This window comes from Virgibacillus sp. MSJ-26 (assembly GCF_018918075.1).
Classification (GTDB): domain Bacteria; phylum Bacillota; class Bacilli; order Bacillales; family Amphibacillaceae; genus MSJ-26.
Genome location: NZ_JAHLPW010000003.1, coordinates 115,344 through 173,014, shown reverse-complemented (window position 1 = coordinate 173,014; position 57,671 = coordinate 115,344). Strand labels below are relative to the sequence as shown.

The 57,671-nt window shown below is 37.5% G+C and carries 55 protein-coding genes, 1 pseudogene, 1 riboswitch and 1 other annotated feature (2 of these 58 cut by a window edge); of the genes and pseudogenes, 45 read left to right on the top strand and 11 right to left on the bottom strand.

Annotated elements, in window-relative coordinates:
• On the bottom strand, positions 1 to 1,384 hold the 5' portion of the coding sequence (locus KQI49_RS02805; protein WP_216486599.1) for a carbon starvation CstA family protein. It extends 71 nt beyond the left edge of the window; 1,384 of the gene's 1,455 nt are visible here — the first part of the coding sequence; its start codon is at positions 1,382 to 1,384; its stop codon lies off the left edge, out of view.
• Positions 1,385 to 1,762: 378 nt separating this feature from the next.
• On the opposite strand from KQI49_RS02805, the gene KQI49_RS02800 reads away from it, so the two are divergent.
• From KQI49_RS02800 to KQI49_RS02680, 25 genes are all read left to right on the top strand, one after another.
• The gene (locus tag KQI49_RS02800; RefSeq protein ID WP_216486598.1) at positions 1,763 to 1,933 is read left to right on the top strand and encodes an aspartyl-phosphate phosphatase Spo0E family protein; all 171 of its coding nucleotides are present in this window, start codon (positions 1,763 to 1,765) and stop codon (positions 1,931 to 1,933) included.
• 334 nt (positions 1,934 to 2,267) lie between these two features.
• Positions 2,268 to 2,492, top strand: a complete 225-nt coding sequence (locus KQI49_RS02795) for a hypothetical protein (RefSeq protein ID WP_216486597.1) — start codon at positions 2,268 to 2,270, stop codon at positions 2,490 to 2,492.
• Position 2,493: 1 nt separating this feature from the next.
• Positions 2,494 to 3,249 (top strand): RQC-minor-1 family DNA-binding protein, encoded by a 756-nt coding sequence (locus KQI49_RS02790; protein ID WP_253286628.1) that lies wholly within the window; start codon positions 2,494 to 2,496, stop codon positions 3,247 to 3,249.
• Between the two features lie 131 nt (positions 3,250 to 3,380).
• Entirely contained in the window at positions 3,381 to 3,623 is a 243-nt protein-coding gene (locus tag KQI49_RS02785) for a YkuS family protein (RefSeq protein ID WP_216486595.1), read from the top strand.
• A 233-nt stretch (positions 3,624 to 3,856) separates the two neighbouring features.
• The gene (locus KQI49_RS02780; RefSeq protein ID WP_216486594.1) at positions 3,857 to 4,309 is read left to right on the top strand and encodes a carboxymuconolactone decarboxylase family protein; all 453 of its coding nucleotides are present in this window, start codon (positions 3,857 to 3,859) and stop codon (positions 4,307 to 4,309) included.
• A 246-nt stretch (positions 4,310 to 4,555) separates the two neighbouring features.
• Entirely contained in the window at positions 4,556 to 5,275 is a 720-nt protein-coding gene (locus KQI49_RS02775) for an ABC transporter ATP-binding protein (protein WP_216486592.1), read from the top strand.
• A complete protein-coding gene (locus tag KQI49_RS02770) occupies positions 5,244 to 7,709 on the top strand; it encodes an ABC transporter permease (protein WP_216486590.1) in 2,466 nt (821 codons plus the stop codon). The genes KQI49_RS02775 and KQI49_RS02770 overlap by 32 nt, the downstream gene beginning before the upstream one ends.
• Before the next feature lie 5 nt (positions 7,710 to 7,714).
• On the top strand, positions 7,715 to 8,221 hold the full coding sequence (locus tag KQI49_RS02765; RefSeq protein ID WP_216486588.1) for a PadR family transcriptional regulator: 507 nt from the start codon (positions 7,715 to 7,717) through the stop codon (positions 8,219 to 8,221).
• A gap of 177 nt (positions 8,222 to 8,398) precedes the next feature.
• Entirely contained in the window at positions 8,399 to 9,013 is a 615-nt protein-coding gene (locus KQI49_RS02760) for a lysozyme inhibitor LprI family protein (protein WP_216486586.1), read from the top strand.
• 217 nt (positions 9,014 to 9,230) lie between these two features.
• Positions 9,231 to 10,187, top strand: coding sequence for a hypothetical protein (locus KQI49_RS02755; protein ID WP_216486585.1), 957 nt, complete (start codon positions 9,231 to 9,233; stop codon positions 10,185 to 10,187).
• Between the two features lie 232 nt (positions 10,188 to 10,419).
• Entirely contained in the window at positions 10,420 to 11,394 is a 975-nt protein-coding gene (locus KQI49_RS02750; protein WP_253286627.1) for a lytic polysaccharide monooxygenase, read from the top strand.
• A 440-nt stretch (positions 11,395 to 11,834) separates the two neighbouring features.
• Complete coding sequence (locus tag KQI49_RS02745) at positions 11,835 to 13,748, top strand: beta-N-acetylhexosaminidase (RefSeq protein ID WP_216486584.1); 1,914 nt, start codon at positions 11,835 to 11,837, stop codon at positions 13,746 to 13,748.
• Between the two features lie 16 nt (positions 13,749 to 13,764).
• Positions 13,765 to 14,781: a lactonase family protein gene (locus tag KQI49_RS02740; RefSeq protein WP_216486583.1), complete on the top strand. Its 1,017-nt coding sequence runs from the start codon at positions 13,765 to 13,767 to the stop codon at positions 14,779 to 14,781.
• Between the two features lie 202 nt (positions 14,782 to 14,983).
• Positions 14,984 to 16,609 carry an extracellular solute-binding protein gene (locus KQI49_RS02735; RefSeq protein ID WP_371817501.1) on the top strand — a complete coding sequence of 542 codons (1,626 nt, stop codon included), beginning with the start codon at positions 14,984 to 14,986 and terminating at the stop codon, positions 16,607 to 16,609.
• 448 nt (positions 16,610 to 17,057) lie between these two features.
• Positions 17,058 to 18,008: an ABC transporter permease gene (locus KQI49_RS02730; protein ID WP_216486582.1), complete on the top strand. Its 951-nt coding sequence runs from the start codon at positions 17,058 to 17,060 to the stop codon at positions 18,006 to 18,008.
• A gap of 12 nt (positions 18,009 to 18,020) precedes the next feature.
• Positions 18,021 to 18,917 (top strand): carbohydrate ABC transporter permease, encoded by an 897-nt coding sequence (locus KQI49_RS02725; RefSeq protein ID WP_216486581.1) that lies wholly within the window; start codon positions 18,021 to 18,023, stop codon positions 18,915 to 18,917.
• Between the two features lie 37 nt (positions 18,918 to 18,954).
• Positions 18,955 to 19,578: a YesL family protein gene (locus KQI49_RS02720; RefSeq protein WP_371817500.1), complete on the top strand. Its 624-nt coding sequence runs from the start codon at positions 18,955 to 18,957 to the stop codon at positions 19,576 to 19,578.
• Positions 19,579 to 19,652: 74 nt separating this feature from the next.
• Positions 19,653 to 20,753 (top strand): amidohydrolase/deacetylase family metallohydrolase, encoded by a 1,101-nt coding sequence (locus KQI49_RS02715; RefSeq protein ID WP_216486578.1) that lies wholly within the window; start codon positions 19,653 to 19,655, stop codon positions 20,751 to 20,753.
• Positions 20,740 to 21,828, top strand: a complete 1,089-nt coding sequence (locus KQI49_RS02710) for a DgaE family pyridoxal phosphate-dependent ammonia lyase (RefSeq protein ID WP_216486576.1) — start codon at positions 20,740 to 20,742, stop codon at positions 21,826 to 21,828. Before KQI49_RS02715 ends, KQI49_RS02710 begins: the two co-directional genes overlap by 14 nt.
• Before the next feature lie 4 nt (positions 21,829 to 21,832).
• Positions 21,833 to 22,573, top strand: a complete 741-nt coding sequence (gene dagF, locus KQI49_RS02705; protein WP_216486575.1) for a 2-dehydro-3-deoxy-phosphogluconate aldolase — start codon at positions 21,833 to 21,835, stop codon at positions 22,571 to 22,573.
• A complete protein-coding gene (locus KQI49_RS02700) occupies positions 22,570 to 23,577 on the top strand; it encodes a sugar kinase (RefSeq protein WP_253286626.1) in 1,008 nt (335 codons plus the stop codon). The genes dagF and KQI49_RS02700 overlap by 4 nt, the downstream gene beginning before the upstream one ends.
• Positions 23,578 to 23,584: 7 nt before the next feature.
• Complete coding sequence (locus KQI49_RS02695; RefSeq protein ID WP_216486574.1) at positions 23,585 to 24,295, top strand: GntR family transcriptional regulator; 711 nt, start codon at positions 23,585 to 23,587, stop codon at positions 24,293 to 24,295.
• 82 nt (positions 24,296 to 24,377) lie between these two features.
• Positions 24,378 to 25,973: a glycoside hydrolase family 3 protein gene (locus KQI49_RS02690; protein ID WP_216486573.1), complete on the top strand. Its 1,596-nt coding sequence runs from the start codon at positions 24,378 to 24,380 to the stop codon at positions 25,971 to 25,973.
• Positions 25,974 to 26,085: 112 nt separating this feature from the next.
• On the top strand, positions 26,086 to 26,433 hold the full coding sequence (locus tag KQI49_RS02685) for a zinc ribbon domain-containing protein YjdM (protein ID WP_216486572.1): 348 nt from the start codon (positions 26,086 to 26,088) through the stop codon (positions 26,431 to 26,433).
• 486 nt (positions 26,434 to 26,919) lie between these two features.
• Positions 26,920 to 28,146 carry a transglutaminase-like domain-containing protein gene (locus tag KQI49_RS02680; protein WP_216486571.1) on the top strand — a complete coding sequence of 409 codons (1,227 nt, stop codon included), beginning with the start codon at positions 26,920 to 26,922 and terminating at the stop codon, positions 28,144 to 28,146.
• Between the two features lie 140 nt (positions 28,147 to 28,286).
• Here KQI49_RS02680 and KQI49_RS02675 read toward each other — a convergent pair whose 3' ends face one another.
• The 6 genes from KQI49_RS02675 to KQI49_RS02650 form a co-directional block, all read right to left on the bottom strand.
• On the bottom strand, positions 28,287 to 28,592 hold the full coding sequence (locus KQI49_RS02675) for a hypothetical protein (RefSeq protein ID WP_216486570.1): 306 nt from the start codon (positions 28,590 to 28,592) through the stop codon (positions 28,287 to 28,289).
• 113 nt (positions 28,593 to 28,705) lie between these two features.
• The gene (locus KQI49_RS18860; protein WP_216486569.1) at positions 28,706 to 29,038 is read right to left on the bottom strand and encodes a DUF3221 domain-containing protein; all 333 of its coding nucleotides are present in this window, start codon (positions 29,036 to 29,038) and stop codon (positions 28,706 to 28,708) included.
• A 41-nt stretch (positions 29,039 to 29,079) separates the two neighbouring features.
• Positions 29,080 to 29,391 carry a hypothetical protein gene (locus KQI49_RS02665; protein ID WP_216486568.1) on the bottom strand — a complete coding sequence of 104 codons (312 nt, stop codon included), beginning with the start codon at positions 29,389 to 29,391 and terminating at the stop codon, positions 29,080 to 29,082.
• A gap of 82 nt (positions 29,392 to 29,473) precedes the next feature.
• Positions 29,474 to 29,860: a DUF3021 family protein gene (locus tag KQI49_RS18855; RefSeq protein WP_216486567.1), complete on the bottom strand. Its 387-nt coding sequence runs from the start codon at positions 29,858 to 29,860 to the stop codon at positions 29,474 to 29,476.
• Between the two features lie 553 nt (positions 29,861 to 30,413).
• A riboswitch (SAM riboswitch) is annotated at positions 30,414 to 30,519 on the bottom strand.
• Between the two features lie 158 nt (positions 30,520 to 30,677).
• A complete protein-coding gene (locus KQI49_RS02655; protein ID WP_216486566.1) occupies positions 30,678 to 31,592 on the bottom strand; it encodes a glycine betaine ABC transporter substrate-binding protein in 915 nt (304 codons plus the stop codon).
• A gap of 268 nt (positions 31,593 to 31,860) precedes the next feature.
• Positions 31,861 to 33,774: a serine hydrolase domain-containing protein gene (locus tag KQI49_RS02650; protein ID WP_216486564.1), complete on the bottom strand. Its 1,914-nt coding sequence runs from the start codon at positions 33,772 to 33,774 to the stop codon at positions 31,861 to 31,863.
• Positions 33,775 to 33,936: 162 nt separating this feature from the next.
• Here KQI49_RS02650 and KQI49_RS02645 point away from each other — a divergent pair, with 162 nt between their 5' ends.
• The 14 genes from KQI49_RS02645 (at position 33,937) to KQI49_RS02580 (ending at position 50,105) form a co-directional block, all read left to right on the top strand.
• Positions 33,937 to 34,509 (top strand): TetR/AcrR family transcriptional regulator, encoded by a 573-nt coding sequence (locus KQI49_RS02645; RefSeq protein ID WP_216486563.1) that lies wholly within the window; start codon positions 33,937 to 33,939, stop codon positions 34,507 to 34,509.
• Between the two features lie 145 nt (positions 34,510 to 34,654).
• Complete coding sequence (locus KQI49_RS02640; RefSeq protein ID WP_216486561.1) at positions 34,655 to 35,359, top strand: SDR family oxidoreductase; 705 nt, start codon at positions 34,655 to 34,657, stop codon at positions 35,357 to 35,359.
• Between the two features lie 143 nt (positions 35,360 to 35,502).
• A complete protein-coding gene (locus KQI49_RS02635) occupies positions 35,503 to 35,736 on the top strand; it encodes a YdbC family protein (RefSeq protein WP_216486559.1) in 234 nt (77 codons plus the stop codon).
• 135 nt (positions 35,737 to 35,871) lie between these two features.
• On the top strand, positions 35,872 to 37,272 hold the full coding sequence (locus tag KQI49_RS02630; protein ID WP_216487002.1) for an aspartate ammonia-lyase: 1,401 nt from the start codon (positions 35,872 to 35,874) through the stop codon (positions 37,270 to 37,272).
• Positions 37,273 to 37,607: 335 nt separating this feature from the next.
• Entirely contained in the window at positions 37,608 to 38,390 is a 783-nt protein-coding gene (locus KQI49_RS02625) for an ABC transporter ATP-binding protein (RefSeq protein WP_216486557.1), read from the top strand.
• On the top strand, positions 38,387 to 40,129 hold the full coding sequence (locus KQI49_RS02620) for a putative ABC transporter permease subunit (RefSeq protein WP_216486554.1): 1,743 nt from the start codon (positions 38,387 to 38,389) through the stop codon (positions 40,127 to 40,129). The genes KQI49_RS02625 and KQI49_RS02620 overlap by 4 nt, the downstream gene beginning before the upstream one ends.
• Before the next feature lie 73 nt (positions 40,130 to 40,202).
• Positions 40,203 to 40,808, top strand: a complete 606-nt coding sequence (locus KQI49_RS02615; RefSeq protein ID WP_216486551.1) for a hypothetical protein — start codon at positions 40,203 to 40,205, stop codon at positions 40,806 to 40,808.
• Between the two features lie 56 nt (positions 40,809 to 40,864).
• The gene (locus tag KQI49_RS02610; protein WP_216486550.1) at positions 40,865 to 41,194 is read left to right on the top strand and encodes a hypothetical protein; all 330 of its coding nucleotides are present in this window, start codon (positions 40,865 to 40,867) and stop codon (positions 41,192 to 41,194) included.
• Between the two features lie 310 nt (positions 41,195 to 41,504).
• Positions 41,505 to 42,773, top strand: a complete 1,269-nt coding sequence (gene codB, locus KQI49_RS02605; RefSeq protein ID WP_216486549.1) for a cytosine permease — start codon at positions 41,505 to 41,507, stop codon at positions 42,771 to 42,773.
• Entirely contained in the window at positions 42,773 to 44,038 is a 1,266-nt protein-coding gene (gene codA / locus KQI49_RS02600; RefSeq protein ID WP_216486548.1) for a cytosine deaminase, read from the top strand. The genes codB and codA overlap by 1 nt, the downstream gene beginning before the upstream one ends.
• An 80-nt stretch (positions 44,039 to 44,118) precedes the next feature.
• Positions 44,119 to 44,571, top strand: a complete 453-nt coding sequence (locus KQI49_RS02595) for a GNAT family N-acetyltransferase (protein ID WP_216486547.1) — start codon at positions 44,119 to 44,121, stop codon at positions 44,569 to 44,571.
• Between the two features lie 66 nt (positions 44,572 to 44,637).
• Positions 44,638 to 44,889 (top strand) — a binding site (T-box leader).
• Positions 44,890 to 44,929: 40 nt separating this feature from the next.
• The gene (ileS, locus tag KQI49_RS02590; protein ID WP_216486546.1) at positions 44,930 to 48,022 is read left to right on the top strand and encodes an isoleucine--tRNA ligase; all 3,093 of its coding nucleotides are present in this window, start codon (positions 44,930 to 44,932) and stop codon (positions 48,020 to 48,022) included.
• Between the two features lie 378 nt (positions 48,023 to 48,400).
• Positions 48,401 to 48,964: a DUF4256 domain-containing protein gene (locus tag KQI49_RS02585; protein ID WP_216486545.1), complete on the top strand. Its 564-nt coding sequence runs from the start codon at positions 48,401 to 48,403 to the stop codon at positions 48,962 to 48,964.
• A gap of 286 nt (positions 48,965 to 49,250) precedes the next feature.
• Positions 49,251 to 50,105: a GNAT family N-acetyltransferase gene (locus KQI49_RS02580; protein WP_216486544.1), complete on the top strand. Its 855-nt coding sequence runs from the start codon at positions 49,251 to 49,253 to the stop codon at positions 50,103 to 50,105.
• Positions 50,106 to 50,405: 300 nt separating this feature from the next.
• On the opposite strand, the gene KQI49_RS02575 is transcribed toward KQI49_RS02580, so the two are convergent.
• Complete coding sequence (locus KQI49_RS02575) at positions 50,406 to 51,863, bottom strand: hypothetical protein (RefSeq protein WP_216486542.1); 1,458 nt, start codon at positions 51,861 to 51,863, stop codon at positions 50,406 to 50,408.
• A gap of 354 nt (positions 51,864 to 52,217) precedes the next feature.
• Between KQI49_RS02575 and KQI49_RS02570 the strand changes: the two are divergent.
• Positions 52,218 to 52,744: pseudogene (locus tag KQI49_RS02570) on the top strand (YfiT family bacillithiol transferase).
• Positions 52,745 to 53,034: 290 nt separating this feature from the next.
• On the opposite strand, the gene KQI49_RS02565 reads toward KQI49_RS02570, so the two are convergent.
• On the bottom strand, positions 53,035 to 53,286 hold the full coding sequence (locus tag KQI49_RS02565) for a hypothetical protein (protein WP_216486541.1): 252 nt from the start codon (positions 53,284 to 53,286) through the stop codon (positions 53,035 to 53,037).
• Positions 53,287 to 53,455: 169 nt separating this feature from the next.
• Here KQI49_RS02565 and KQI49_RS02560 point away from each other — a divergent pair, with 169 nt between their 5' ends.
• The 5 genes from KQI49_RS02560 (at position 53,456) to KQI49_RS02540 (ending at position 56,750) form a co-directional block, all read left to right on the top strand.
• Positions 53,456 to 53,941 carry a GNAT family N-acetyltransferase gene (locus KQI49_RS02560; RefSeq protein WP_216486540.1) on the top strand — a complete coding sequence of 162 codons (486 nt, stop codon included), beginning with the start codon at positions 53,456 to 53,458 and terminating at the stop codon, positions 53,939 to 53,941.
• A 612-nt stretch (positions 53,942 to 54,553) separates the two neighbouring features.
• Positions 54,554 to 54,853 carry a YfzA family protein gene (locus tag KQI49_RS02555; protein WP_216486539.1) on the top strand — a complete coding sequence of 100 codons (300 nt, stop codon included), beginning with the start codon at positions 54,554 to 54,556 and terminating at the stop codon, positions 54,851 to 54,853.
• Between the two features lie 55 nt (positions 54,854 to 54,908).
• Positions 54,909 to 55,280 carry a GntR family transcriptional regulator gene (locus KQI49_RS02550; RefSeq protein ID WP_216486538.1) on the top strand — a complete coding sequence of 124 codons (372 nt, stop codon included), beginning with the start codon at positions 54,909 to 54,911 and terminating at the stop codon, positions 55,278 to 55,280.
• A 5-nt stretch (positions 55,281 to 55,285) separates the two neighbouring features.
• Positions 55,286 to 56,152 (top strand): ABC transporter ATP-binding protein, encoded by an 867-nt coding sequence (locus KQI49_RS02545; protein ID WP_216486537.1) that lies wholly within the window; start codon positions 55,286 to 55,288, stop codon positions 56,150 to 56,152.
• On the top strand, positions 56,145 to 56,750 hold the full coding sequence (locus KQI49_RS02540; protein ID WP_216486536.1) for an ABC-2 transporter permease: 606 nt from the start codon (positions 56,145 to 56,147) through the stop codon (positions 56,748 to 56,750). The genes KQI49_RS02545 and KQI49_RS02540 overlap by 8 nt, the downstream gene beginning before the upstream one ends.
• A 189-nt stretch (positions 56,751 to 56,939) precedes the next feature.
• Here the strand turns inward: KQI49_RS02540 and KQI49_RS02535 are convergent, their stop codons facing one another.
• Positions 56,940 to 57,377 carry a MerR family transcriptional regulator gene (locus KQI49_RS02535; RefSeq protein WP_216486534.1) on the bottom strand — a complete coding sequence of 146 codons (438 nt, stop codon included), beginning with the start codon at positions 57,375 to 57,377 and terminating at the stop codon, positions 56,940 to 56,942.
• A 25-nt stretch (positions 57,378 to 57,402) separates the two neighbouring features.
• On the bottom strand, positions 57,403 to 57,671 hold the 3' end of the coding sequence (locus KQI49_RS02530; protein ID WP_216486532.1) for an FAD-dependent oxidoreductase. It continues 844 nt past the right edge of the window; 269 of the gene's 1,113 nt are visible here — the last part of the coding sequence; its start codon lies off the right edge, out of view; the stop codon is at positions 57,403 to 57,405.

Genomic DNA, 57,671 nt, shown 5'->3' with positions numbered 1-57,671 from the left:
CTTTCCAGAAGAATAAAACAGCAATCAATACCGTTGTGATGAGCCCGCCAATGTGTGACGTGCTATATGACAACCCGAAGCCTAGATTACTATCATACAAGATATAAGCAATAACCATATCTGTAATGAACAAGGCGGGGATGAGCGCGATAAAGTAATTTTTCTTTTTCACTAGTAAATACATCGTGCCGATCCACAGGGCGAGTGCTGCTGTTCCTTGGTTGGCAAAAGAGAAGTAACGCCATAATATATTAAAATCAATGGTCGTCAACCAGTAAGATACAACAAATAATGGAATAGCAATAGCAAGACGCTTTGCTAGTTTAATTTGATTAATGTTTAAGTAATCTGCGATGATATTACGTGCAGCTCGGAACGCTGTATCACCAGATGTGATGGGAAGAACGACTGCACCAAGAACAGCAATCGTACCACCGACAGCACCGAGAAGCGTCATGGAAACTTCATTAACGACAAGAGAAGCGGTACCTTCATTAATTAAACCTTGTAATGTTTGGCCGTCAAATAAGCTAATTGCAGCAGCGGCCCAGATCATAGCGATCACACCTTCAGCAACCATCATGCCGTAAAAAATATAACGTCCTTCTTTTTCTTTTTGTGTCGTTCTCGCGATTAGTGGTGACTGAGTAGCGTGGAAACCTGATAACGCTCCACAAGTAATTGTTAAAAACAAGATTGGTAGAATCGGTGTATTTTCTGGGTGCATATTCTGAATGTTCAACTCAGGAATAGAGTAATCCGAGAATATCAAAGCAATTCCTACCCCGATGGTACCAATGAGAAGGACGGCACCAAAGAACGGATAAATTCGTCCAATGATTTTGTCGATTGGTAAAATGGTAGATAAGAGAAAATAAGTGAATATAACCATCACGATAACGATAAGAGCAACTTTTCCATCAATTAACACGTGTAATAATGAGGCAGGTGTTGTGACGAAAACGGTTCCAACTAATAGTAATAATAAAAGCGCAAAGAAATTTACTAAGTGCTTAGCAATTTTCCCTAAAAATTTACCAGCAAGCTCAGGGATATGTGCCCCTCTGTTTCTAATCGAAATCATCCCTGTTAAATAATCATGAACCCCTCCGGCGAAAATCGAGCCAAGCACGATCCAGAGAAAGGCGACAGGCCCGAATAAAGCACCCATTATCGGTCCGAAAATCGGCCCCGTTCCCGCTATATTTAAAAGTTGAATAAGCGCATTTTTTTGCTTATGCATCGGCACATAATCTACCCCGTCCTGATTCGCATAAGCCGGTGTTTGTCTTTCCTCGTCTACCCCGAACGTTTTTTCAACAAACTTACCGTATGTGAAATATGCAATAACCAACAAGGCTATCGCCACTAAAAATGTAATCATCTATTAAACATCCTCCTTTTTATAGAAAGCGCTTTCCCCGATATAATTATACAAGTCACTTCACAAAAATCAATCTTTAACTACGAAACATGAGGTAAGCAGTATTAGATACTTATGTAAAGTCGCATGAAGGGGCTATAGAACAGAAGGAAGGGACCATAGAATCAAATGAAAGGCCATAGAATAATGCAGCCCAGCTAATAAGCGTTTATTATATCACTAGCTTAACGAAACAACTTCAAACATGCCTCAAAAACACGAATCCATTCGCTTGTTAACTTTTTCTAAAAATGCAGATAAAGTTTGTATTATTGGTTTCGATGTAGTACATTAGAAGTTAGGAACATATGTTCTTATAGATTATAAAGGGGTAAACTAATGAAAGATCAACAACTACTTAAAGAATTGGAAAATAAAATTGAAAATATGAAAAAAGAAATGATGGATTTAGGCATTAATATGGGGTTAAATAATTCCAAAACGCTTAAAAGCAGTCAGAATCTTGACGAGCTGATTGTCGAGTACCAAAAACGCAAAGACAAAGATTGAAGCTCCGTCGTTTATTGATGTCGGGTTGACATGCTGAGTGAAGCACGGATAAAGTTAAATCAAAAAACGGGTGCCAAGTATAGACTTTATTCGAGATTATGTGCGTACCTGGCGACCTGTTGTCTTAATCAAAAGGAATAAATTCTTCTAACTCTTCAACAATGAATTCTACTTCGGTTTTTTTATATGTATCACCCCCTGAACAATTTCATAACCTTGACTTGACTATTGAAAAGCTTCCTGTGTCTATATTAAAATTAAATATAATATGTATATCGAAAGCAGAAAGATGGATATTTTAATAATTAAAAATATAAAAGAGAGGAAAATCATCATGGGGAAAAAGAAAAAGCACAAAAACGACTGGGCAGAAGCGAAGAAGAGATGCAGGTTGAATCAATATGATATTCAAATGGCGAAAGAGCTTGGAATGACGCCTAAAAGTTTGCTCAAGAATATACCTTCCCCGACTCAGCAATGGAAGGAACCGGTAAAAGTATGGGTTCGCAACTTGTATGAAGATAAATTTGGAAAAGTTCTTGGGGAGGATGGCAACTAGTATGGAGCCTTTAACTGCAAAGGAAATACTTACTATCTTAAGAGCGGCGGATCAAATTATTGCAATGGGTGGACGAACGCAACTTGTCAAAATATTAAAAGGTTCTAAAGAAAAACGGGTACTTGAATTAGGCCTTGATACCAACCCTGCTTATGGATCTTTCAGCACTGAAACAATGGCAGAAATACTTAAAAAGGTCGATTGGATGATTGACTATGATTTTCTCGAACTTCACTTTCAGGGGAAACTCCCTACTATTGTTTTCACTGATCGAGGATGGGCGCTGGAATCCGATCAGCGTGCCGATGAATTTTTGCAGGAATGGGTCGAGTGGTTGTCCGATAATCAATCTGAACTTGACATGGGTTACTTAAAGGATCGTAACAGAGACATGATTTTATTGTTTCTTGACAAAGTAAGAGAAACGGGAAATCCACGCTTCATTCCTTTTCTAGAAGCATGGAAAGACATTGAATATAAAAAAGTACGAGCTGCGATCCAAACGGTTATTGAGGCATTGAAAAATAATGAGCCAGTTGATAAAGTTGCAATCGACGAACGAAAAAGTATACTGCAACAATATCTCAAAGGCTCCCCACCGCAGGACTTGCGACTTAAATGCTGGGAGTGTAGTGAAAGATTTACCTTTACTGTAGGAGAACAAAGATTTTATAAAGAAAAAGGTTTCTCCATGCCAAACCGATGTGAAAAGTGCCGAGAAAGAAGAAGATTCGGTCAGATGATTGATGAATTCTAGCATCCATCACGCAAAATTCCAGTGCCCTAGTCATGAACTAACTCTGAATTGATTCGGTGTCTAACACGTATATTTTTCCCTCTTTTGGAAAACTTAATAGCGATGAGTTACTACTTAAGGAGGAAAAAGACATGGCTCGTATAGGAGTTGAACAATCGTTATCGAATGTGAAAGATGCACTTATGGAAAAGGGATACAATGTAGTTGACTTGAAAAATGAGGAAGACGCAAAGAATTGCGATATGGCTGTTATTTCAGGTCAGGATAAAGATGTTATGGGCATTGCCGATGTGGTTACTGAAAACTCGGTCATTAATGCGCAAGGGGTTTCGGCTGAAGAAGTGTGCGACATGGTGAGTGAAAGAGTCCAGTAATTTTAATAAGAATATCCACAACGGGTTGAAAATGGATAATTGAATAGCATAGAATCCAAAGAGGTGAACCTGATAGGCTCACCTCTTTTTATTGAAGCGTTGTAGAACTTTTAACACTTTACAAAATTGCTATCATCAAGATACCAAAACACCGTTTAGACCTTGCTGCTAAGGGAAAAACTGAAAGCGGAGTTTTTTATTAATATGTTTAAAAATTAAAGGGAGGTTATTTTGTGGAAAAACGGATTGATTACTATAATACAGCACCCGAAGTCATTGAATTGATGAAGTCTTTAGAAAAGTATACAAAACAGTCGAATATCGACCGAAAGCTTCGTGAACTAATGAAAATCCGCGCATCTCAAATTAACGGTTGTGCGCATTGCTTGAACATGCATACATCAGACGCACGAAAAATGGGTGAAACAGAGCAGCGTATTTATTGTTTGAATGCATTTAGGGAATGCAATTTTTATTCAGAAAAAGAAAAAGCAGCCTTGGCATTGACCGAACATGTGACAGATATCTCAGTAAAAGGTGTACCCGAAGACCTGTACAAAAATGTACGCAACTTTTTTGACGAAAAAGACTATGTTGATCTCATCGTGATTATTAATCAAATCAATACTTGGAATCGATTGGCAATTTCTATGGGGAATTTTGCTACGGCTAATGAGGATGAGTGACTTTATAAAAGCAAAATTTTAGAAAGATACAGGCCACTTTTTTAATAAAAGCTAATTCTTTAAGAATGTCTCTGTAGATTTAAAACTTACACAAAACCATCTGCTAATTTATATGTACTTAGTATATATTATTTAGCAGATGGTTTTGTTATTATATAAATTATTAGTAAATAATTGAAGTGATAGGTTTGATAAAATATATACTTAGTATATAATATTCATAACGAAGATGGGAGGAATTAAACCATGATTAAAGTTAGGAATTTAAAAAAAGAATTCATTCAAGGACAAGAAAGAACTCAAGTGCTTAAAGGTATTGATTTAAACGTTGAGGAAGGAGAATTTGTAGCTGTAATGGGGCCAAGTGGTTCCGGGAAAAGCACATTACTTCAACTTTTGGGTGGCCTTGATATACCTACTGAAGGAGAAAATTTAATAAATCAGAATAACTTAAATACTATGTCGGAGAAAGAAAGAACGATATTCCGAAGAAAATATATAGGCTTTATTTTTCAAAATTATCAGCTTCTCCCCACATTAACAGTGGAAGAAAATATAGCTTTTCCTATTCATGCAGATGGGAGTTTAACCAGGGAAAAAAATAAAGAAATTTATGAATTAATGAATTCTGTCGGATTAAAAGAACTTGGCAGAAAACGAGCCAGTTTACTTAGTGGTGGTCAACAACAACGGGTAGCTATAGCTAGGGCATTGGTCAACCATCCTACTGTTTTATTGGCTGATGAGCCAACTGGAAATTTAGATAGAAATAAAGCTGAAGAAATTCTAGGCCTCATGTCAAAGTTCAATCGAGAAAGTAATCAAACAATTATAATGGTGACACATGATATTTTTGCAGCTGGATTTGCTAATCGGATTATTCTTTTTAAAGATGGGGTGGTCGATCAATTAATTTCTAGAAAGGATGAAGATTATGCTAAATATGTGGCGAATTTCATGGCGTAACATCATACAAAATAAAAAAAGATTTTTCATTTCTTTACTAGGAATTATTTTAGGCACAGCATTTGTGACCTCTATGCTGATTGCTGACAGAACGACCAATGATGTTTTCAACTATTATGAACAGATGTATGTCGCAAATGCTGATTACTGGGTTTTGAGTGATGAACATACATATCCTGAGGATGATGTTTTACCGCTTTTGTCCAGTTCAGAAGTAACGGAAACCTTACTAGCACTTGATAAGCAAGCATTCTTAGAGCTTGATGGTGATCAAACCGTAAATCAAAGAGCTGTACGAATTACAGGTGTTGATAATCAAGATAGCTCATTATTAAAACTTCCGGTTATTGAGGGGACTTTAGACAATAAAGGGTTAGTCATTCCTGATTCCACAGCAAATTTGTTAAATAAAAAGGTAGGCGATACAATTAAGTTTACCAATATGGGTGAAGCCAAAATTTCTGCCATTGTAGAATATACGCAGCTACTCGTAAGTCCAGGTGACTGGAAAGGTGCGGAATCAAGCAGTTTCCGAATGATGGCTCCACTTGAATTATTAAGAGATTGGACAGGAATGGATAACGAGCTTTCTTATGTAAGATTTCAAACAAATGGAGAAGGAGAGAAACTCTTTCAATCTCTACAGAGTGAGTTTCAGAATTCACATACCTACATACAACCCGTTGTCGCTGACGATCGACAGAGTAACGACATTGGAGGACTTTATACATTCTTTTATTTAATTGCCGGATTATCGATGTTCATCAGTGGTTTCATTGTTTTTAACATGATTTATACAAGTGTTATGGAGAGAAAAAAAGAATTTGCGATTATGAAGAGCTTTGGGTATCTTCAAAGTTCTATCTATAAGCTTATTCTGATTGAAGTATCTCTATTAGCAATTATCGGGACAGCTATCGGGACCCCCATAGGAATTTGGCTCGGAGATATGTTTATGCAAGGGTTGCTTGGAGTGTTTGAGTTTGACATGGTTTACAGTTTGAATTGGAAAATACCTACAGTAATATCAGTAATCATAGGCCTTTTATTTCCAGTCATTTTTTCTTTGTTTCCGATTTACAATGCGGGCAAGACCTCTGTATTGTTGACATTAAAGACAGCAAACCAAACACAATCATCAACGAAGAAATATATAACTAGAGTTGTCTTGGGTGCGGTCTTACTGTTTTTTATCTTTATCAATCACCCTATCTCTTATATAGCCATTATCGTAAGTGTCATTTTATTGTTTCCATTCTTGTTAATGCTGTTAAAATGGATTTTTATGCCTGTTTTAAAGACTTTCCTCGGATATTCTGGAAATCTAGCGGCTCAAAATCTTACACAACAATTAAATAGAAATGCAAATACTGCCTCCATTCTTGCTATTGGTATCTCAGTTATTCTATTGTTAAGTGCTGTTATCGAATCCGCTCCTGAAGGTTATGAAAAAGAAATTAAAAGTACTTATGGAGGCGACCTAAGAATTACATCGGAGGCAGCGTGGACTGATAAGGACATGACAAGATTGCTATCTTATGATGCTGTTGAAAATGTTGAACCTCTGACTGAAGCTACTCCGATTACTTGGGAAACAATTGATGGAATGAATAGACAATTCTCTGTTTTTGCAGTTGATAAAGATGGACCAAGTTTATTTGAGAGCCATGAAAAGGATTACTTATATAATGAGTTGGCAAAAGAACCGTCTATTCTTCTCGGAGAAAGGGCTTTTGATGAGTGGGGTGGCAATATAGGGAATTACATCACAATTAATACACCCTCAGGCACACAACAATTTAATGTTGTTGATGTTGTGAAAACATCAAATTATTCAGGTTATGTTGCATTTATGGATGAAAATCATTTAAATAATGAATTTGGTTGGATGAATAATTTCGATATGCTGTTGACCTTAAACGAAGGATATAGCGGGGATCAATTACGAAATCCGTTATGGGATGATTTCGGAGGTCATCTTGCAAAAGTTGAAACCGTAGAAGATAAAATTAATTCAACTACTTCAGCGTTAACGGGTATGAATGAGTTAATTTTAATTATGTTAGTTTTTGTTGTAGGCTTAGCTAGTATTGGTACAGCGAACACTCTACTCATGAATACTTTTGAACGTACTTCTGAAATTGGTACGATGCGAGCATTGGGCCTAACTAAACAGCAAGTCAAAAAGATGATTATCGGAGAAGGCTTACTTATAGGAGTGTCGGGAGTTATTGGGGGTATTGCATTGGGTTTCATATTGCTTTATGTTATGAGCCAGTCTAAACTACTAGAAGGATTTATATCATTTCACATTCCCCCAGGTAGTATCCTGCTCTCATTTATAGCTGGTGTTTCTTTAAGTCTCTTGGCTTCTTGGATTTCGAGTACTACGGCTAGTAAAATAAATATTATATCATCACTAAAAGAAGGTTGAACAACATGTCGGTTAAGTACGGAATATTAACATTGCTATCTCTACAAAAAGACCATGGTTATGAATTAAAACTAGGATTGGAATCACTTCTGGGAGTTAAAGGTAAAATTAATCCTGGCCAAATTTATACCACACTTGATCGTTTAATTCGGGATCAATTTGTGTTATCTGTAGGGAAAGATGACCAAGATAGAAAGCTTTATGACATAACGTCAAACGGAAAAAAAGAGTTAGAAAGCTGGCTACTAGAACCTGTGCCCTACCATTCTACTAGAGATGATTTTCACTTCAAATGGAGTTGTGCCCGCAGAATGGACTTTAAACACGAAAAGAAAATGCTTGACCAACAAAAGGCAATGATCATGAAAGATGTTATGGAATTAACTCAATTAAAAGCGGATTTTCTTTTTCAAGGTGATGAGAGTCGCTACTTATTAATTACTGGCACACTTCTGCATTTAGAAGCAGATTTGAATTGGATTCATCAAGTTGAAAATAGAAATCATAGTTAAATTTGAGGCTTTTTTCACTAATCCCCTCCTGTCTTGTAAAAGACATGAGGGATTGTTTTTTGCAAACTCATAAAAAATACATTATTAATAATCACAATTCTCATATATTATTTTTAGGAATTAATGATATACTTCTAAAAGAAGTTTTTTATATTAATTTTAAAGGGGATTGTTTAGATGTATAAGAGAAATTTTATAATGTTGTCATGTTTCTTATTAATTTTATTTCTCGGGGCCTGCGCTACTTCTGGCGATTCAGAGGAGGAGTCAAGCATTAAATTAACCGAAGATGAAGACTCCCGTGCAGACGATTTGGAAAAAAATGAAGAACGAGACACAGAATCAGATGATACCAATAATGATGAGGAAGATGTCGCAACCGATGAACAGGATCCTCAGGAAGATAACAACAACTCGGAAGAAACCGACGCAAAGGTTGGCTTAAAAAAGGTCTACCTTGAAAAACTAAATGAAGCTAAAAACGAATGGGATGACAAGGAACCAACTGATTCTTCAACTTATGCTCAGAAAAATTTAGCAGGAGCGAAGTTTGATGTTTGGGATGGTTTATTAAATGAAGTGTACGGAGTCTTAGAAGAAAATTTAACAAAAGAAAATATGGATCAATTACGAGAAGAACAACGAAATTGGTTATCCTACAGAGACGAAACAGCAAAAGAAGCTTCATTGAAATATGAAGGTGGTACTCAAGAACATCTGGAATACACAGCTGTGCTAGTCAATCTAACGGAAGAAAGAAGCTTTGAATTGGTCGATAACTATATGGAATAAACAATAACTCTAAGAAAAACTTAGAAATCAAAAGATCTGGGTTTTTCACTTGAGTGGTTTGATTGTTTTAATATAAAGTTTCATCTTGAGATCAGAATGGTGTTATTATGGGACGAGAATCATAGACGTACTACTGAATAATGAAACTGATTATTTTATAATAAGAATAAGGTCAGAATTATTGGAGCTAGTTATGTCACCTTTAGGAGGTGTTGTTTTGATATTTGAGCTAGTGGGACTTGGTATTATCGCTATCATTCTAGTTATAATAATTGCTCCGATTATTGCTTTATTCTTTTCTTGGATTGGCAAGATGCCATTTAAAACGGTTTGGAAAAGAACGAGTATCGTTTTATTGATTCCTTATCTATTATTTATTAGCTTGGCTTTAGCACCAGACGATGAAGGGCCATTATCTACCGCCTTTGATATCGGTTTTATTACAGCCTTCATCATTATATTTATTACTCCGATTATCGCTTTGTTTCTAAAATGGATATTTAAAACGCCTTTTAAATATGGATGGATATCATCGAGTGTTATCTTACTCGGTGCTTTAACTTTGCTTTCTATATCGTTTGCTATTGATGCTTCAGATTTGTCTTCGAGTCTGGCTTGGCAAAATATTGCCGGTGTGTTAAGTATTATCCCATTTATCATTTTATTAGGCGCTCCTCCATTAGCTTTACTCTTGAAGCTAACCAAGAATGAATCATACAAAAAAATGTGGAAATTTTCATCCATCTTTTTAATTGGCGCTTCAATCATTTTATTCTTAACTGTGACTATTGGTTTGTATTTTGATGAACAGCCGTTAGTCGAAGAAATGGATGAAAAATTTGAGCAAAGGAAAGATGAGTTGCCAAAGGGAAATTCGATAGATAAAATATTTATCGAAGTTGAAAAAAGTGGGCAATTCAATTGGCGCAGAAGACGTACCAATGCATCAGCAAGTATGGTATTCAAAAACTATAATAACGCTGATTTTAAGGGAACTGTAATAATTTATGCGATATTGAATAAAGAAATCATCGGTGCAAAAGAACTTAATATAGAAATAGATTCCCAAAGCGAGGAGTCGGATTATGTACCGGCCAAACGGTTGAACATTAATAAAAAAATATGGGATGATGTTGAACTGGACTACTCCATTGAGGGAGAATTTAAGTCATAAGAAGACGACAGTGGAAAGGTGCCAGATACACAAACAATTCAGAATCGTTTGTGTACCTGGCACACTTGAATTATAGTCCGTTAGTGCCAATAAACTTTTCGAGGATGACTAATTAGACTCTTTTAATTTATCAGTATATTATATATAATAACATTATAATGTTATATGGAGGTGAATTGAAGTAGCCAACTAAGACTAGTCTGAGCAAATACTAAATTGGAGGTTGATTCGATTGAATCTACAAATTTTGAAGATGAATCCGATTCACTTACTATTTGGTGGGCTAATATTGTTAGCGCTTTCTATATCTTTTAGTATTACAGCATCTGCCCACGGGTATGTGGATAGTCCAAGCAGTAGAGCTGTGTTATGTGCGGAAGGTGTGAATGAGGATTGTGGTGGTGTCGTACATGAACCTCAAAGTATTGAAGGGCCTGGAAACTTTCCGGAAGAAGGCGTTGAAGATGGTGAAATAGCTAGTGGTGGAGGTGTATTCCCCGAACTAGATGAGCAGGGTGAGGATCGTTGGGCAAAAGTTGGTATGTCAAGTGGTGCTTATACTTTTAACTGGACGTTAACAGCAGCACATGCCACGGCAAATTGGGATTACTATGTAACAAAAGAAGGATGGGATCCTAACAGTCCATTAAAACGATCTGACTTAGAATTGTTCTGTTCAATTGATGATGAAGGCAAGCGTCCTGACTTCACTGTGACTCATGATTGTGAGATTCCTGAACGAGAGGGGTATCATGTTATTCTCGCGTATTGGGAAGTTGCTGATACGGCAAATGCCTTTTACCAAGTGATTGACGCTAATTTTGATGGTGACTTTGTTGAACCGGGCGAACCAACTGATCCGGAAGAACCTGAAGAACCTGAACAGCCAGGCGATGGCGCGCCAAATTGGGATGCAAATGATGTTTATTTGGGTGGAGATGAAGTGTCCTATGAAGGTGACATTTACCAAGCACTGTGGTGGACCCAAGGTGAGACACCAGGTGAAGCAGATGTATGGGTGCTTGTAGATGCAGGAGATAACGATAATTCGGGAGAAAATGACGGAAACCAAGAAGTACCTGCTTGGAATCAAAACAAAGCTTATCTAAATAATGATTTAGTCACATATGATGGCAAAACATATAAAGCATTATGGTGGACCCAAGGAGAAACCCCAGATGAGTCTAGTGCTTGGGAACAACAATAGTTAAAGAGCTTGAGAGAAACTATCGAAAGAAATAAAGGATTATATTAAAGTTTGTTTTGTTTGAGGTTGGGATATAAGTATTTTAGTTAATTTAAAAGCGAACGTATTAAAGTATATTTCTATAAATATATACTTTTTCAAGTCAGCGTAGGAAAAATACGTAGACTCCAGCAGGATAAAAAGCCTAGGTGAGACCCCGCAGAGCGTATGCTCGAGGAGGCTCATCAGCGCCTGCGGAAAGCGAAGTATTTTTCCGAAGCGAATAACGCTCGCTTAAAATTGTTCGTCTTTTAATTACTAATACTTAGTTTTGTCCCAACCTCATCTCACTCTATATTGACGAGGCATAAAATATATTGTAATATTTTATATATTTGAATTATTAGTTACCTTGGGAAATATTTTTCTAAAGAAAATAAAATTGAGAAGTAGGTGGAGCATTGGAGATCAAATTAGAAGGAGACTGTTCAAATATACTTGACGGTATAAAAGAGCTGCAAACCTCTTTTGGTTTTACGATTAATCAAAAAGCAGAGATTTCTTTGGTATGTGAAAAAAAGGAAAGTGATCATGACCTATCAGTTACTTATAAATATCATATAGGGCATATAACCTATCACAAACCGAACCAATTTTATAGAGCATTCGGGCTATTTTTAGAAAAAGTCCAAAAGGGAGAAACAGATTTTTCAATTAAAGAAAAGGCACAATTTAAAACAATTGGTCCGATGTTTGATTTTTCAAGAAATGCGGTCATGAAACCAGAGCGCTTTTATGAAATGGTTCGAATCCTAGCTGTGATGGGATTTGATTCTGCCATGTTATACATGGAGGATACATATGAGGTTAAGGGAGAACCTTATTTTGGCTATATGCGTGGACGTTATACAGAAAGTGAATTGAAAGAACTAGATGATTATGCATACCAATTTGGCATTGAGTTAATCCCCTGTATTCAAACACTTGCACATCTTGAGGAATTTTTAAAATGGGATGCGGCTTTACGTTATAAAGATACAAGAGGTGCTTTGCTACTCGAAAGTGAAGACACATATCAATTATTAGAAAATATGATTCGATCAGTGTCTGAACCCTTTAGAAGTAAGCGCATCCATATCGGGATGGATGAAGCTGAAGAATTGGGGAGAGGTATTTACTTAAATAAAAATGGCTATAAACCACGTTTTGAATTAATGTCAGATCACCTAGATAAAGTGATGCAAATTACAGATAAACTAGGTTTAGAGGCTTTAATGTGGAGTGATATGTTTTTAAAGCTGGCTTCAGAAACTGGCGATCAATACAGTAAATCTACTGAAATACCAGATTATATTGTTGAGCATACGCCAGACCAAGTGCAACTCATGTATTGGCAATATAATTCAATAGATATAGACCATTACCGAAACATCTTCAAGCAGCATCAGGCATTTAATAAAAAACCGGCATTTGCGGGTGGCATTTGGGTTTGGAATACTTTTGCAACCAATTATAATTTATCTCTACAAGCAAGCGAGGCGGCATTAACAGCATGTAAAGAAGCAAATATTGAGGATATTTTTGTCACGTTGTGGGGGGATGACGGGTATGAAAATAATGTTTTTAATGCTTTATTAGGTTTACAATTTTATGCTGAGCATGCTTACACTAAAGAAATAGATGAAAATAAGTTGCATGAACGAGTCGCTTTTTGTACGGGCATAAATGCTAATAGATTTTTGATGCTTAATGAACTCGATACGCCACCAGGAGTGGAAAAAGGCAATCTTGAACAAACGAATCCGTCTAAATTCTTGTTATGGCAAGATGTGTTATTAGGTGTGTTTGATAAACATATTGAAAATCTTGATTTGGATTCTTATTATGAATCCCTAACTCAGAAGTTCAAGGATTATCGTAATGTAAGTGCTTCCCTTGATTATATTTTCGATGTACCTGAAAAACTAAGCAACGTCTTAGCACTTAAAGCTAGTTTAGGTGTTAAGTTAAAACAGGCCTACGATCACCAGGACGAGTCTGAATTACAGCGAATCGTAAGTGACGTTATCCCAGAAATCATTGCCAGGGTGAAAAAACTTCGAGAAGCACACCGGACTCAATGGTTAACTATCAATAAACCGTTTGGCTGGGAAGTCATTGATATACGATATGGTGGATTACTGAATCGTCTTGATACCGCCATGAAAAGGATTAACGATTATATGAATCAAGAGATTGACATGATTGATGAACTTGAGCAAGAACGGTTACCATACGTGTTTGACCGATCGCAATCGACAAGTCTGGGCTGGTCTAGCTATTATTACAGGATGGCATCACCGAATGTTTTCTTTCATGTTTTACCAATTTATTGAGGGAGGGTATAGACATATGAAATATGACATTTTTGCAGGCTGTTATGGTTCTGAAGAGGAACAAACGATACACTGGCTATCATTCGATAGCGAACAGGGAACACTGGAAAAAAAGACATCATTTAGCGGTGTAAATAATCCGTCTTACTTAGCCCTTAATCATAAGAGGAGCCACCTTTACGCCGTAAGTGAAGTTGATGAAGGAGAAGTGGTCAGTTTTAAAATAGATTTTCAAACGAAACATATTGAAGAACTCAATAGACAGCCAACTGAAGGAGGACCGTGTTATTTAGAGGTAGGGGATCATAGTAATTACTTGTTTACAGCGAACTATGGTGGGGGAAGTTTAATCGTTCATACTTTAAACGATCACGGAGAAATTGGTAGAAAAATAGATTTTAAAGAATATGGTACACCAGAAACATCACATCTCCATACGATCCGAAACATACCAAACACAACCCATTATGTTGGAACGGATTTAGGATTGAATCAATTATATTTTTATGATTTTGATCGCCGTAATGGAAAATTGGCACCTACAAAGATGATAGAGGCGCCCCAAGGGTCGGGTCCTAGGCATTTATCTTTTAATCCAGTTAAAAACGTGTTGTATGTTGTTAACGAACATAAATCCACTGTTTTAACTTACGCTTATGACAAACATTTAGACACTGTACATTTACTTCAAGAATTATCTACGCTGCCAGAAAATGATTATGAGCACGATAATTACGGGGCAGATATTCACGTCACGCTCTCTGGAAAATATGTCTACGTATCAAATCGAGGGCACCATTCAATAACGGCATATGAAATCTTAAAAAATGGACAACTATCTAAAATTGATTGTATATCAATTGAAGGGGATTGGCCCCGTAATTTCACCATAGTACCAAATGAAAAATATATCTTAGTAGCAAATGAACACACAAATAATATTGTTGTCATGAAAATTTTAAATGACGGAAGCTTAAAGTATACTGGAAATCAATTAAACCTTGAGAAGCCGGTTTGTTTGAAGGTCATCTAACCAATTATTATTTTTTTTGAAAATAAACATTATAATGTTATAACTTCATGTTGATTTATTTTTGGATTAGTAGTACTATTAAAAATAGGTTGAAAACCCTTACATTATTAAAAGGGAATTCTTACAAAGGGGAAGGGGGAATACTTAGCAAGGTTTGAAATTAATTTTTTGATTTTTTACACATTTAAAAGGAGGGTAATTTGTGAAATTAAAAAGAGAGATTTTCTTGTTTGTAGCGTTGTTATTGATATTTGTTCTTGCGGCTTGCAGTGATAAAGGAGCCGCTACAGATGGCGACAAAGATAGTGTGGATGTGGATTCCGCTGATGTCAATGAAACGGATATGCCTATTGTAGATGACGAACTAGATATGACGATTTTTGCAAATAAACCTGCACAAAATGAAGATAATGATTGGAATGATATATTAATCTGGAATCATTATCGTGATTTAACAAACATTAATGCTGACTGGAACTTAGTCAATCCTGATGCACTTGATGAAAAAAGAAACTTAGCACTGGGCAGTGGTGAATTGCCCGACGCATTTTTTCTAGCACAGTTGACTAATTCGGACTTATTGAAGTATGGCGATCAGGGTATGTTCATTCCTTTGAACGATTTAATCGACGAATATGCTCCGAACTTAACCGCGTTAATGGATGAGGATCCGAGCATACGAAAAGCAATCACGTTCCCTGATGGAAATATCTACTCTATGCCAGCTTTAATAGAAGAGGATTTTTTATCATTGCGTTTGAGTGCGAGACCTTGGATTAACGAAGAATGGCTAGACGAGTTGGATATGGATATTCCTGAAACGACGGATGAATTTTATGAGTATTTAAAAGCAGTTAAAGATCTCGATCCAGTAGGAGATGGAAAAACAGTACCATATGGCGGAACAGATATTACTGAGTTGGTCCAATGGTTAGCTGGATCGTTTGGGGTCATGAATCATGGTCCATCGAACACTAATATGGACGCAGATCCTGAAGATCCTAGCAAAGTACGCTTCTACGCAACAACTGACGAGTATAAAGAATTACTGGAATATATACACAAATTATATGACGAGGGATTGATTGAACAAAGTATATTCTCTATTGAATGGGGACAGTTCCTAGCAAATGCTTCGGATAACCTATATGGCAGCATGATTTTCTATGATCCTATTGAGCTTTTTGGGGATGACATTGGTTCACAGTATAACAGTGTCGCTGCACTTGAAGGTCCTAAAGGTCATAAAGACTATAATAAACTCTCCTCTTCTGTTTGGGATAACGATAACTTTGTCGTTACGAGCGAAAATGAAAATCCAGCAGCTGCCGTTCGTTGGATGGACCATTTTTACAGTGAAGAAGGCGCGAAACTCTATTATATGGGTGTTGAAGGCGAAACGTTTGAAGAAGAAGATGGCGAAATTGTTTACAAGGATCATATTTTAGATCCTGAGGGAGATATGACATTTGAGCAAGCACTTGCAAAGGAATTAACTTGGTTAGGTTCCATTAACGGAATCATTAAAGCTGATTATTTCCAAGGTGGAGAATCTGCGCCACAATCGATGGAAGCAGCGGAAAAAATCGATCCTTTCGTACCTGATGAAATTTGGCCAAGATTTACATTTACTGCTGAAGAGAATAGAATTCTAGAATCAACCGGTGCTGATATCGATAAATATGTCGAGGAAATGCGTGATAAACTCATCAGTGGCGATGCGGACTTCTCTGAATGGGATGATTATGTTGAAACGATTGAGAAAATGGGTCTTGATGAATTACTAGAAGTTTATCAAGATGCTTATGACCGATATAAGGAAAGCTAAAAGATAGTCTGTCTAATGTTTTTCAAGCGGTATGGATATAACTAGATTATAAGTCAAACTGCAAAATAGAAGATTATCTTAGGTATTATTTTCTGTATATTCGTATTTTTATGTGGGATTTGTAAATCGAACTTTTACTAGCGAATGGAATATGCGAGACTCCTGGGACTGCAGCAAGCTTCGTCCCACCGAAAACCTCTGTGGGAGATGAGGCGTAACGCGCCCCCGAAATGCGTAGCATTCGGAGGCTCATCAGCAAAGAAGAATGAACCCCAATTCTTCCTAGCCCACGGAAATCGAGTATATTCCGTGAGCGGCGATTGGCTGACGGGCCTCGTGTGCTTGCGTATCACGGGGCCTTATCTCAGTCTTAGCTTTTACAAATTTTCAGGTGAGGCTGACATCCACGAACAGTCTTAAGAGTCAAAAGAAAAGGAGGGGGAATTAAATGGAGATACAACATGGAGAAAGAAACTTAAAGACAAGACGTCAACGCTTATACGAAATAAGAAAAAGTTTTCTTAGGAATTGGCAATTATATTTATTCCTATTGCCTGCTTTAACTTATTTTTTAATATTCCACTATATTCCAATGTACGGTGTGCAGATTGCATTTAAAGACTATTTTGCGAATTTGGGGATCATCGGAAGTCCGTGGGTTTGGTTTGAACATTTCGAGCGTTTTTTTGATTCATATTATTTTTGGCGTTTATTGAAAAACACGATTATCTTAAATGCCTATAATTTACTATTATTTCCGCTTCCAATCATCTTTGCGCTTTCTTTAAATGAATTAAGAAATGGTCCGTTCAAAAAGTGGACGCAAACCTTAACTTATGCGCCACATTTTATTTCCGTAGTCGTTGTTGTTGGAATGTTGGTAGCATTTTTGGATCCATTAACTGGTTTAGTGAACCATGCTATCACAAGTCTTGGATTTGAATCTATACCTTTCTTAACAAGTCCAGAATGGTTTAGACATGTATTCGTATGGTCAGGTCAATGGGAGTCATTAGGTTGGAATACCATTATTTATTTAGCAGCATTAGCGGGTGTTAATCCAGAACTACATGAAGCGGCAAGAGTGGATGGTGCTTCAAGACTCCAAACGGTGTTACATATAAACATACCAAGCATTATGCCTACAGTGATTATTTTGTTTATCTTAAACATGGGTAATTTTATGCAAATTGGTTTTGAAAAGGTATTGCTCATGCAAAACACATTAAACTCGGAAACGTCAGATATCATTCAGACTTTTGTATATGAGACGGGGATATTAGAAGGGCGTTATAGTTTTGCAGCAGCTATTGGATTATTTGAATCAGTTATTAATATTATTCTACTCATTACCGTTAATCAGATTGCCAGAAAGGTTAGTGAGAATAGTTTATGGTAAGGGGGAGAAACAATGTCTCGTTTTCGTTTATCTGATAAAGCATTTGAAAGAATAAATATCGCTTTTGTGTCATTACTCACATTAATCATTATTTACCCGCTCATCTTCGTGATCAGTGCTTCAATTAGTGATCCACATGCGGTCAATACGGGGAAAATGTGGCTTTGGCCTGTAGATATTACCTTTGATGGGTTTAAACGGGTTTTTCAAAATGAAGCTATTTGGGTTGGTTACAAAAATACGATCATTTATACATTAATTGGTACGTCGATTCATCTATTTCTTTTATTGCCTTGTGCTTATGCCTTATCAAGAAAAGAACTGATGGCCAAAAAAGTATTTTTATGGATTGTCTTATTTACCATGCTTTTTAATGGTGGTTTAATCCCTACTTATCTGGTTGTACAAAAGCTAGGAATGGTCAATACAATGTGGGCTATCGTGATTCCGGGTGTTCTGGGCGCGTGGTCATTGTTAGTGGCACGATCATTTTTTCAACAAACAATTCCAGATCAGCTTGTTGAGGCATCTAAAATAGATGGAGCCAGTGATCTGTATCTATTCTTTAAAGTTGTTATTCCATTGTCATTACCAATTATCGCAGTAATGGCACTGTTTCATGCCGTTGCTTTATGGAATCAGTATTTTAATGCGCTGATTTACTTAACGGATGAGGATCTGTTTCCATTGCAGTTAATTCTTAGACAGATTTTAATTATTAATGAAGTGAGCGCGGATAGTGCGGCTTCGGCAGCAGGGGCTGCTCAGTCATTTGCTGATCAGGTAAAAACAGCTTCGCTTGTGAAATATGCCGTGATTATCGTGTCAGCATTACCATTGTTGATTGTCTATCCATTTTTACAGCGCTTTTTCGTTAAAGGTGTTTTAATCGGATCTGTAAAAGAATGACTCCTTTCGTGAAATGACGATTCTTAAGGAGGGTGAAGTGAATTTGGAAGGATTCGTTTCAGGCTATTATAAATTTAGTGTTTGGTTAGTTAGATTCGCTTATTTAAATTTTCTTTGGGTTCTATTTACTATACTAGGACTTGGTGTATTTGGATTAATGCCTGCTACGACAGCCATGTTTACAGTTGTCAGAAAGTGGCTAATGGGTGAAAATGATATAGCAGTATTTAAAACATTTTGGGCATCCTATCGAAGCGATTTCTTAAAGACAAACATCCTTGGAATCATTTTATTTCTAATGGGATACGTACTTATAATGGAATTTCGTATTTTACAATTGCAAGAAAGTGTTATCTATTTTATTGTAAGTTTTGGTGTTCTAGCCATTTTTATCTTGTATGCTGTTTTACTTATTTACTTTTTTCCGATATTTGTTCACTTTAATTTAAAGATGACTGATTATTTTAAATGGCCGTTTATTATTGGTATTGTTCATCCAATATTAACTCTGTTTTTAATTGTCGGCACATCAATCGTTTTTTATATTACGTTTATTACAATACCTGCTATCTTGTTCTTTTTTGGAGGAAGTGCTACAGCATTTTTCATCATGTGGGGGGTTTCGAAAACTTTTACAAAACTTGAAATGAAAGAGGCTTAAATTCCATTTCTCTATGACTTCTTAATTTCCACTTCATTAAGTTTAACAATAGCAGTACCAAAGGAGTACGGTGCATGAGACAGATTATAAAAAATGCCATGTTCATTAACGGAACCAAATACAATATTATTATTGAGGGAGATAAAATCCTTGAGATAACAGATCGCAATCCTGTTGTGGAAAATATTATCTCAGTTCCTGACGGGGTTTATGTTTCACCTGGCTGGATTGATTTACACACCCATTCTTTTCCTAAATATGAACCATACTGTTCACATCCAGATGACATTGGATATAAAACAGGTGTGACGACTGTGGTTGATGCTGGGAGTAGCGGGGCAAATGATATTGATGAATTTCACAATATGGCAAAGAAAAGCATCACCCGTGTTCTATCGTTTATAAATATTTCGTCCGTTGGATTGAAAGTAAGGAATGAATTAGCTGATTTATCCCTTATTTCATTGCGTGCCATTGAAAAGGCATTTGCAAAATATCCCAATATGATTGTTGGACTTAAAGCAAGAATGAGTGCTAGTGTTATCGGGATGAATGGAACAACACCTCTCAAACTCGGCAAGCAAATCTCAAGAAAGTTAAATAAACCATTAATGGTGCATATTGGAAGTGCTCCTCCAAAATTAATTGACATCCTTCCTTATTTAGAGCGAGGGGATATCATTACTCACTGTTTTAATGAAAAGGAGAATAATCATATATTTAGTGATCAGCTAAACGTTAACCAAAAGCTATTTGAGGCTATAGAGCGTGGTGTTTATCTTGATATTGGACACGGAACGTCAAGTTTTTCCTATCATATTGCTAAAAAGGCCAAGACGGAAAACATATCCTTTCATAGTATAAGTACAGATATTTATGAAAAAAATCAGTTCAATGGTCCAGTATATGATATGGCAACCACGCTATCAAAATTTCTCGGACTAGGTTACTCATTGGAAAAGGTCATCCATTCAGTAACGACATGTCCCGCTGAAATAATTAATAAAAAAGCTATTGGTCGATTAGAAGCGGGGGCGCTCGCAGATTTAACCTTTTTTACAATAGACAAGGAAGATACAATCCTAGAAGATTCTGTTGGACGTGAATTGAATATCGAAAAAAGAATAAAGCCTTACGCAGTCATGATAGGAGGAAAATTTTATGAGTGTCGCTAAGATGGATTTGAAAAAAGTCATTAATGCAAGTGGCAAGATGAGTATTATCGGTGTATCGACGATGGCAGACGATGTTATAGATGCCATGGAAGTTGGTGGAAAGCATTTTTACGAAATGGAAGATTTACAAGAAAAATCTGGTGAGATTGTTGCCGAGTATATGCGAACAGAGTCGGCTCTTATTACCAATTCAGCTTCGTCAGCTCTTGTACTTGCGGTTGCAGGCCTAATAACGGAAAATGATTCTTTTTTAGCGGAACGCATGCACGCGGAGCCGTTACATAAAGAAATTCTCTTGATGAAAGGGCATATGATTGACTATGGAGCACCGGTAAGTACGATGATTGCTTTAGGTGGCGGTCATGTGAGGGAAGTAGGTTATGCAAATGGGTGTCGTGTAGAGCAAATGGAAGCAGCGATAAACGAAAACACAGCTGGAATTGTCTTTGTTCAATCTCATCACTGTGTTCAAAAAAATATGCCTACGTTAGAACAAGTTAGTCAACTTGCAAGACGCGTGGAATTACCACTTATAGTTGATATAGCCGCCGAAGAGGATATATCAGGCTATAGCGATTTAGCTGATTTGATTATACTAAGTGGTTCAAAAGCACTTGAGGGACCAACATCAGGTATTTTAGCAGGTAAAGAGCAATATTTGGAGTACGTTAAACCTCATTTAAAAGGTATCGGAAGAGCCATGAAAGTTGGAAAAGAATCTATTTTTGGATTATTGCAGGCACTTGAAACTTATACTAATGAAGGCATGTCAAAACAAAATCAAATGGAATTATTAAATCAATTTTTTGAACTAGAAAATCTCGTCGGTGTGAAAGTTGCCATACATCAAGATGAGTCAGGGCGTCAGATATATCGCGCGCGGATTGAATTAGATGAAAGTAAAGTCAAACACGATGCCCTTTACTTAACACAACAATTAAAACAAGGTGACATTGCCATTTACACGAGAGATTATAATGCAAATATAGGTTATTTCGATATAGATCCAAGAGCTTTATCTTCACAGGAAGTAGATACGATGATTGCTAGAATAAAACAAATATTAGGTGGTTGAGCATATGGTACAATCCCGTTTTTACAAAGATAAATTATGTTTAAATGTACTTGCTAAAGATATAGATAATGCTAAGGAAATCTATGAAGTGACAGAAGGCCATGTGTTGATAGGATTACTTTCTACTCATTATCAAACAGTCGATGAAGCCGTTCAGGATATTGGTGAATATCAAAAAGAGTTAGGAGGAGCGATTTCGCTAGGATTAGGCGCAGGAGATCCTCGACAGTGGAAAATGGTGGCTGAAATTTGCCGCACTTTAAAGTTAGACCATGTCAACCAAGTGTTTTCTGCTGTTGGATATACAAGAGCCTGTTTGCAAAATGAAACGACTTTGGTAAATGGACTTGTAAATCCAGTGGACCAACTTGGCAATGTCAATGTTGCAACAGGTCCTTTGACTTCAACGGGGACACAAATGGAAATTCCTCTCACAACTGCGATATCATTCATAAAAGAAATGGGGGGTAACTCAGTCAAACTTTTTCCACTTGATGGCTTACAAACTAGAGAGCAATATAAACGTATTGCTCATATATGTGCTAAAGAAGATTTTCCATTAGAACCAACTGGTGGTATTGATTTACAAAACTTTGAAGAAATTGTCACGATCGCCTTACAAGCAGGTGTTACGAAAGTTATTCCCCATGTTTATTCTTCGATTATCGACAAAGACACTGGCAGAACTCGTGTTGAAGATGTCAAAAAACTATATGACATTATCAAAAGAGTCGTGGTAACATGATGGTAAAAGCGTTTGGCGAAGTGATGATGAGGTTGGAAGTTCCAGAGCATTTAAAACTGGAACAGGCACATACTTTACATGTGTCTTATACAGGAACAGGAGTAAATGTTTTAAGCGCGCTCAGTCGATATGGCCATCAAACATCTCTTATTACAAGATTACCTCAGAACAGCTTAGGGGATGCAGCTATGTCGTCTATACAATCTCTAGGCATTTCAACACAAGATATTAGTCGAGGTGGAGATTATTTAGGAAAATACTTTTTCGAGAGGGGATATAGTGTTCGCCCAACAAAAGTAACCTATACTAATCGCCAAGAAAGTAGTTTTTGCACCTCATCACTAACAGACTACGATTTAGAGAATAGCTTAAAAAACACAAGCTTGATTCATTTTTGTGGGATAACCTTAGCCATGTCAGAACATATTCGAAATATTGCACTTAAAGTCGCTCAAAAGGCAAAAGCATTAGGTATTACTATTGTTTTTGATTGTAATTATCGTCCGAAACTGTGGAAGGATCAAACTGATCAAGCAAGACGGTTTTATGAAGCTATGTTACAATTGACAGATATTTGTTTTATGACAGAGAAAGACGCCATATTATTGCTTGGATTTAAAACAGAAGAAGTTGACAAACAAGCCCAATTAGAAGACGTCTTACCACAAGTGGCAGATAAATTTAAAATTGGTACGATAGCCGGTACGATGAGAAAAGAAAAAGCGGCTAATCAAACGATTCAGGGGTTTATATATCATCTATCTTCATTTGCTTATTCTAGACAGTACGTTTATAAAACGTTAGACCGTATTGGTGGTGGGGATGGATTTGCAAGTGGCGTCATGCACGGTATTTTGAAGTCGTTTTCTACCCAGGATATGATTGAATATGCAGCAGCTGCTGGTGTTTTAGCACATACTACTCATGGTGACGCACCTATCTGTTCTATGGAAGAAGTATGGCAGTTAGTTAAGAATGACATTGGTGAAGGTATAGAAAGGTAGATAAATTATGAAGTTAACCTTGAAAAAAGGACCCTTATATATACAATTACAGGAAATTTTAAAAGAAAGAATTATTAGCGGGCACTATCCGAAAGATACTTTAATTCCTTCTGAACTGGAATTGAAAGAGGAATTTGGCGTGAGTATTATTACCGTTCGGCGAGCAGTCGAACAACTTTCCCAACAAGGGTATGTTGAAAAACGGAGTGGTATTGGTACAACGGTCCTCGACAATAATGCGGTCTCTAAATTATCGAAAGGCCAACGCTTTTCGGAATACCTATTGGAAGAAGGCCATGAGCTAAGTAAAGAATTTGTTCATTTGTCAACGATAGATACTGCGAATCATGCTATTTTAGGGGATTTATTTAACGAAAAATGTCACTGCGTCGAGCGGCTTTATAAATTAAATGATAAACCCTATATTTATTTTAAACATTATGTATCAGAGCATATAAACTTACCTAATGATCCTGATCACCTGCAGAATTCTTTATATGAAATCATGTATCAACAGGGGATAAGATTCCATCAATTTAAAGATGAGTTTGATGTCGGTACGCCGGATGAACATATTGCAAGTATGCTAAACATAGAGCAAAAGCCATTATTACAACGTTTTCGATTTTCGATCGATGAAAATGGAAATATTGTGGAATACTCTGAAGCCTATTATAATACGGGAATTCATAGATATGTGGTGAATTTTGATATGTAAATCAAGTTTATAATTTTAAAAGGTAGCAGTTTTATTAGTAGAATGTAACGCGGCATTTAACTCAGATAAGGGGGAAATGAGTGTGGATAATAGAGTTGCACGTATCATTGAAAAGATGAGCGATAAAGAGAAGATTGGGCAATTAGTGATGGCATCAAACGAACATGGGGATACGGAAATGCCCAATGAGTTCATTCGAGAAATGATTCAGGACTATTTTGTTGGTTCAATGATTGTTTATGGTAATCGTGACGTAGTGTCACAAGCAGAATATAATAATCAAGTTCAGGAGTTTGCAGGAGAGACGCGTTTGAATATACCTTTATTTGTGACGGCTGATTTGGAAAATGGAGCGGCGCAACGTGTTCCAGATGATGCAACGACTCTTCCACGGCAAATGGGCATTGGGGCAACGAACAGCTTGGAACACGCTAAGACGTATTCACAAATTGCAGCACGAGAAGTTAAAGCACTCGGATTTAATTGGAGTTATTCGCCTGATGCAGATGTGAATAACAACCCGTTGAATCCGGTTATTGGTGTGCGTTCTTTTGGAGAAAAAACCGATTTAGTGTCTCGCATGACGGAGATTCAAGTCCGTGGCTATCAAGAGGAAGGTGTGATAGCAACAGCCAAACATTTTCCAGGCCATGGAGATACTGAGGCAGATTCGCATCATGAGCTCCCTAAAGTCACTTATGATATGGAAGAATTGAAAGCAGTACATTTACCTCCTTTCCAAGCAGCTATTAAAGCTGGGATTGATTCAATTATGACGTCACATATCATAGTTGAAGCGATTGATTCTAAACTTCCTGCGACATTATCGAAAGACGTGCTCACAGGACTGTTACGTGAGGAGATGGGATTTGACGGCTTAATCGTTACAGATGCCATGGGAATGCAAGCGATTGATGCCAACTGGGGAGCTGGAGAAGCGGCTGTGATGTCAATCCAAGCAGGAGCGGATATCGTCATGGCAGAAGGCCCCACAGAAGATCAAATAGAAACGTATGAAGCCCTTTATGAAGCCTATCAATCTGGTAAATTGACTGAAGAACGAGTTAGAAGCTCTCTAGAACGTATTTTAAGGAAAAAGTTAGAGTATGATTTATTTAATCGTCGCTTTGTTGATACATCTGAAGCTAAATCCTTTGTTGGCAATCCAGAACATCAAAAGATGGCTGTGCAAATGGCGCGAGATTCAATAACCTTGGTGAAAAATGAAGAAGTTCTACCTTTTAATGGAAAGAGCGAGGATACTATATTTATTGCTGGTGTAACATATGTTGATGCTATTGTAAATTACACCGCGCAACACAATAATGGAAAGGTTATTGCTTGGCAAGCAGATAGTCACAATCCGTCCGATAAAGAGATAAGGCAGGCTGTAAACGAGGCTGAAAAGGCGGACCGGATTATCATGGCAACTTATTCATTAGCTGAATTACCATCTGGACAGAGTCAATTAGTCAAAGAATTATTGAAAACAGGCAGACCAATGGTCGTTGTCTCCCTTGGCCTTCCATATGACTATAAGCATTTTCCAGAAGTCGATGCTTATCTTGCTTCCTATGCGCTGGATAATTGGCAATTAAAAAATCTTACATCAATACAGGCAGCTGTAGATGTTGTGTTTGGTGAAACCCCTGGTGGAAAACTTCCGGTTACAATTTAGATTGGTGCCAGGTACACAAGCAATTCAGAATTGTTTGTGTACCTGGCACGTTGTTTCGCATGCTGTTTTCTTTTCCATGCTATACTAGAGTTAAAAACAGGGGGAGATGCAAATGGCAGATTTGCCGAATTGTCCAGAATGTCAATCAATTTATACATATGAAGATGGATTTTTTTATGTTTGCCCAGAGTGTGCTCATGAGTGGTCTGATGAGGAAGAAGCGGAGCAAACAGAAGCAGCGGTTACGAGGGATGCCTTTGGTAATGTCTTGGAAGATGGCGACACCGTAACGGTAGTGAAGGATTTAAAAGTCAAAGGCAGTTCCAATGTCGTTAAACAAGGAACAACAGTTAAAAACATCCAAATCATTGACGGGGATCATGATATTAATTGTCGTGTACCTGGTCATGGTTCTATGGAATTAAAATCGGAGTTTTTGAAGAAGATTGCAGGGAAATAAATGTTAGTTTTTAGTAGTCTTATAAGACTAATTAATGGCGAGCCTCAGGACAGCTTAATGCCCTGAGGCTTTTTTCGGTGTTTAGGAAACTAAGGAAACTATAACCGTCTTAAAACTGTGGATAACTTTACACTGTTATTAGCCACGTCCAGCGTAAGCGCCCAGCAACTAGCAAGCAAGTTTAGGCTTTAATAAACTTGCAGGCAAGTTTTGGCATTAAAAAACTTGCGAGACTTCCTTCACCTCATGACACGCTAAGTCAACATCGGTTCACTACGTTCACCGTGTTTCCTTTATCTCCTTCGGCTCAGTCCAGTCCGTACGTTGCTAAACGGGCGCTTGCGCTTTTGTTCTTAAAAGTTAGAATACTAGTAGCAGTTCGTTGCTTATCAGAAATTTTAATTTACTCAATGAATAATATGTTATGATGAGAAATAGATTTTCATAAATTTTACCAAGACATCATTCAAAAGGTGGTGCGAGTATATGGAGAAACAACAAAATTATCAAATTGATTATAAATATGAAAATACGACCGATGATATAATCGAACTGTGGTTTTCTGAGCCAAGAGACAATAGTACACAAAAAAATATTTCATTACAAGCCAATATGGAACCAAAAGAAATGACGAAACATGAGTATGTAAATAATATTTGGTATTTCGAACTGCATCCTAAAGAAAAACTTGAAATTAATATCCGTTATTTTGGAGGTAAGAAAGAGATTGGTCATCTTGAGCCAATATCAGAGGATGAAAGAAATTTCTTTCTGCGTTCAACTGAATTGATTCCTGTCAATAAACAACTACAAGAAGAAGCGCAAAGAATTGTGGGCGGTACGGAAACGGACATAAATAAGGCAAAAAAACTTTATCGATATGTCGTTGATAATTATAAGTATACGACAAGATTTAATGAGAGAGGAATTTTTCATTTTCAAAATAGAAAAAAGGGAGATTGTGGTGAATTCGGGGCATTGTATTGTTCTTTATGTAGAGCACTTGGAATTCCTGCGCGAATGCTTTATGGTACATGGTCATTAAAAAAGTTTTCGCCACATGCCTGGTGTGAAATATATATCGATGGTCAAGGATGGATTCCTGTCGATCCGAGTACCGGTCGATTAAAGTTTTTTTACCACCCTCTACTAAATTTATCGGTTTCAATCTATTATGGCGTTTTTAGTAATAAAGATAAGTATTTTGGTGAGCATGAAGGGAAGAGGTTTGCATTTTCTATCGAACCGGAAAGACTCTTAACACCTGCTTATCAAGAGGATCCAAATTATACTAATAATGCTATCAAGCAATGTTTTGCACAAAGGGATATGGCTTGGGGTTATGAATCACTGAATGGAAAAGCACCTTTTCTACAGCCGATTTATGTGAGAATTCACGATCAAATAAGCAAGACTCCGTATAAGTTATTGTTTGGTGATTGGAAGGGGAAACCTTTGCAACCAGTGAAGAATTCCACCTACAAATTAAAATTAATCAGCTACAATATTGCTTTTATTTTAATATATATCAGTATATTCAATGAAATTTTTATCAAAAATGAATGGTTGCTTAAATTGTTGCCTGTGACTTTCTCCTTCTTAATTCTGTTGGGCAGTGTCTTATCGATTATTCGCAAAGAGGGGAATATGATTATTTACGTATTGGCAGTGGTGTTTTTATTTAGTTTTTTAGGTTATTTTGAAAGGGTATAAAAGAAGTGGTTAGGTTAACGGGGCAGACCAAGGGCAAGCGGAATCATAAGAGGCTCAAGCACTACATTGCTTGAGCCTTATTCGACGCCCATTCTGGCACTAGGTCCACAATGGATACTTTCTACAATAATCGTTATATACTATGTCGCTGTTCTGTCACGGTATACAATGAACGTAACAGCATTTAAAATTAAAGTAACAACGAGAAGAATGGCAGAAACAGTTACTAAAGTACCCATTGTGTCCAATAAAGCAGCCCAATCCTCAATTATTATCAGATTATATGTATTAATGATTTGTAAACAGAGCGAAATAGCACAAGCACTTATACTCATGATGGAAAAAATGACCCAACTATTATGATTTTGATTTTTATATCTCGCCAGGTTAACTGCAGGGAGAATCCAAGCAATTATTCCAAGCACAAGACTTCCAAGATAAAGCAACTCAAATCACCCCTTAACAATGAAATTTTAGCAATATGATTCTTTTATTTAGTATTAGGCACCATCTTTTTTGTCAGATAAACGCTCGTTAGTAAAACACAGATATTAAATTATCAATCGATTAATTCAACAAAAAGAGTATTAATTTGGGCTGGGCTCGATTCCATAATGATACCATCGTATCCTACTTTTACTCTGTCTCCCACTTGAAATGTTTCATCGCTATTGACGGAAAGATTAACAAATACATCGCCTTCTCCTCCTCCTAATTTAGCGTTAACAATTGCCGTGTTACTTTTAATTTCTTTGATTGTTCCTGTGAAACTGGAATTTGCTGTTTTAGGTTCATTGAATTTTTCTTCACTTTCATCTGTTGAATTAGCACATCCGACAATAACTAATAAAACAATGATTGCTATTGCTTTAAATACCCTTGGGTATCTCACATTATCCCTCCATTATAAGTATAATATTATTTTTAAAATGATTAAATCTGTTCTGTTTTCTGAACGTCTTTCTTATGAAATCTATTAAAGGCAAATTGTATTATTAAATAAGCTATAATCAAATTAATTACAAAAGTACCAGGGTTTATTAATAAACCGTCATTTCCATTGAAAAAGTTATCAAAAAACCAACCACTATTCGGATTTTGTTGATGTATTGTTATATATCTAAATGGGAGTCCATACAAAAATCCACTTTTCCCATCAGTATTTAAAGCACTAGGTATAAACAAAGGTATTAATAAACAAATCCACAAACTCCATTTTATATACTTCCTGTTTATTTTTTTCAAATAATACCTCCTTTTATTTTACCTTCGACAATCTGGGCCTATTTTGACTCAACGTTCCACGATTATTGCACTCCCCTAGCTGTCAATCCCGTTTTGCAACGTTCATTTTTTTGAATAATTTAATGATAAAAAACGACGAAAAAAATAGGATAAGACCAACCTTATTAAACTCCAAATACACTTTTAACACATCACCGAAGGAATCTAGTGTATATGCACCCAACAGAAGTAAAGTTGGAAAAACTGTCATTAGCATTGCTATATAATGAGCAACAATTTGTTTTAAAAAGTTCCATTGTTTGATTTGATAGATCACACTAGTTAATCCTAGAAAAAAAGCTATTAGACTATAGAAAAGAAAAATTCTTGATGTGCCTACAGATCCCTGTAACTTACTCCATATGGAGATTAATAATAAAATAATGAAGGGGATTGTACCCCTGATTAACCCATTTAAAAACAATTGCATTATATAACTAATCCCTCCTTTCTTTTCCGCAATCTGACCCTTATATAACATAGGGCGCAAAGTTTGCAATCCCTCTAGATTGCTGAAATCTGTCATTTTATTTCCAGTTTTAAAGCATTCACATATCTCTTATTAAGCAAAAGTGTCCGTTAACTGCTCCTGTTTAGTTAATAATATTTATTACGTTAATTTTAACATAAAGGTTTCAGTTCTTTTGAAATAATTAGATAATTAAAGTGTGAGTGTGACAATAGCTTTGACATCTTAAACAACAAAGGGACATAATTTTTATGCCCCCCGTTTTTATTTCCGAAATAAGATACTAACAATTAAACGACATTTTTTCCTCGAGAGGCAATACGTATCATTCCTTATAGCATAGGCTTCGCATGTCTAAAAACGTACCAGTGTTTTACAAAACCTTTCTCAAATAACCTCCGTATCCTGTTAAGATTCTAACCCTTTCCCATGTCACTTGTTTTAGAGGAATGAGAGATAACAAAAAACCCCTCATTGCCGATGAAAGCAACAAAGGATACCGACAGATCGCCGTTTGTCATCATCCAAAGCAATGCTGCTTTGCTGGTCGAAGCGCCCTACCGATTGGTAGGTTGCTGTGAAGTCCTTGAGCCAGTCTTCTCATTCACTCTTGATAATATGATTAAATTAAATTCTATTATACATTAAGAAGGGTATTATAAAGAAGGAACGGGAGGAGTGCAGTACTTATATTTATAATTTTTAAGAGGTGTCTATTCACTTTATTTATCAACTAAAAAAGAACTCCTTTTGGAAGTTCTTCATTAGTTATAAGTTATTATTCCTTAGGCTGTAAATCTTCAATAGAGTCGATATCCATATAAGATGGCACGGCTAAGCCAATCTTGTTACCTTCCACATTCGCGCCAAGATCTTCAAAATCATCTTCATATTCAGCATATAAATGACTATGTGTCACGGGCATTGATGGTGATAGGGAAGCATCAGCATCACCTGTTGCGATGGCTTCAAACAAAACAGCCGGATCTACAGGAGTGACTGTGACATCAAACCCTTGTTGCTTTAGGACAACTTTAGCTATTTCTGTTATAAAAGTTTCAGCATCCCAGGGAATGACAACCAATTCGATTGGCGTACCATCGACAGAATCTATACCTTCAGTCCACTCAGAAACTGTATCTTGATTGTCATCGACCCAATTTTCCGCCACTTCGTCAACTTCTTTTTCCTGAGTTTCCACTAACGCTTCTTCTACATCATCGAGCTCCCATTCAAATCGATCCATAATAGTATAAGCTTCAGGCATATCTTCTTCTAAATTATCTCTCACCACTGTTGTGAATCGCTGCTCTTCCCCGAAGAGGTCCTCAGGATCTTCTAAGTATTTAATGTCCCATTCAGCAAACATATAATGCGGTGACCAAGCACTGACGATAATCGGCTCTTCGTTTCGAATCGCTTCATCCAACTCTGTCAACATGGCTCCTGTTGAAGACAGTTCTTGATTCCAACCTTCAAGGCTATCGTATGTTTCGATAGCTTCTTCATTTGTCTCCGTTTGCCCAGCACCAGGTTCAATACCTGTGATTGTGTATTCCATTTCTTTACTAACATTAACATCTTCTTCTTCAGATTGTGCACTTCCGTCCGTCGATTCACCACAACCTGCAGCGATTAGGGATAAAGATAAGCACGCAGTTATCCCTAACTTTTTCCAATTTGATTGAATCATGTTGCAAAAAACCCCTTTATTTTTATTTAATTGTGGTGTACACCTATTCCGTTCATGAACAGTATGTTTAATGTTATAACTAAAGCACACTTAATTCAAACGCTAAATAGGAGCATATATGTACAATAAAGTCCATCTCGTTTAGTTATCATGATTATTATGAAATATTGTTTTATTTAGCCTTATTTACTCTGAATGACGGGGTGATGTGGTGCCAGGTACACACACAATTCAGAATTGTTTACGTACCTGGCACCTTTTGCGCTCACTAAATAAAAAAGTTCCAGTAGTAAAATAACCAAACTAAGATGAGAGAAGCAATCGTATAGAGTGAATAATGAATTCGGCCAAACATGCTCCAAGCTTTTTTTCTCCACACGACTATCGTGAACATTAATAAAGCGATACTAAGAATAACGATTAAATATAGAATATAATCTAGAATCCCACTCCATCCTGGAAGAGCGCTATAAGCGGATGTAGGGAATTGATAAATAGGATCTACTTCACCATTTATAATGATACTGATAAAAAAGCTAATGGTGGCGATCCCATATACAATTGCCGCAATTATAGCTAGAAACTCCCAGTTGGACTGAGCCTTTTTTCTGTTTCGTAATACTCGTATGATTGCTGCAAACGTCCAAATAAAAATCGTTGCGACAATAAATAATAAAATACACGCTAACATGACAATCGTGAATGTACTACTTGCATACCAAGGGGCTTTTGTATATGTCATCGGCCCATCTGCCATTAACATTATATTCCCCTCTACATCTTCCTCGAAAATTATTCTTTTAAAATTCCCGAATCCATCAGGGGTTTTTTCAGATCGTGCACTTTCATATATACTGGGCTCCACTTCCACAAATTTATTTGTTGCACCTGCATGTGTGACATGTAACTGTCCATCTTTATCCGCTTCAACAGAAATAATACCTGTCATCAGGCTGACAAATTTTACTGAGGTCGTAAAACTCTTTCTGTTCTGGTGATATTCCCCAACGTAGCGACTTGCCCTCTCTTTTGCACCATTTGACGACTTGATCGCCGCCTGTTCTTTTATTGGAAAAAATTCATCTAGAAACTGCTTGAACACTTCATTATGCGGATAATGATCCCCTCCGCTATAAGTTATAAATATCCCAATATCTTCGTCAGGTAATAAATATAAGGCAGAATTATAGAGCATCGTACCACCACCGTGGAAAAGGGTGCGTTGCTCATTGAAATTTCCTTCAATAAAACCAAGGCCCATTCCGTTTAATTTCGGGTGTTGAGTGAACTGTTGCTCGAACATCTGTCCAACTGTATTTTTGTCTAATATTTTTTCATCATTAAATTGCCCTTCCTGTAAATAAGCGGTCATAAATTTTGCCATGTCGGATGCAGACGTGCTCATTGCTCCAGCCGGTTCAGGTAAAAATTCAAAGTTTCCTTTAGCAAAATGTTCATCTACGAAACGATAAGGCGTTGTAATGCTATCAGCCAATTGTTCGGGTAACGGCTGTTCAAATGTACTATAATTCATTTGTAATGGTGCGAAGATATTCTTATCTATATATGCAGAAAATGGCATATCACTTGCTTGTTCAACAATGTACCCCGCTAATGCCGTCCCGTAGTTAGAATAGGCAAGTACTTCTCCCGCTGGAAAAACTCTTTCAGGCAAGAGCTCACGAACATATTCATTGAGCGGTAGCATTTCCTCTTCCTCCAATTTGAAAATATGTTCAGGATAATCTTCAAATCCAGGCGTATGTGTCATTAAATGGCGTAACGTTATTGGACTTGAATCCTCATAATGCGGTATAGGAAAATCCAAATATTCGTTAACATCTACGTCGAGATCTATTTTTCCTTGTTCAACAAGTTGCATAATTGCTGTCCACGTAAAAAGTTTGGATACAGAACCAATTCGAAAGAGTGTTTTTTCCGGATTGACAGAAACCTTTGTATCCAAATTCGAATAACCATACCCTTTTTCTAAAATTATCTCCCCACGATAAACGACAGAGATAGCGGCGTTTGGGATATTTTCTCGGCTTACTATTTCATCCATGAATGTATCTACCACTTCAGCGATATCGTCTTCAGACATCGTACTTGCCGAGAGAGAGCCAACATTCAACAACACGATAAGTCCGACGACCAAGCATATGCCTCCAAATTTTTTCATAGTTCCCTCCTTAAGTATCATTTGATATATATCATATGATTCAAATTATAAAAGGAGACTCACTATTTGTAAACAATTTTTAGAAAATTATTTATTTGACAAGCATTTGACGGAGAAATAGAATATGTATCAACTGATATATCAGCTAAAAGGGGAGTAGCTATGGCACCGAGAAAGAAATTTTCAAAAGAAGATATTATTATAGCTGCGTTTAATATCGCAAAAGAAAAAGGAATAGATGCAATCACGATTCGAAAAGTTGCTAAACAACTTGGCAGTTCAATAGCACCAATTTATGTGAACTTTAAAGATGTTGAGGAACTCATTCAGGAAGTGATTAATTATACTATGGAAATAGCCAAAAATTTAATTTTAGAGCAAAATTCCGGACATCCTTTTCGCGATATTGGAATAGGAAGTATTAAATTCGCTAAGCAATACAGTGTTCTTTATCGTGATTTAATGATGAAAAATAACCCTTACATGGAACATAATGAAGAAAATATGTTGTTCCTTGTTCAGCAAATGAAGGCTGATCCGACATTAAAGGAGTTTTCCGACCAGGAATTAATGAATATTTTGCATAAAATGGAAATATTTCAAACTGGATTGGCCGTCCAGGTCGCAAATGGTTTACTTCCGGAATACTTTACAGAAGAGAAAATGATAGAAATGTTGGATGATGTTGCTGAAGATATGATTATTGGGGCACACACACGGAATAAAGAAAGTTAAATAGTTTCGGCTGGTGCCAGGTACACACACAATCGTTTGAGTACCTGGCACCTCGTGTCGTCCCTCTAGTCCATTCCTGGAAAATCTATGTTTGTTAAAGTATGATCGGGTTATAGGTAGTTTAATAATAGGAGGGGTTGAAGTTATGAGTAAGTTAGCGGATAAAACAGCTATTGTAACTGGTGCGAGCAGTGGTATTGGAGCGGCCATTGCAAAGGAGTTGGCTGCTGAGGGTGTGAATGTTGTCATTGTTGCACGGACGTTGGAAAATTTAAATAAAGTGAAGGAAGATATTGAAGCGCAAGGAAAAGGCAAGGTTCAGGCAGTTCAAGCAGATGTTGCTGAGTCAGCAGATGTGAAGCGAATGGTTGAAACGGCGGTTGAGCACTTTAGTGATGTAGACATTTTGGTCAATAACGCAGGCCAAATGCTTGAGGGAACAGTGCGTTCCGGTAAAGTGGACGAGTGGGAAAAAATGATTGACGTTAATATTAAGGGAGTTCTTTACAATATTGATGCTGTCCTGCCGAAAATGATTGAGCGAGCAACGGGGCACATCGTCAATATTGCTTCTGTATCAGGACATGAAGTAACAAAACATAGTACGGTTTACAGTGGAACTAAATATGCGGTGCGTGCTATTTCGATGGGACTTGAAAAGGAACTCGCCCGGACGGGGGTTCGTGTGACGAATATTTCTCCGGGCATGGTGGCAACACGTCTAAGCGAAGGCAATACTTGGAACGGGCGTAAAAAACTAGAGGCCACAGATATCGGAAAAGCTGTGGTTTATGCCCTGACTCAACCAGATTATGTGAATGTGAATGAAATTACCGTTCGACCGGTGTAATGAACGTGCCAGGTACCGACACAATTCTGAATTGTGTCGGTACCTGGCACTTTATTTGAAGAGAGAGAATTTATGTTAAAATATAGATAGAATAATAAAGCGTTAACATAGATGTGAATGAATCAAGTAAAGGAGCGAGCATAATGGCAAACAAAGGTTTTTCTTTTGAAGTTGTTGAAACAATAGCAATCCTATCAGAAGGGTCAAAAGGTTGGCAAAAAGAATTGAACTTAGTCAGTTGGAATGGCCGAGAACCTAAGTATGATATAAGAGATTGGTCAGAGAATCATGAAAAAATGGGGAAAGGACTCACGTTTAATTTATCGGAATTGAAAAATTTGAAGCAGGCTTTAGAAAAAGTTGATGATCTCGATTAACTATAAAACAACCGATTAACTTAAAATTAATTTAAGTGCTTGAGGGAGAGTGACAATGTTTTTGATGTGTAATCAGCAGGTGAGCCTGCCCACTATCCCTCGGCAAATTTGCAAAAGGAGCATCATTACATGCGGATGAGACTAGAAAAAGACAGCTTAGGAACGAAAGAAGTACCTGAAGAAGCTTATTATGGTGTACAAACTTTAAGAGCGCTTGAGAACTTTCCAATTACGGGAATACGTGTACATAAAGAGCTTGTCCTCGCGCTGGCTGAAGTGAAGAAATCAGCAGCTACCGCTAATATGCATACAAAAATGCTGTCAGATACGCTTGGTAGAGCGATTGTAACAGCGGCGGATGAAGTCATTGAAGGAAAGTTTGCAGATCAATTCATCGTGGATTCAATTCAGGGAGGGGCAGGCACTTCCATTAATATGAATATGAATGAGGTGTTGGCGAATCGAGCACTGGAAATTATCGGAGAAGAAAAAGGCAATTATGATGTTTGTTCTCCGAATACACATGTGAATATGTCCCAGTCGACGAATGATACGATTCCGACCGCTATCAAGATTGCGGCGTTTCGAATGGCGGACGACTTACTTCTTACTATGCACCAGCTGAAAAAGGAATTTTTAAATAAAGAAAATGAATTTCAAGACGTTTTGAAAATGGGACGCACCCACCTCCAAGATGCTGTTCCGATTCGGCTTGGACAGGAATTCGGCGCTTATTCCGAGGTCGTGGAGCGTGATATTAGAAGGGTGACACAGGTGGCACAAGAAATGCTGACGATTAATCTTGGGGCAACGGCCGTTGGGACTGGACTCAATGCGAAACCTGAATACATTGAAAAAGTCGCTTCCCAGCTATCATCTCAGCTTGGTGTGAAGCTAGATATTTCTAAAAGCCTTGTAGATGGGACTCAGAATACGGACGGTTATACGTCACTTTCCGCTTCTTTAAAAGTGGCTGCTCTCAACATGTCGAAAATATGTAATGATATTCGCTTGATGGCGTCAGGTCCGATGACTGGTTTTCAGGAAATTTACTTACCAGCAAGGCAACCGGGTTCTTCCATCATGCCTGGAAAAGTGAACCCCGTCATGATTGAAGTGGTGAATCAAGTGGCTTTTCAAGTTTCTGGGAATGATCAATCCATCGGCATGGCGTCTGAAGCAGGCCAGTTTGAATTAAATGTGATGGGCCCTGTGATTGCTTTTAACCTCCTTCAATCGTTAGAAATAATGAAAAACGGTTTGGATGTTTTCACACGTTACGCTGTAAGTGGTATCGAGGCAAACACAGAGAGATGTCGCGAGTACGTGGAGCAAAGTTATGGCATCATTACAGCTCTCAATCCACATATTGGTTACGAAACAGCCTCAAAAGTTGTAAAACAAGCAAGAGAAACAGGCTTAACAATAGAAGAAATTTGCAAGGCACATGATCTGTTAACAAAAAAAGAACTTGAAACCATACTCGATCCCGTTGAAATGACAACACCTGGGATTTCAGGAAGCCAGTTCTTGTAGGGAATATAGGGGACAGGCACGCTGTCCCTATTTTTACTGAAACTTTTATCTTCGTGACATCGTAGTAAGGAGTAAGTGGAGAGAAAAATTGAAACGATTTAAATGATGGAAGTAAAGATTAGGGATACTCTTTGGGGAGCTTTTCCTCTACAATCTAAAACTCCCTAGACTCTAAACTTTTAATGAAATTTTTCTCTCCTGCACATTGTCGTGTTAAGCTAACGAGTAAATTAAGAGATCTTTTTTTAAGTTTGCAATAGAGGGAATCAGGGGGACAGAGTGCCTGTCCCTCTGTCCCGAACAGGGGCAGTCGCCTGTCCTGGGGAGGGGATTATATGGCTATTAAGTTGTCTGATTTGTCGAAAAGGTATGGGAGTAATGATGCGGTGAGGGGAGTGAGTCTTGAGGTTGAGCAGGGTGAGTTGTTTGGGTTTCTGGGGCCGAATGGGGCCGGGAAAACGACGACGATAAAAATGTTGACGGGACTGTTGGAGCCGTCTAGTGGGATTGCTGAGATAAAAGGAATCAATATTTGGACGTCTCCAATCGAAGCGAAAAAGCACTTGGCTTATGTTCCAGATCATCCGAATATTTATCCAAAATTAACAGGTTGGGAATACATTCAATTCGTCGCTTCAGTGTTTGGAGTATCTGAGGATACATATGAGAAAAAAGCTGCCGAATTACTAGAAACATTTAGTTTAACTGAACGAGCAGATGAACTGATCGAAAGCTATTCTCACGGTATGAAACAAAAAATTGCCATCTGTGGTGCCCTCATTCATGAACCAGATGTGCTATTTTTAGATGAGCCGACGGTTGGACTTGATCCGAAAAGTGCACGTGCTCTTAAAAATCTACTACGAAAACTTTGTGATGAGGGGATGACTGCGTTTGTCTCCACCCATATACTAGAAATTGCTGAAGAGATGTGTGACCGGGTTGGAATCATTGCGGATGGACAGATTGTTGCACTCGGTACGATGGATGAATTGCGGCAGTTGGAAGGGACGTCGGAAGGTAGTTTGGAAGATATCTTTCTAGAGTTGACCGGTGGGGAGGCGGAACAAGCACTCATTGAAGAGATGGGGAAACCAGAGTCAGGTGAAATCAAATGATGAAGATTTTATTTGCAAACGAGTGGCGAATTATGATGAATACCCTCCGAACGCAACCGTCAAGAAATATTTTTGCCTATTTGATTTCGGTGATTGTTGTAGGATTGTTTTTGATTTTTATATCAAACGGTGTGTGGCATTTAGCAGGTAAAATGACTACACCTATTTTTGAAGGGATTTTATCATATAGCTTGCTAATGGTTATTGGTATAACGGTTTTATTTGGACTTCCTTATGTTTATAAAAATTTATACGCGTCAACGGATTTAGAATTGTTATTCACAATGCCAATTCCAACACCCTATATTTTTTGGATAAAATATATTCAAAGCTTCCTGCGTGTGGCTCTACCAATACTCTTCTTTTTTGGTGTGCTGGCTACGGTGTACGGTTTGGCAACTGGCGTTCATTTTCTTTATTATCCAGTTTTATTGCTCGTGTTGATTGCTGTTAGTTTAATAGGTTTATCCATTACATATTTAGGGAATTTGCTCGTCGTTCAAGTTGTTCCAGTGAGTCGAGCGAATGAATTTTTGACCGGGATGAGTTTTTTTACCGGTATCGCGGTGTATATGGTGTTGATGATTCCAAATTTTACAAGTGATGGATCAATGATCGACATGATCATGTCTGGCTTACCTTTACTACCGGACTGGGTACCGACGAATTGGGGCAGTACTGCTGTCATTGAAGCGGGGCAAGGTTCATTTAAATTTATAATTCCGCTGTTAATGACTCTATTTATAAGTGCTATTTTAATTTTAATTGCCACTATGACCGTGGAAAAAGGTTTTCGTACAGGATGGATTCGAGTCAGCGAAGGTGGGGGAGGTAAAAAGAAGAAGCGTCACCGGAAAAATCAGCGCTCATTAAAATTAGATCATCCTGTCATAGCGATTGGTAAAAAAGAGTGGTTAACTCTTAAGCGAGATACACGTGAATGGCTGGTATTTATGCCGCTGGTCATATCGATAGGATTTATCATTATCGGCTTTTTCACAAACGACGGTAGCATAAACGAGCTTCGCCAATTCCCTGAGGTGAGTTGGCCAATTGCACAAGGGTTCGCGCTATTTTTATATGCCATGTTAAATGGAACAGTGGCAGCCTATTCTGTCGGGCGTGAGGGTGTGTCTGCTTGGAATCTCAATATCGTACCTTTACCTGGAAAAACAATTGCACTCGGAAAGTTGTGGATAAGTTGGCTAATTCCTTTTGTGTTATTGACAACGGTGGAAATCATTGTCGGGATTTTTCTCGGTTGGTCTGTTACGCAATTTTTACTTGGTATCGTGATAAAAGCGGTCATTACCTTAGGAATCAGTGCGCTCGGTTTATGGTTTGGAACAATCGGTGCGAAGTATAACCCAATGAATCCGCAAATGCGTCTTCAGTTTGGCGTGTCCATTCTATTATTCATATTGTCGATTATCTATTTAGTTGTTTTAGCGATTCCGTATGGGTTTATGGTTTTCCCGGTTGAACAAGTGGCACTACCTGACCCTACAAGTCACGGTGTAGCTGGAATTCCAGGTTTGATGCTCACCATTATTTTAACATTTTTTAAATGGAAACAGACTTATCCAATGGTTGTGTCGGCTGGATTGATCCTCCTTATGATTGCTGTATCGGTTGGTATCACGGTTGGCTCCACATTAGCAAGTGCCAAACGATTTGACAAAGGCATTAAAATTGACTTAGTGAGTGAAACTAATTCGAAACCATTGAATGGAAAATAAGAACAGGAGTAAATCGTTTTAGTCTTGAATTTTAAAGGATGGAGAATAGCTTATTAATGGAGTAGGTGTTGTAATGAAAAAGGTAATTGGAATCGTCATGTTTGTTGTATTTATCGGGCTCATGAGTGCATGTGGCTCAGTAGGAAATGAGAAGTCAGATTATATATCCGAAGCCGATTTGGATGAGCGAGAAGAAACAATCCTTACCACGGTTGCTGATCTGTCATTTGTTTTCGATTATAATAATACATCATATGAAGAAGTTAGTGTATGGATAGAAAAGTATGAATCAGGTGAAATGGTCAATGACGAGTTGGGTTATATGACGACAGACATTGATGAACAGGGATCGATTATTTTCGCTACGGCTATTGATGAAGAACCGCATGAAAAGGAAACATTCTATCTAGGTGTTGGTGATGAAAATGGTACATCTTCCTCAACCCCCTCCGATGAAGCGGCGTTAACTTCCGAAAATATGTCGATTGTGTCAGGATCATTCACAGAAGAGATTGCTATAGATAAAGATGAAACCGTGTTGGCGAGCATAGCGTATTCCAATGATGAACATGGTGTAAGTTCAATTTCTAGTGACTTTTATGAAAATCCAGAGAACAACTTGGAAGAATTAGAAGAATATGATGTTGTGTACTTGTTTAAGATAGCATTTGATGATTAGAAACATAGCTGTGGGGAAAACAGTGATAAGGACTAAATAAAGAAAGGATGTAACACATGAAAGATAGTAAGTCACATGATTGTTATGTAGCCAACAATGCAGAAGAATTACTATCTGCATTAAAAATTAAAGCCAATACTATTTTGATTACGAAGTATTACAAAGAAGAATTTATGGAAAAAACGGAATTACCATTACCAGAAGAAGATTTCTTCTCCGGTACGCGTGTCGCAGCAAGTGCCGGGGGAAATCCTGTGTTTCTATTAATGAATTTCTTTAGCAAAAGAGATAAACAGCAGAGAAAGATAGATAGTAAAGTTCAAAAATATATGCTAAAAAAACATGATGAGGATCTTCTTTTATATTTACGCCAACGAGACTATTAATCTTTCATGAGGGGGGACGTGGGGACAGGCACATTGTCCCGAATGGGACAGCGTGCCTGTCCCCACGTCCCAAAAAAGTCTTGACGATAGATCATCTGTATGCAATAATAAGTGTAATAAAATATGGTACCTTTAAATCAGTCCTGTGAGGCTGACAAGGAAAGCGGATTGGTTATGTAAAAATAGCGATGCATGTATTTCATGCCGTTTATTTTTATGTAATCTACAGGTTTCTTGTCACTTTTGACAGGGGACCTGTTTTTTTATACCCTGCTCCTTTAGATGGTGCCAATCATCAGGAGGCAACATTATGAAAAAAGTAGATACAGATTTCTCTTTACAGGCTGTTCCACAAACACACCGAAAAAATTTTTTGCATACGTTAGTCGTCATGCTCGGACTAACTTTTTTCTCAGCGAGTATGTGGTCAGGTGGTGAGCTTGGCCAAGGTCTTAACTTTACACAGTTTATGTTAATTGTATTGGCAGGAAATCTAATCCTCGGTATTTATACTGGTGCGCTTGCCTATATGGCGTCAAAAACAGGCCTATCAACGCACTTACTCGCACGTTATGCATTTGGTGAAAAAGGATCTTATATTTCATCATTTATGCTTGCTTTTACGCAAATCGGTTGGTTTGGGGTAGGTACGGCGATGTTTGCCGTTCCAGTTCAAAAAGTCACTGGCATTGATGTTCATATTTTAATTGCAATTGCTGGTATTTTAATGACATGTACAGCTTTCTTCGGGATGAAAGCAATTGTAGTGATTGGTTTTATCGCGGTGCCGTTAATTTCAATACTTGGAAGTACATCCGTTGTTAAAGCGATCCAATCAATGGGTGGCATGGAAGAACTGTTTGGCTATGAACCGACACAATCGCTCGGATTAGCAGCTGCACTAACAATTTGCATCGGTTCATTTATAAGTGCAGGAACACTCACACCAGATTTTACTCGATTTTCTCGAAAGAAAAGTTCCGCTGTTATCGCGACAGTGATTGCATTTTTCATTGGAAATACATTAATGTTTGTTTTCGGTGCGGTGGGTTCCATTGCGACGGGACAAGCAGATATTTCTGAAGTGATGTTTATGCAGAACTTAATGGTGCCTGCAATTATTGTTTTAGGTCTTAATATTTGGACGACCAATGATAATGCACTTTATGCATCAGGATTAGGATTATCGAATATTACAAAATTACCACGTAAGAAGATGGTTATTATAAATGGCGTGGCCGGGACAATAGCTGCTCTTTGGCTTTATAATCATTTTGTTGGTTTTTTAAATATCCTAGGTTCGACTTTACCGCCGATTGGTGCAATTATTTTAGCAGATTTCTTTATCCTTAACCGCGCTCATTATAAAGCGTTTAAGGAAATGACATTTAAAAATATCAACTTAATTGCGATTGTGGCTTGGATTTTCGGGATTGTTGCGGCTGCGCTTCTGCCTGGAATTCCACCAATCAATGCGTTGATAGGTTCAGCCATCGCCCATGTTGCTGGAACGAAAGCCGTTGAATGGGTTTCTCGTAAGCAAGTTACTATATCACAAACAGAAAAGGTGGAATCATAATGAAAATAATTAATGCTGCATTACACGGAAAGTCAGGGTTATGGGATATTAATATTCTAGATGGTAAAATAGATGCAATTACTGAGTCACAAGGAACTGCCAGTGACAGTAACGTGCTTGATGTAGAGGGTTCACTTGTACTTCCGCCTTTTATCGAACCTCATATTCATTTAGACACAACATTAACAGCAGGTGAGCCGGCATGGAATCAGAGTGGTACATTATTTGAAGGGATTCAACGTTGGTCTGAACGTAAACAGACAATTACACATGAAGATGTAAAAAGTCGTGCAAAAAAAGCATTAACATGGCAGGTAGCGCAGGGCATTCAGCACGTTAGAACGCATGTGGATGTTACAGATCCCAAATTGCTTGCTCTAAAGGCATTGCTTGAAGTGAAAGAAGAAATAGCCCCGTATTTAGATTTACAGTTGGTCGCATTCCCACAAGAAGGTATTCTATCTTATCCGAATGGAAAAGAATTACTTGAAGAATCTTTGAAAATGGGAGCTGACGTGGTCGGCGGGATTCCTCATTATGAATTTAGCCGCGAATATGGCGTGGAATCTATGAAAATTGCTTTTGATTTAGCGGAAAAATACGATCGTCTTGTAGATATCCACTGTGATGAAATAGACGACGAACAATCTCGTTTTGTAGAAGTCGTAGCGACGGAAGCTTACGAACGTGGGTTAGGCTCAAAAGTAACGGCAAGTCACACGACCGCCATGGGCTCTTATAATGACGCGTACACGTCCAAGTTATTTAGATTATTAGGTATGTCTGAAATCAACTTTGTTTCCAACCCGCTCGTCAATATTCATTTGCAAGGACGTTTTGATTCATACCCGAAACGCCGCGGCTTAACGCGAGTCAAAGAATTGCTCGAGGCAGGAATGAATGTTTGTTTTGGACATGATGATATTTTTGATCCATGGTATCCGCTAGGAACAGGTAATATGCTACAAGTCCTTCATATGGGAATTCACGCAGCACAACTAATGGGGTACGAGCAAATTATGAATTCTATTGATTTAATTACAACCAATAGCGCCAAAACGATGCATATCCAAGAAAATTATGGAATTGAAGTAGGTAAGGATGCTAATCTGATTGTGCTTGACGGCCCGGATGCCTATGAAGTCATTCGTAACCAAGCCACCGTCACTTATTCTATTCGCAAGGGACAAGTTATTTCTGAAACTCGCCCAAGTGAAACGAGTGTTAATTTTGACAAGAAAATAAAAGTAGATTTTAAAAGATAGGGACAGAGGGGACAGGTTGCTTGTCCCCATGTCCTTTTATATCGAGAAAAATTATCTTTATTAGAGAATGGGGAAGAACTGTGATTAAGAGAGTTGATATTACAAATCCCGAATTAGTTAAAGACATATTAAACGTTCAAACACTTGCATATAAAGTGGAAGCAGACATAATTGGTTCCGACGATATACCTCCGTTACAAGACACGGTTGAGTCGTTGCAACAATGTGGGGAAAGGTTCTATGGTTATTACGTAGATGAAAGGCTGTGCGGAGTCATCTCTATAAAACAATTTGATAACGTCGTTGATATACACCGATTAATGGTACATCCTAAAACTTTCAGACAAGGAATCGCCCAGCAGTTACTGGACTTTGTTGAGAACAACGCGGAAAAAGATGGTATAATCATCGTATCAACAGGGACTAAAAATAAACCAGCCGTATCCTTCTATTTGAAAAATGGCTTTTTAAAAATAGAAGAAAAAAGAGTAGCAGAAAATCTATCGCTAACAACGTTTATTAAAAAAATATGATTGGAATCGCTACTGCACTTGATATTATTTTCAACATATTGTATATTAACCTTACTATACTAACGACTAAATTCATTGACGAGAACGAGTAATCATAATTCCTGTTCTACAGAGAGTTGGCACCTTGCTGAAAGCCAATGTTCAGTTTATGATGAACATCCTCTCCGAGAAGAAAAGCTGAAACGTTTTAAGCTTTTACGGAAATCCACCGTTAAAAGGATCGCGTATGATTGTACGTTGAATGAGTGTTAGGAAATGACTTTAAAGCAGTTATTTCCTAAAATCAGGGTGGTAGCACGGGTAGAACTCGTCCCTATATAGGGATGAGTTTTTTGTTTTTTAAAAAAGGAGTGATCTCATGGAAAAAGTGAATTCTAATGAAAAAGCAGTCGAACGTGAAAATCGAATCAAAAAGTTGTGGGATAATGAAAATACATTTAAGAAGTCTGTTTCAGAACGTGAAGGAAATGAAACATTTGTATTTTATGAAGGGCCTCCTACAGCCAACGGACTTCCACATGCGGGCCATGTTTTAGGAAGAGTGATTAAAGATTTCATTGCAAGATATAAAACGATGCAAGGGTATCAAGTGATTCGTAAAGCTGGCTGGGATACCCATGGCTTACCAGTAGAACTAGGTGTAGAAAAGAAAATTGGGATTTCCGGTAAGAAAGAGATTGAGGAATATGGTGTTGAAAAATTCATTGAGGAATGTAAAAAAAGCGTTTTTGATTACGAACGTCAATGGCGAATTTTTACTGAAGCTATTGGGTACTGGGTTGATATGGATAATCCATATATCACACTCAATAATGAGTATATCGAAAGTGTCTGGTATATTTTATCGACAATTCATGAAAAAGGATTACTGTACCAAGGACATCGTGTGACACCCTATTGTCCAAGTTGTCAAACGTCATTGAGTTCTCATGAAGTGGCCCAAGGTTACAAGGATGTTAAAGATCTATCTGCTACAGCCAAGTTTAAGATAAAAGGTACTGAAAATGAATATTTTTTAGGCTGGACGACGACACCTTGGACTTTACCAGCTAATGTTGCTTTAGCGGTTAACTGCAACATGGATTACGTTAAGATAAAACAAGGGAATAATATTTACACGGTTGCAGAGGCACTTGCGGATAAAGTGTTCAATGAAGACTATGAAGTGGTCAGTAAGCATAAAGGAAGTGAGTTTGTCGGCCTTTCTTATGAACCACTGTTTACGCATCTTAACTTAGATAAAGGTTATGTAGTTATTTCAGCAGATTTTGTTACGGATGATAGTGGAACCGGTATTGTTCACATCGCTCCAGCTCATGGAGAGGATGACTATGAGGCTGTTAAAAAAGAGGGATTAGATTTTATAAATATTGTTAATGAAGCGGGGCTGTATACTGAAGACTTTCCTCCATTAGTAGGTGAGTTTACTAAAGACAGTGATGTATCAATCATTAAAATGTTAGCTGAAAAAGATCTTCTTTTCTCAAAAGAAAAATATGAACATAGCTACCCTCATTGCTGGCGGTGCGATTCGCCACTTATTTATTATGCAATGGAAGGCTGGTTTATTCAGACAACAGTAATTAAAGAAAACATCTTAGAGAATAATGAAACGATAACTTGGCATCCAGAACATATGAAGCATGGCCGTTTTGGAAACTTTTTAGAAAATATGGTGGATTGGAACTTAGGACGCAATCGCTATTGGGGAACACCGTTAAATGTATGGGTATGTAATGACTGTCATCATCAGTATTCTCCAAATAGTATCCAAGATCTCAAAGATCATGCTAAAAATAAAGTGTCGGACGATATAGAACTTCACAAACCTTATGTTGATGAAGTAACGTTAATTTGTCCCAAATGCCAAAGTGATATGAAACGAACGAAAGAAGTAATCGATGTATGGTTTGATAGTGGTTCAATGCCATTTGCTCAATATCATTATCCATTTGAAAATAAAGAGTTATTCAAAAAACAATTCCCGGCAGATGTCATTGTTGAAGGAGTCGATCAAACGCGAGGATGGTTTTACAGTCTACTTGCAGTGTCTTCCTTATTCAAGGGCGAAACATCATATAAACGTGTTCTTTCACTGGGACATATACTTGATGAAGATGGACGTAAAATGTCTAAAAGTAAAGGAAACGTTATTAATCCGATGGACCTAGTTGAACAATATGGAGCAGACGCATTGAGATGGTCGCTACTTGCCGATAGTGCGCCGTGGAATAATAAAAGATTTTCATCTAATATCGTGAGTCAAGCTAAATCAAAAATAGTCGATACCCTCGTCAATGTGCATTCTTTCTATACTTTATATGCCGATATTGACCAATTTGACCCGAACGAACATGGTCCTGGTAAAAAGTCGTTATTAGATGAATGGATATTATCAAGACTTCATACGGTTGTCAAAAAGGTTGAAATGTATCTAGATGATTATGAATTTACTGCTGCGGCAAGAGAACTAGCATTACTAGTCGATCAGATTAGTAACTGGTATATCCGCCGCTCAAGAAATCGATTCTGGAGTGAAGGTTTAAGCGACGATAAATTGGCGGCTTATCATACGTTATACAGTGTGCTGACGACAACAAGTAAGATGTTAGCGCCATTTACACCATTCATTTCAGAGGATATCCATGTTAACCTAACGGGCGAAAGTGTGCATCTATCTAATTTTCCAAAATATGATGAGGCGGTTGTAAATGAAAGATTGGAAAAAGAAATGGGGAGCGTGCTTCAAATTATTGAGCTTGCTCGTCGGACTCGTAATACTTCTAATATAAAGACAAAGCAACCTCTATCTGTACTGACAATCGTTGGTCAAGAGGAAAATACATCCCACTTAGCTAAGTATTATTATATAATTGAAGATGAAATAAATGTTAAGAAAGTTGAAGTTAAAGATAATCTTGGAAATGCGGTTAAGTATGAAGTGAAATTAAATTTTCCAGTTGCAGGACCGAAACTTGGAAAAGATGTAGGAATGGTTCAGAAAGCATTACAACAGTTATCGGATGCCGAAGCAAAGAGCGTAGCCGAAAAGAAATACTTTGAAACTGTAAATAAAGCTGGAGAGGACGTCCAAGTAGAAGGTGAAGATTTACTTATTAACCAAGTATCTGAACAGGGGGTTGAACTAGCGTCTAATGAATTATATACGGTTCTCTTAGACACAGACGTAACTGAAGAACTATTTAATGAAGGTCTAGTTCGTGAACTTATTCGTGCTGTACAGCAATATAGAAAGGAATTAGATTTAGCTGTTGAAAAGCGGGTTAACTTAACATTGGATTTAAGCGATGTATTAAAGTCAGCTGTTGAACAACATAAGGAGCTACTAGAAAAGAATTTATTAATTAATCAATTAAGCTTTAATAAGGAAGCCAATATGAAGCGTGTGGATGTTGAAAAGGAAAAAGTCGGTATTAGTATTACTTTTTAAGTGACAAAAGACAGATGCCATCAGATTTTGGCATCTGTCTTTTAAATAACCAGCTCTTCAAGGAGCCTCCCATGAATCTAAAATGGTAAATGGCTATGATTAGATTTGTAAAACAGGCTCACGGTATCTTGCCTATTTTCTTTAAGTGGTTGGTTTAAAAATGATTGCGTAGTGAGAATTAACTATCTAATCGTGTTATAATGTAAAACAAAATTAGGTACAGTGCGTTTCGTAAAGAGCGAAAGTGATAAAAACGAACGGGTTTAAAAACTTATAAAGACAAATGTCTTCCCCATTTTTTATTTTAAAAGTCTTTCTTCAACCTGTAATAAGACAACTTCCCTATCCCAAATCCTAAAATGATAAGGAGATTTCAATATGACAAACGATAAGAATTTATCCACAGAACAACAAGAAGAATTACTCAAAATTTTAAAAACGCGTTTTGAGAAAAATATGGATCGTCATCAAGAGATAGAATGGAATGACGTTCAAGCAAGACTCGAAAAATACCCAGGTAAATTATGGTCACTAAATGAAATGGAAAAAACGGGTGGCGAACCGGATTTTGTTGAGTATGATTATAGTACGGATGAATACGTATTTTATGACTGCTCACCGGAGAGCCCTAAAGGCCGCAGAAGTGTCTGTTATGATCGCGCAGGCTTGGAATCAAGGAGAAAATATAAACCAGAAAATACGGCTATTGATATGGCGACCGACATGGGTATTGAACTCTTAACAGAAGAGCAGTATCGAACACTGCAGGAGTTTGGAGATTTTGATATGAAAACATCAAGTTGGGTGCAAACTCCATCTGATATTAGAGAGCGGGGCGGTGCTCTATTTTGCGACTATCGCTATGGGCACGTCTTCGTATATCATAACGGTGCATCGTCTTACTATAGTACTCGGGGATTCCGTGGGTTATTGAGAGTCTGAATGTAGACAAACATAACCCACATTTAGCGGAAAAAGACACACTAAAATATCAGAAAATTCATTAACTTAGGACGTGGGGACAGGCACCTCGTCCCAGCGGTGAACAGGGACAGCGTGCCTGTCCCCACGTCCCACACAGTAACAGTGCACTTGGCTAGTGTCGTCTTTGCTACTCGACAACCTTAACTTTAGAAAAGAGCTAGAAAAGCCTCTGCGATATCAATTATTTAGGAGCGATTGTCACGATGATTTGGGGATTATTTACAGTAGAAACGAGGTATTGAAAATGAAATTTAAAGTTTATGATAATGCTTACGAATTTGAAAGAAAGATTGAACCGATTTTATTAGAAAAGGAAGATGTATTCAGTCTTTTTTATGGCGTATTGCAAGCGATTAAAGCTGGTAACTATGAGAATCCATTTATGGCGACAATTGAAGAAGACGGAAAACTATTAGCCTTTTTTCAAATGACACCTCCTCATCCATTAAATATTATTTTTGTTGATGAAATCCGTATAGAAAAAATAATTGATTTCTTCTTACAAAATATGATTGAACTTAAAGTACATTTTAGCTCCATTATTAGCTTGAAACCTTGGGCATATAAAATTGCGGAAAAGTGGGAAAGAAAAACCGGCATGACTCATAAATTACTTATGGATCAAGGATTGTATCAATTAAATAAAGTGAATGAAACACTTGAACAAAGTTCTGGTACGTGGCGTTATGCTGAGGAAAGCGATTCTTCACTTATCGAAAAATGGTTCAACCTTTTTGAAAAAGATACCGGAATGCCAATTTCGCCAATCGAAAACGTAGAAAAACGTGTTGCAATGTTTCTAAAAGAGCGAGAGGTTTTTCTGTGGGAAGATAAAGGTGAGATTGTGTCAATGATGAAGAAGTCACGGCCTACAAAAAATGGTGTAACCGTTTCTTTAGTTTATACTCCAAAAGAAGAGCGTAAAAAAGGATATGCCAGGACGCTTGTTGCGGCGATTTCAAAAGAACTACTTAAAGAATTTAACTTTTGCGTACTGTACACAGACATGATGAACCCAACATCAAATAAGATATATAGAGAAATTGGCTATGAAAGGATTGCGGATTCCGTTCATCTTGCTTTTAATAAAAGTGAATGATTTATCGCAGGTCAACTGGCTGTAAGACCTTAACGAGAAGGATTCGAAGGGAATCAAGAATTATAAGTGGGGGATCAACAGCCAGTAAAAGCCCGATTGGTTCAACTAACAATCAGTGTGGGAAGTATGAAAACCCCACTGATTGAAGTTTCACTTTATAGGGAAGGCTACCTGTCCCTATATCTCAAAACCAAATAAGTTTCCTGGAAGGATATTCTAATGTGAGATAGGAGGGATGAAGAAACAGGCACCTTTCTCCAGTGGTGAAGTGGGACAACGTGCCTGTCCCCATGTCCCGATCTACATGAGAAATATCCCAACAAGACACGCTACAAAAAGTCCGACCATAACGGGAATAAAATTTCGCCTGACGAGATCGACTGGTTTGACACCGGAAACCCCGGAGTCTGCTGCGACACCAAAAGCCCAAGCCGCTATCGTTCCTCCGCCTACGAAGATACCAGCAACCTGGCCTAAGGATGCTAAAATGGCAACATTCAAGCCTGGAGCTGATCCCACTGCCGCTGATAAAGCGCCTGTTAAGGGTAAACCGGAAAACCCTGAACCATCTAACCCTCCAAGAATACCGACTAAGGCGATACCAAATGATGTTATTAATGGACTATCACCTAAGCTCGTAGCAATAATCTGCCCCCAGTCAAACAAAAATCCAGGGGTTTCTTCGCCTAATATGGCTACAGCATCATCTGGGTTTCCTAAAAAAAAGAAGCCAGCAATGGGAATAACAGGAGCAAAGATTTTAATGGCAAAATAAAAACCTTCACGCAGATGATCAATTATTTTTTCAAATCCTTTGGAACCTTCATGGCCAAAAGTTGAAAGTACCAACAAAATGATTGCTGTTCCGCCTAAAAAGCCTGTGGCATCTCCACCTGAAATGACATTATCTCGATCGAAAATAGCTCGAAACATCATGATGGAAACGACGATCAATAAAACTGCAGGAACAAGAATAGCAAATAACCTAGCATGCTTACCCTGCTTCGGGTTCTCTTCTGAAGGGGAGTCCATTTTTGTATCCGCCGTATTAAAACCGTCAGATTCTCCAGTCATTGTTGCTGTCAATATTCCCCTTTTCATATCTCGACGAATGGTGTAAAAGGCTATCGCGATGGCCACACCACCAACAATAAGGGAGAACAAAGCAGTGTAAGTTAAAATCTCTCCCGTACTCACACCCGCGGAACTTGCTGTTAATTTAGTGGCCCCTTGAATGACTAAGTCACCGGATAATGCCATCCCATGTCCGAACAAACTTATAGATACAGCAGCCCCCATAGCGGGCAATCCCATTCGTATAGCAACAGGAATAAGTACGACTCCTACCAAAGCAGTAGTTGGCGTGGGCCAAAAGAAAGTGGCCGCTATATACGTCATAATCCCTAAAACAAAGAAAGCTGTTGTAGGGGTGACCATCAACTTTTTCACAGGAGCAACCATAAGGACATCTGCTCCTTGAGATTGCAATGATTTGAGCATTGCCACCATCAGGGCGATAATAAGCATGATATCGAAAAGTTCTACACCGGCATTCAACAAGGCTTCAAAAACAGTCTGTAAGCCATTGATAAAACCATTTGTCACACCTTGCCCTTGCGCGGCTAATATTCCCAATGTGAAAATACCCACCAATGAAGGAACAACAACCTCGCGTCTAAAAACAATGAACACTAGAATCATGACAATAACTGCTAGATAAATCCAATGGGAAGCTGTCAAAACGACATGACCTTCCATATATCTGCCACCTCATTTATTTAATGTTTTTAAAATCTTTCTTACCAAAAATTTTTGGTCCAGATTAGAGCACAAATTCAAATACCTTTTTTTATAATATGTATGTCATGTCGTGATGTGATTAATTCGCCTATATACGATTAATCGTTAATTTGGTGTAGATTCCCTCCGTATTCCCTGGAAGAAGATGTACTCAATTGATACAAGGGCCAGGCACGACATCTTTTTTTATCCAGTCGGCCATTTATCAAATAAATTATGTTAAAATTGAATTAACTAAAAAATGTGGGACATGGGGACAGGCACCTTGTCCCATCCTAAGAAGATAATTAACAAAAAAGGAGGGGATTGAAAGTGGATGTAAAGTTTCCAATTGGGGAGTTAACAGTTCCGGAAAAAGTATCATTAGAAGATATACAAAAATGGTTGAAAAAAATCGATACTTACACGATTCGATTAAATGAAATTGTTGACTCATTAAGTGATGAGGAATTAAGTAGGACTTATCGTGATGATAGCTGGACAGTTCGTGAACTTGTTCATCACATTGCGGACTCCCAGTTGATTATGTATCAACGTCTCAAGCTGGCTTTAACAGATGAGAATCCAACTGTACCAGCTCTTTTGATCAAGATAAATGGGCTATTCAACCAGATACAAAACTGTCTATAGAAAGTTCGATCAAAATCCTAGATGGTATAAATGAGCGCATCGTATCATTAGGACATAGTCTAACTGAGGAGCAATTATATAGAGCTTTTACTCTCCAGAAAAAAGGTGAAAAGAAAAAAGAGAAAATAACAGTCGCAACAAAGGTTGCAAAATTATGTTGGCACGAAGAACATCACTTAGCTCATATAAAAATTGCATTATCAAAATAATGCAATATGGGACTAAGGGACAGGCACGTTGTCCCAGCGGTGAATTTAGACAACGTACCTGTTACCTTTTCATTGTTTTTACGTATGAGAAAGAATTTTTCAATAGTTATCAAGGCACTTATCCGCCCGAAGATATAACAGAGGCCATTTACTTTTGATGTTAAATAGTGTAGAGATAGGAAGAAATGCTAACGTTAAGTATTAGAAACCTGACTTTTTCTATGGTTACATATTATCTGAAAGAATGGGGAGTTTTACTAAGATTTTTCGCTTGTATTTTAACGAAAGAATTACTCTTCATTTTCTTCAAGCTCAAGCCACGAAAGAACTTCATCAATGACTGAATTAATTTTCTCATCAATGAGATTGTCCCCATATTTTTCTTTTGCAATTTCTATTTTATCAATGACTCTAGGCTCAAAATTGATAAACGGAGTGTCATTTTCGAGTTCGTTAAATAACTCGACCATGGCATCGTATCCTTCTTGTATTCGATCAATGGCGTCACTATATTTTTTATAATCTTGTTCATTTGCTTTCATGACTTATCACCTAGGTATAGAGTGTCCTAAAATGAAGGAATCATTTATTAGTGAAATAATAATGAACAGAATTGTCAGATTCAAAGCTCGTAAATGTGATACAATAGCTGAAACATTTGGTAAGAAGCAACTTAACAAAGAATTTTGAAAATGAAAAGGAGAAATAACCATGATCATTCGAGAAATTGAAGAAAAAGATAATCAGAAAATGGAACAAATTATTAAACGTTCCCTGGAATCGTTTGGTTTAGATATTCCAGGTACAGCCTATTTTGATCCTCAGCTGAGTCATTTAGCAGAGTTTTATAAGAATGAGCCGAATGCAAAGTATTGGGTCGCTGTGGATGAAGAGGGTCATGTGGTCGGCGGTGTAGGAATTGGACCCTTTGGGCAGGAAAATGATGTTGGGGAATTACAAAAATTATACGTTATCCCAGAAGCCCAAGGAAAAGGTTTGGCAAAAAAGCTAATGGAAGTGGCCCTTGATTTTGTTAGGGAGCATTATACATATTGTTATTTAGAAACATCCCGTAAGTTAAAAGTCGCGAACAGACTCTATAGCAAACTCGGATTTAAAGAACTAGACAAACCAATTGAAGGTTCGGAACACGGCACGATGGATAAGTGGTACATTAAAGAGTTTAAATCTAAATAAGTTGCAAGGGAATATGGATGATTGCGTAACATTATACATTATCGAAAATGTCAATGCTGGGACGTTAAAAATGAATCGTCCGAGCGGCTTCTGGGCAGGTTCAAAATCTTTACAATATCCGTGTTCTGAAGCCTAAAGATAATGTTTACCGTCTATGTTTTCTCTTACGAAGTGATTTCAACCAATAGGGGTAAGATAAGTCATCTTTATGCCAGTGAAAGCCCGATTTGTTCAACTAACAATCAGTGGCGGAAGTATGAAAACCCCACTGATTGAAGTTTCACTTTATAAATAATTTCAATCAAAAAGGGTAGCTTAAACTGAGTCTAAGTTACTCATCATAAGCAGTTGAAGTCAAGGTGAGTCACAGAATCTCACCTTCATCTTTGTTTTACAAATGACATGCCACACGAACATGTTTTGATTCATTTCAAAGCATGTTTTTTATATGTGAAAATCTATAAATGTCATAAGTTTTAAATTATATAGAGTTAGATTTATTTATTATTTTCAAAAAAGAGATTGCATAAAATAACAAGTGTGTATATAATGTGCATATAGTATATATACATTATATGAGCGGTGACATCCAAAATGAAAGGAGTATTCAATATGATTAGCACGGAAGAAACGTTTGATGTTAAGTTTGTGAAGCGTTGGACTTTATCTATGAGCCTATTTTTAATTGTCCAATTCATATTTTTTCTTGTTGACGGTACGGGCTTCGAGCCCAATATAAACGATAGCCAGCATTTATTTGCTAGGGCAGGAAGATGGATTTTAGATTCAAAGCTATTTACGGAATGGTTTGCTTTATACACTTTTCCGTTTTTTAATCTTTGTTTAGCAGTCCATATTATAGCTCTATTGATTCGAGCAGGACATGATATAACTGTTTTTTTCAAAAAATGACTGTGGGACATGGGACAGCGTGCCTGTCCCCATGTCCCAACGAAGAGGGATGGGCATGCAAATAATTATTTCGAACAGCTCTAAGGAGCCGATTTATGAACAGATTACAGATCAAATTAAGTCGTCTATTTTATCGGGTGAACTGCAGGAAGGAGATGCTATTCCTTCGATGCGGAGACTGGCGAAGGATCTCCAAATTAGTGTGATTACGACGAAGCGGGCCTATGAAGAACTTGAAAAAGCGGGCTTTATCTATTCGATGGTTGGGAAAGGTTCGTTTGTTGCAGAGCAAAATTTAGAGGTTATTCGCGAAAAAAAGTTGAAAGTGATTGAGGAGCAGTTGGGTGCTGTTATTACGAATAGTAGAGAAATTGGATTATCTCTAGAAGAACTGCAAGAGTTATTAGAAATTTTGTATGAGGGGTGAAACGAATGGAAAATTTGATTGACTTAAAAAATGTTTCAAAACGATTTAAAGGTTTTTCTATTAATAATATGGATTTGCAGGTAAAAAAGGGCTTTATAACAGGATTTATCGGAGCCAATGGAGCAGGAAAAACGACAACCATTAAAATGATGATGAATTTGTTAAAACCGGATGCTGGTGAGGTAAAACTTTTCGGATTAGATTATAAGACATATGAAAAAGAAATTAAGGAACGTATCGGTTTTGTTTATGATGGGAATGTATTTTTTGAGGGGATGAACTTAAAAGACATAAAGCGAATTGTAGGACCGGCTTACAAGCGCTGGGATGATGCATTATTTTATAAATATATCGACCAATTCGAACTCCCACTTAATAAGGCGATTAAAAAGTTTTCAAAAGGAATGCAAATGAAGGCATCATTAGCGTTGGCTCTATCACATCATGCTGAATTGATTATAATGGATGAGCCGACAGCTGGGTTAGATCCAATTTTCAGGCGAGAATTTCTGAATCTCGTACAAGAATTAATGCTTGATGGTAATCGCACTATTTTCTTTTCTACACATATTACGACCGATTTAGACCGGATTGCGGATTATATTGCTTTTATCCAAGGTGGCAAATTAGTATTTAATCAATCGATACATGAAGTAGCCGAGAACTATGCGCTCGTTAAAGGCAGCGTCGAGCTATTAGATCGAGATACAGAAAAAGCGTTTATTCATATTCATCGTGCACCGACTGGATTTGAGGCATTAACGAATAATATAGCAGAGGTTGAAGAAACGTTTGGCAATACAGTCATTATTGAACGTGCGTCTTTGGAGGACGTCATGTATTACTTGGAAGGGGGAGTGCAGCATGTTTAACTTAATGAGACGTGACTTGATCATACAAAAGTGGCAATTATTAGTTTTTATCCCGTTTATTTTAGTGTTCATACTTACAAATTCGCATCCTATTTTGACTTTTCTCGTTTCAAGTTTTTATATCCCGTTTAATGCTTATTATTATGATGAAAAAGCCGAAACAAATATATTGTTGAATTCATTACCATACACACGGAAAGAAATTATAGCATCACGTTATCTTAGTGCTATTGTTTGTATGGTGTTATCTATCGTACTGGTGAGTTTGTTTTTATTTGTTTTTGGAAAAAACTTTACCTTAACTCATATAGCAATTGGTAGTGGTTTATTTTTATTATTTGCGTCGTTTGCTTTTCCATTGTTTTATCTTTTAAAACAAGGCCATATTTTTACGATTGTACTGATTAGTTTTCTAGTATCTGTGGCAGTCATTCCAAGCGTTGTTGATTATTTAATGGATTATATGCCGATGATTACAAATTTTATTGCGAGTCTCTCAACGATTACGTTATATACGGGATTAGCGCTTGGTGTTGCGATACTTTATGCTTTATCTTGGGGAATATCAACGATAGTTTATCAACGAAAAGCTTTTTAAATTATGTGAGTGAAGAGGTAAGTATTTTAGTTAATGTAAAAGCGAACGTGTTAAAGTAAATTTTTTCTACCAGCATAAGAAAACACGTAGATTTCAGGGGGCAGGTGAGGGCTAGATATGCCCCCGACATGCTTAGCATGCGGTGGCTCATCAGCAGAGAAGAATGAACTACAATTCTTCATAGAAAAGTTATGATTTATCTTTACCGGGTAAAGGTTTCTCGTTTTTTAAAACTTTCCACTTAATTAGATTGACATCATCCGATATCTTCCCATTGATAAAGTTATAATAATCATTAGTTTTTTCTTCGATATATTTGGCTCTTTTCTTGGCTTCTTCTAATTGTGCTTGAGCGATGTCTCTTTGTTTAACCATAATATTATAACGTTCTTTTATAGTTGATTCTCCTTCTAAGCAGAGGTCAATATACCTTTTTATATCTTCAATTGACATGCCACAATGTCGAAAAAATTTAGCACATAAAAGCCAGTTTAATGCCTCATCATCAAACAAACGGTTATTATTTTTATCGCGTTTTAAGTGTGGCACTAGCTTTCTATCAGTGTAGTAACGGATGGTGTGTTCTGTTAAATTAAGTAATTTAGCCGCTTCTTTGACAGTATACATGAGCAAACTCTCCTTAAATTTCTCCTCATAATCTTCCAAAAGATTGACTATACCATTGTCCGGATGCCACCATTTGCTGGACTTTATTTAAGCGACTGGATTCATATTTTTCTAGTGCCAGGGTTGCCGCGCGTCCTTTGATTCCTTTGGCGACACATTTCCCCAATTCTGCGGCGTCTTTGAGGGAGGCGTTAAATCCGCTCGCGGTGATGGGGGCAGGGACGTGGGCAGCGTCCCCAACTAGAGCAATCCGTCTCTTCACAAGTCGCTCAGGAATATATTCCTTGATAGGCG

What these genes read in the sequence shown, in the direction of transcription:
- KQI49_RS02800 (WP_216486598.1), top strand. Translation starts at nt 1,763, where the DNA reads ATGAAAGATCAACAACTACTTAAAGAATTGGAAAATAAAATTGAAAAT.
- KQI49_RS02795 (WP_216486597.1), top strand. Translation starts at nt 2,268, where the DNA reads ATGGGGAAAAAGAAAAAGCACAAAAACGACTGGGCAGAAGCGAAGAAG.
- KQI49_RS02790 (WP_253286628.1), top strand. Translation starts at nt 2,494, where the DNA reads ATGGAGCCTTTAACTGCAAAGGAAATACTTACTATCTTAAGAGCGGCG.
- KQI49_RS02785 (WP_216486595.1), top strand. Translation starts at nt 3,381, where the DNA reads ATGGCTCGTATAGGAGTTGAACAATCGTTATCGAATGTGAAAGATGCA.
- KQI49_RS02775 (WP_216486592.1), top strand. Translation starts at nt 4,556, where the DNA reads ATGATTAAAGTTAGGAATTTAAAAAAAGAATTCATTCAAGGACAAGAA.
- KQI49_RS02770 (WP_216486590.1), top strand. Translation starts at nt 5,244, where the DNA reads ATGCTAAATATGTGGCGAATTTCATGGCGTAACATCATACAAAATAAA.
- KQI49_RS02765 (WP_216486588.1), top strand. Translation starts at nt 7,715, where the DNA reads ATGTCGGTTAAGTACGGAATATTAACATTGCTATCTCTACAAAAAGAC.
- KQI49_RS02760 (WP_216486586.1), top strand. Translation starts at nt 8,399, where the DNA reads ATGTATAAGAGAAATTTTATAATGTTGTCATGTTTCTTATTAATTTTA.
- KQI49_RS02740 (WP_216486583.1), top strand. Translation starts at nt 13,765, where the DNA reads ATGAAATATGACATTTTTGCAGGCTGTTATGGTTCTGAAGAGGAACAA.
- KQI49_RS02730 (WP_216486582.1), top strand. Translation starts at nt 17,058, where the DNA reads ATGGAGATACAACATGGAGAAAGAAACTTAAAGACAAGACGTCAACGC.
- KQI49_RS02725 (WP_216486581.1), top strand. Translation starts at nt 18,021, where the DNA reads ATGTCTCGTTTTCGTTTATCTGATAAAGCATTTGAAAGAATAAATATC.
- KQI49_RS02715 (WP_216486578.1), top strand. Translation starts at nt 19,653, where the DNA reads ATGAGACAGATTATAAAAAATGCCATGTTCATTAACGGAACCAAATAC.
- KQI49_RS02710 (WP_216486576.1), top strand. Translation starts at nt 20,740, where the DNA reads ATGAGTGTCGCTAAGATGGATTTGAAAAAAGTCATTAATGCAAGTGGC.
- dagF (WP_216486575.1), top strand. Translation starts at nt 21,833, where the DNA reads ATGGTACAATCCCGTTTTTACAAAGATAAATTATGTTTAAATGTACTT.
- KQI49_RS02700 (WP_253286626.1), top strand. Translation starts at nt 22,570, where the DNA reads ATGATGGTAAAAGCGTTTGGCGAAGTGATGATGAGGTTGGAAGTTCCA.
- KQI49_RS02695 (WP_216486574.1), top strand. Translation starts at nt 23,585, where the DNA reads ATGAAGTTAACCTTGAAAAAAGGACCCTTATATATACAATTACAGGAA.
- KQI49_RS02685 (WP_216486572.1), top strand. Translation starts at nt 26,086, where the DNA reads ATGGCAGATTTGCCGAATTGTCCAGAATGTCAATCAATTTATACATAT.
- KQI49_RS02680 (WP_216486571.1), top strand. Translation starts at nt 26,920, where the DNA reads ATGGAGAAACAACAAAATTATCAAATTGATTATAAATATGAAAATACG.
- KQI49_RS18855 (WP_216486567.1), bottom strand. Translation starts at nt 29,860, where the DNA reads ATGCAATTGTTTTTAAATGGGTTAATCAGGGGTACAATCCCCTTCATT.
- KQI49_RS02655 (WP_216486566.1), bottom strand. Translation starts at nt 31,592, where the DNA reads ATGATTCAATCAAATTGGAAAAAGTTAGGGATAACTGCGTGCTTATCT.
- KQI49_RS02650 (WP_216486564.1), bottom strand. Translation starts at nt 33,774, where the DNA reads ATGAAAAAATTTGGAGGCATATGCTTGGTCGTCGGACTTATCGTGTTG.
- KQI49_RS02645 (WP_216486563.1), top strand. Translation starts at nt 33,937, where the DNA reads ATGGCACCGAGAAAGAAATTTTCAAAAGAAGATATTATTATAGCTGCG.
- KQI49_RS02640 (WP_216486561.1), top strand. Translation starts at nt 34,655, where the DNA reads ATGAGTAAGTTAGCGGATAAAACAGCTATTGTAACTGGTGCGAGCAGT.
- KQI49_RS02635 (WP_216486559.1), top strand. Translation starts at nt 35,503, where the DNA reads ATGGCAAACAAAGGTTTTTCTTTTGAAGTTGTTGAAACAATAGCAATC.
- KQI49_RS02630 (WP_216487002.1), top strand. Translation starts at nt 35,872, where the DNA reads ATGAGACTAGAAAAAGACAGCTTAGGAACGAAAGAAGTACCTGAAGAA.
- KQI49_RS02625 (WP_216486557.1), top strand. Translation starts at nt 37,608, where the DNA reads ATGGCTATTAAGTTGTCTGATTTGTCGAAAAGGTATGGGAGTAATGAT.
- KQI49_RS02620 (WP_216486554.1), top strand. Translation starts at nt 38,387, where the DNA reads ATGATGAAGATTTTATTTGCAAACGAGTGGCGAATTATGATGAATACC.
- KQI49_RS02615 (WP_216486551.1), top strand. Translation starts at nt 40,203, where the DNA reads ATGAAAAAGGTAATTGGAATCGTCATGTTTGTTGTATTTATCGGGCTC.
- KQI49_RS02610 (WP_216486550.1), top strand. Translation starts at nt 40,865, where the DNA reads ATGAAAGATAGTAAGTCACATGATTGTTATGTAGCCAACAATGCAGAA.
- codB (WP_216486549.1), top strand. Translation starts at nt 41,505, where the DNA reads ATGAAAAAAGTAGATACAGATTTCTCTTTACAGGCTGTTCCACAAACA.
- codA (WP_216486548.1), top strand. Translation starts at nt 42,773, where the DNA reads ATGAAAATAATTAATGCTGCATTACACGGAAAGTCAGGGTTATGGGAT.
- ileS (WP_216486546.1), top strand. Translation starts at nt 44,930, where the DNA reads ATGGAAAAAGTGAATTCTAATGAAAAAGCAGTCGAACGTGAAAATCGA.
- KQI49_RS02585 (WP_216486545.1), top strand. Translation starts at nt 48,401, where the DNA reads ATGACAAACGATAAGAATTTATCCACAGAACAACAAGAAGAATTACTC.
- KQI49_RS02580 (WP_216486544.1), top strand. Translation starts at nt 49,251, where the DNA reads ATGAAATTTAAAGTTTATGATAATGCTTACGAATTTGAAAGAAAGATT.
- KQI49_RS02575 (WP_216486542.1), bottom strand. Translation starts at nt 51,863, where the DNA reads ATGGAAGGTCATGTCGTTTTGACAGCTTCCCATTGGATTTATCTAGCA.
- KQI49_RS02565 (WP_216486541.1), bottom strand. Translation starts at nt 53,286, where the DNA reads ATGAAAGCAAATGAACAAGATTATAAAAAATATAGTGACGCCATTGAT.
- KQI49_RS02560 (WP_216486540.1), top strand. Translation starts at nt 53,456, where the DNA reads ATGATCATTCGAGAAATTGAAGAAAAAGATAATCAGAAAATGGAACAA.
- KQI49_RS02555 (WP_216486539.1), top strand. Translation starts at nt 54,554, where the DNA reads ATGATTAGCACGGAAGAAACGTTTGATGTTAAGTTTGTGAAGCGTTGG.
- KQI49_RS02550 (WP_216486538.1), top strand. Translation starts at nt 54,909, where the DNA reads ATGCAAATAATTATTTCGAACAGCTCTAAGGAGCCGATTTATGAACAG.
- KQI49_RS02545 (WP_216486537.1), top strand. Translation starts at nt 55,286, where the DNA reads ATGGAAAATTTGATTGACTTAAAAAATGTTTCAAAACGATTTAAAGGT.
- KQI49_RS02540 (WP_216486536.1), top strand. Translation starts at nt 56,145, where the DNA reads ATGTTTAACTTAATGAGACGTGACTTGATCATACAAAAGTGGCAATTA.
- KQI49_RS02535 (WP_216486534.1), bottom strand. Translation starts at nt 57,377, where the DNA reads ATGTATACTGTCAAAGAAGCGGCTAAATTACTTAATTTAACAGAACAC.